At 70.1% G+C, this 56883-nt stretch carries 52 protein-coding genes (2 of these 52 cut by a window edge); 19 read left to right on the forward strand and 33 right to left on the reverse strand.

The features are described 5' to 3' along the window. Both A5705_RS25150 and A5705_RS25155 read right to left on the reverse strand, forming a co-directional pair. Positions 1 to 8, reverse strand: partial view of a CoA transferase gene (locus A5705_RS25150; protein ID WP_068280740.1) — the start only. It extends 1183 nt beyond the left edge of the window; only the first 8 of its 1191 coding nucleotides appear in the window; the start codon lies at positions 6 to 8; the stop codon falls past the left edge of the window. 22 nt (positions 9 to 30) lie between these two features. Beyond that, positions 31 to 1026, reverse strand: a complete 996-nt coding sequence (locus tag A5705_RS25155) for a MaoC family dehydratase (protein ID WP_067883781.1) — start codon at positions 1024 to 1026, stop codon at positions 31 to 33. A gap of 30 nt (positions 1027 to 1056) precedes the next feature. Here A5705_RS25155 and A5705_RS25160 point away from each other — a divergent pair, with 30 nt between their 5' ends. Both A5705_RS25160 and A5705_RS25165 read left to right on the forward strand, forming a co-directional pair. Continuing rightward, the gene (locus tag A5705_RS25160) at positions 1057 to 2202 is read left to right on the forward strand and encodes an acyl-CoA dehydrogenase family protein (protein ID WP_082956699.1); all 1146 of its coding nucleotides are present in this window, start codon (positions 1057 to 1059) and stop codon (positions 2200 to 2202) included. Between the two features lie 84 nt (positions 2203 to 2286). Further along, positions 2287 to 2694, forward strand: a complete 408-nt coding sequence (locus tag A5705_RS25165) for a CD225/dispanin family protein (RefSeq protein ID WP_067883790.1) — start codon at positions 2287 to 2289, stop codon at positions 2692 to 2694. On the opposite strand, the gene A5705_RS25170 is transcribed toward A5705_RS25165, so the two are convergent. From A5705_RS25170 to A5705_RS25185, 4 genes are all read right to left on the reverse strand, one after another. After that, a complete protein-coding gene (locus tag A5705_RS25170; protein WP_068280742.1) occupies positions 2691 to 3653 on the reverse strand; it encodes an enoyl-CoA hydratase/isomerase family protein in 963 nt (320 codons plus the stop codon). The genes A5705_RS25165 and A5705_RS25170 overlap by 4 nt on opposite strands. 3 nt (positions 3654 to 3656) lie before the next feature. Beyond that, positions 3657 to 5174 carry a fatty-acid--CoA ligase FadD4 gene (fadD4, locus tag A5705_RS25175; protein WP_068280744.1) on the reverse strand — a complete coding sequence of 506 codons (1518 nt, stop codon included), beginning with the start codon at positions 5172 to 5174 and terminating at the stop codon, positions 3657 to 3659. A 126-nt stretch (positions 5175 to 5300) separates the two neighbouring features. Then, positions 5301 to 6311, reverse strand: coding sequence for an S-adenosylmethionine:tRNA ribosyltransferase-isomerase (locus A5705_RS25180; protein WP_067883797.1), 1011 nt, complete (start codon positions 6309 to 6311; stop codon positions 5301 to 5303). Continuing rightward, positions 6308 to 7012 (reverse strand): SDR family oxidoreductase, encoded by a 705-nt coding sequence (locus A5705_RS25185; protein WP_067883799.1) that lies wholly within the window; start codon positions 7010 to 7012, stop codon positions 6308 to 6310. The genes A5705_RS25180 and A5705_RS25185 overlap by 4 nt, the downstream gene beginning before the upstream one ends. A 61-nt stretch (positions 7013 to 7073) precedes the next feature. Here A5705_RS25185 and soxR point away from each other — a divergent pair, with 61 nt between their 5' ends. After that, positions 7074 to 7553, forward strand: a complete 480-nt coding sequence (gene soxR, locus A5705_RS25190; RefSeq protein WP_067883800.1) for a redox-sensitive transcriptional activator SoxR — start codon at positions 7074 to 7076, stop codon at positions 7551 to 7553. A gap of 51 nt (positions 7554 to 7604) precedes the next feature. Here the strand turns inward: soxR and A5705_RS25195 are convergent, their stop codons facing one another. From A5705_RS25195 to A5705_RS25205, 3 genes are all read right to left on the reverse strand, one after another. Then, complete coding sequence (locus tag A5705_RS25195; protein WP_067883802.1) at positions 7605 to 9434, reverse strand: phosphoenolpyruvate carboxykinase (GTP); 1830 nt, start codon at positions 9432 to 9434, stop codon at positions 7605 to 7607. A 176-nt stretch (positions 9435 to 9610) separates the two neighbouring features. Then, the gene (locus A5705_RS25200; protein WP_067884217.1) at positions 9611 to 11122 is read right to left on the reverse strand and encodes a hypothetical protein; all 1512 of its coding nucleotides are present in this window, start codon (positions 11120 to 11122) and stop codon (positions 9611 to 9613) included. Next, the gene (locus A5705_RS25205; protein ID WP_067883804.1) at positions 11119 to 12165 is read right to left on the reverse strand and encodes a hypothetical protein; all 1047 of its coding nucleotides are present in this window, start codon (positions 12163 to 12165) and stop codon (positions 11119 to 11121) included. Before A5705_RS25205 ends, A5705_RS25200 begins: the two co-directional genes overlap by 4 nt. A gap of 128 nt (positions 12166 to 12293) precedes the next feature. On the opposite strand from A5705_RS25205, the gene trmB reads away from it, so the two are divergent. From trmB to A5705_RS25220, 3 genes are all read left to right on the forward strand, one after another. Next, positions 12294 to 13133, forward strand: a complete 840-nt coding sequence (trmB, locus tag A5705_RS25210; RefSeq protein WP_156738589.1) for a tRNA (guanosine(46)-N7)-methyltransferase TrmB — start codon at positions 12294 to 12296, stop codon at positions 13131 to 13133. 13 nt (positions 13134 to 13146) lie between these two features. Continuing rightward, positions 13147 to 13866, forward strand: a complete 720-nt coding sequence (locus A5705_RS25215) for an NYN domain-containing protein (protein WP_067883808.1) — start codon at positions 13147 to 13149, stop codon at positions 13864 to 13866. A gap of 64 nt (positions 13867 to 13930) precedes the next feature. Continuing rightward, positions 13931 to 16807 (forward strand): MMPL family transporter, encoded by a 2877-nt coding sequence (locus A5705_RS25220; RefSeq protein ID WP_068280747.1) that lies wholly within the window; start codon positions 13931 to 13933, stop codon positions 16805 to 16807. Positions 16808 to 16811: 4 nt separating this feature from the next. On the opposite strand, the gene A5705_RS25225 is transcribed toward A5705_RS25220, so the two are convergent. Continuing rightward, positions 16812 to 17966: an AI-2E family transporter gene (locus tag A5705_RS25225; protein WP_068280749.1), complete on the reverse strand. Its 1155-nt coding sequence runs from the start codon at positions 17964 to 17966 to the stop codon at positions 16812 to 16814. A 158-nt stretch (positions 17967 to 18124) separates the two neighbouring features. Between A5705_RS25225 and A5705_RS25230 the strand changes: the two genes are divergently transcribed. After that, complete coding sequence (locus tag A5705_RS25230; RefSeq protein WP_068280754.1) at positions 18125 to 19306, forward strand: TIGR00374 family protein; 1182 nt, start codon at positions 18125 to 18127, stop codon at positions 19304 to 19306. Here A5705_RS25230 and A5705_RS25235 read toward each other — a convergent pair. Continuing rightward, positions 19303 to 19839: a hemophore gene (locus tag A5705_RS25235; protein ID WP_068280756.1), complete on the reverse strand. Its 537-nt coding sequence runs from the start codon at positions 19837 to 19839 to the stop codon at positions 19303 to 19305. The two genes, A5705_RS25230 and A5705_RS25235, sit on opposite strands and share 4 nt — an antisense overlap. A gap of 320 nt (positions 19840 to 20159) precedes the next feature. On the opposite strand from A5705_RS25235, the gene A5705_RS25240 reads away from it, so the two are divergent. Then, a complete protein-coding gene (locus A5705_RS25240) occupies positions 20160 to 23192 on the forward strand; it encodes an efflux RND transporter permease subunit (RefSeq protein ID WP_067883816.1) in 3033 nt (1010 codons plus the stop codon). Beyond that, positions 23189 to 23725, forward strand: coding sequence for a hypothetical protein (locus A5705_RS25245; protein ID WP_067883818.1), 537 nt, complete (start codon positions 23189 to 23191; stop codon positions 23723 to 23725). Before A5705_RS25240 ends, A5705_RS25245 begins: the two co-directional genes overlap by 4 nt. Here A5705_RS25245 and A5705_RS25250 read toward each other — a convergent pair whose 3' ends face one another. Together A5705_RS25250 and A5705_RS25255 are read right to left on the reverse strand one after the other, a co-directional pair. Further along, positions 23726 to 24415: a hypothetical protein gene (locus A5705_RS25250; RefSeq protein WP_068280757.1), complete on the reverse strand. Its 690-nt coding sequence runs from the start codon at positions 24413 to 24415 to the stop codon at positions 23726 to 23728. Further along, a complete protein-coding gene (locus tag A5705_RS25255) occupies positions 24412 to 25071 on the reverse strand; it encodes a hypothetical protein (RefSeq protein WP_067883822.1) in 660 nt (219 codons plus the stop codon). Before A5705_RS25255 ends, A5705_RS25250 begins: the two co-directional genes overlap by 4 nt. 41 nt (positions 25072 to 25112) lie before the next feature. Here A5705_RS25255 and A5705_RS25260 point away from each other — a divergent pair, with 41 nt between their 5' ends. Beyond that, positions 25113 to 27098: a M13 family metallopeptidase gene (locus A5705_RS25260; protein ID WP_068280762.1), complete on the forward strand. Its 1986-nt coding sequence runs from the start codon at positions 25113 to 25115 to the stop codon at positions 27096 to 27098. Between the two features lie 45 nt (positions 27099 to 27143). Here A5705_RS25260 and A5705_RS25265 read toward each other — a convergent pair whose 3' ends face one another. From A5705_RS25265 to A5705_RS25285, 5 genes are all read right to left on the reverse strand, one after another. Then, on the reverse strand, positions 27144 to 29408 hold the full coding sequence (locus A5705_RS25265; RefSeq protein ID WP_068280768.1) for a molybdopterin-dependent oxidoreductase: 2265 nt from the start codon (positions 29406 to 29408) through the stop codon (positions 27144 to 27146). Continuing rightward, a complete protein-coding gene (locus tag A5705_RS25270) occupies positions 29405 to 29992 on the reverse strand; it encodes a TetR/AcrR family transcriptional regulator (RefSeq protein WP_068280771.1) in 588 nt (195 codons plus the stop codon). The genes A5705_RS25265 and A5705_RS25270 overlap by 4 nt, the downstream gene beginning before the upstream one ends. A gap of 110 nt (positions 29993 to 30102) precedes the next feature. Next, positions 30103 to 31089 (reverse strand): Ig-like domain-containing protein, encoded by a 987-nt coding sequence (locus A5705_RS25275; protein WP_067883829.1) that lies wholly within the window; start codon positions 31087 to 31089, stop codon positions 30103 to 30105. Between the two features lie 118 nt (positions 31090 to 31207). Next, entirely contained in the window at positions 31208 to 32449 is a 1242-nt protein-coding gene (locus tag A5705_RS25280; RefSeq protein WP_067883830.1) for an MFS transporter, read from the reverse strand. 119 nt (positions 32450 to 32568) lie between these two features. Next, on the reverse strand, positions 32569 to 32859 hold the full coding sequence (locus A5705_RS25285) for a metal-sensitive transcriptional regulator (RefSeq protein WP_067883832.1): 291 nt from the start codon (positions 32857 to 32859) through the stop codon (positions 32569 to 32571). 77 nt (positions 32860 to 32936) lie between these two features. Between A5705_RS25285 and ilvD the strand changes: the two genes are divergently transcribed. Beyond that, positions 32937 to 34673 carry a dihydroxy-acid dehydratase gene (gene ilvD / locus A5705_RS25290; RefSeq protein ID WP_067883834.1) on the forward strand — a complete coding sequence of 579 codons (1737 nt, stop codon included), beginning with the start codon at positions 32937 to 32939 and terminating at the stop codon, positions 34671 to 34673. Here ilvD and A5705_RS25295 read toward each other — a convergent pair. Beyond that, the gene (locus tag A5705_RS25295; protein WP_067883835.1) at positions 34670 to 35110 is read right to left on the reverse strand and encodes an SPW repeat protein; all 441 of its coding nucleotides are present in this window, start codon (positions 35108 to 35110) and stop codon (positions 34670 to 34672) included. The two genes, ilvD and A5705_RS25295, sit on opposite strands and share 4 nt — an antisense overlap. A 121-nt stretch (positions 35111 to 35231) precedes the next feature. On the opposite strand from A5705_RS25295, the gene A5705_RS25300 reads away from it, so the two are divergent. Then, entirely contained in the window at positions 35232 to 36215 is a 984-nt protein-coding gene (locus A5705_RS25300) for a nitronate monooxygenase family protein (protein WP_067883837.1), read from the forward strand. Here A5705_RS25300 and A5705_RS25305 read toward each other — a convergent pair. Next, entirely contained in the window at positions 36202 to 36879 is a 678-nt protein-coding gene (locus tag A5705_RS25305) for an O-methyltransferase (protein ID WP_067884220.1), read from the reverse strand. The two genes, A5705_RS25300 and A5705_RS25305, sit on opposite strands and share 14 nt — an antisense overlap. Positions 36880 to 37007: 128 nt before the next feature. Between A5705_RS25305 and mymT the strand changes: the two genes are divergently transcribed. Then, the gene (gene mymT / locus A5705_RS27555) at positions 37008 to 37154 is read left to right on the forward strand and encodes a metallothionein MymT (protein WP_082956685.1); all 147 of its coding nucleotides are present in this window, start codon (positions 37008 to 37010) and stop codon (positions 37152 to 37154) included. 47 nt (positions 37155 to 37201) lie between these two features. Here mymT and A5705_RS25310 read toward each other — a convergent pair whose 3' ends face one another. From A5705_RS25310 to A5705_RS25325, 4 genes are read right to left on the reverse strand one after another with little or no spacing between them, the layout of a single operon-like run. After that, on the reverse strand, positions 37202 to 39319 hold the full coding sequence (locus tag A5705_RS25310) for a beta-glucosidase (RefSeq protein ID WP_197517080.1): 2118 nt from the start codon (positions 39317 to 39319) through the stop codon (positions 37202 to 37204). Then, entirely contained in the window at positions 39316 to 39825 is a 510-nt protein-coding gene (locus A5705_RS25315) for a TIGR04338 family metallohydrolase (RefSeq protein ID WP_067883839.1), read from the reverse strand. Before A5705_RS25315 ends, A5705_RS25310 begins: the two co-directional genes overlap by 4 nt. Beyond that, positions 39822 to 40571: a DUF2786 domain-containing protein gene (locus tag A5705_RS25320; protein WP_067883840.1), complete on the reverse strand. Its 750-nt coding sequence runs from the start codon at positions 40569 to 40571 to the stop codon at positions 39822 to 39824. Before A5705_RS25320 ends, A5705_RS25315 begins: the two co-directional genes overlap by 4 nt. A 45-nt stretch (positions 40572 to 40616) precedes the next feature. Next, positions 40617 to 41456 carry an alpha/beta hydrolase gene (locus A5705_RS25325; RefSeq protein ID WP_156738599.1) on the reverse strand — a complete coding sequence of 280 codons (840 nt, stop codon included), beginning with the start codon at positions 41454 to 41456 and terminating at the stop codon, positions 40617 to 40619. On the opposite strand from A5705_RS25325, the gene A5705_RS25330 reads away from it, so the two are divergent. Then, the gene (locus A5705_RS25330) at positions 41404 to 42528 is read left to right on the forward strand and encodes a sigma-70 family RNA polymerase sigma factor (RefSeq protein ID WP_082956686.1); all 1125 of its coding nucleotides are present in this window, start codon (positions 41404 to 41406) and stop codon (positions 42526 to 42528) included. The two genes, A5705_RS25325 and A5705_RS25330, sit on opposite strands and share 53 nt — an antisense overlap. 2 nt (positions 42529 to 42530) lie before the next feature. Further along, complete coding sequence (locus A5705_RS25335) at positions 42531 to 43925, forward strand: alpha/beta hydrolase domain-containing protein (protein ID WP_068280773.1); 1395 nt, start codon at positions 42531 to 42533, stop codon at positions 43923 to 43925. Here A5705_RS25335 and A5705_RS25340 read toward each other — a convergent pair. Then, positions 43922 to 45055 (reverse strand): dihydrodipicolinate reductase, encoded by a 1134-nt coding sequence (locus A5705_RS25340; RefSeq protein WP_197521334.1) that lies wholly within the window; start codon positions 45053 to 45055, stop codon positions 43922 to 43924. The genes A5705_RS25335 and A5705_RS25340 overlap by 4 nt on opposite strands. A 104-nt stretch (positions 45056 to 45159) precedes the next feature. On the opposite strand from A5705_RS25340, the gene A5705_RS25345 reads away from it, so the two are divergent. The 4 genes from A5705_RS25345 to A5705_RS25360 all read left to right on the forward strand — a co-directional run bounded on the left by A5705_RS25345 (position 45160) and on the right by A5705_RS25360 (position 49337). Next, positions 45160 to 45972, forward strand: coding sequence for a MarR family transcriptional regulator (locus A5705_RS25345; protein WP_068281049.1), 813 nt, complete (start codon positions 45160 to 45162; stop codon positions 45970 to 45972). 10 nt (positions 45973 to 45982) lie between these two features. Next, positions 45983 to 46708 (forward strand): pirin-like bicupin family protein, encoded by a 726-nt coding sequence (locus A5705_RS25350; RefSeq protein ID WP_068280777.1) that lies wholly within the window; start codon positions 45983 to 45985, stop codon positions 46706 to 46708. A gap of 36 nt (positions 46709 to 46744) precedes the next feature. Next, positions 46745 to 48148: a YhgE/Pip domain-containing protein gene (locus tag A5705_RS25355; protein ID WP_068280779.1), complete on the forward strand. Its 1404-nt coding sequence runs from the start codon at positions 46745 to 46747 to the stop codon at positions 48146 to 48148. Positions 48149 to 48227: 79 nt separating this feature from the next. Then, positions 48228 to 49337 (forward strand): phosphodiester glycosidase family protein, encoded by a 1110-nt coding sequence (locus tag A5705_RS25360; protein WP_156763228.1) that lies wholly within the window; start codon positions 48228 to 48230, stop codon positions 49335 to 49337. Here the strand turns inward: A5705_RS25360 and A5705_RS25365 are convergent. The 8 genes in view from A5705_RS25365 to A5705_RS25400 are tightly spaced (at most 17 nt apart) and all read right to left on the reverse strand, a layout consistent with a single transcriptional unit that may run on beyond the window. After that, complete coding sequence (locus A5705_RS25365) at positions 49330 to 50073, reverse strand: YoaK family protein (protein ID WP_067883852.1); 744 nt, start codon at positions 50071 to 50073, stop codon at positions 49330 to 49332. The two genes, A5705_RS25360 and A5705_RS25365, sit on opposite strands and share 8 nt — an antisense overlap. Positions 50074 to 50076: 3 nt before the next feature. Next, positions 50077 to 50781 (reverse strand): mammalian cell entry protein, encoded by a 705-nt coding sequence (locus A5705_RS25370; RefSeq protein ID WP_068280787.1) that lies wholly within the window; start codon positions 50779 to 50781, stop codon positions 50077 to 50079. Then, complete coding sequence (locus A5705_RS25375) at positions 50748 to 51302, reverse strand: mammalian cell entry protein (RefSeq protein ID WP_067883856.1); 555 nt, start codon at positions 51300 to 51302, stop codon at positions 50748 to 50750. The genes A5705_RS25370 and A5705_RS25375 overlap by 34 nt, the downstream gene beginning before the upstream one ends. Further along, positions 51299 to 52288: an RDD family protein gene (locus A5705_RS25380; protein WP_068280796.1), complete on the reverse strand. Its 990-nt coding sequence runs from the start codon at positions 52286 to 52288 to the stop codon at positions 51299 to 51301. Before A5705_RS25380 ends, A5705_RS25375 begins: the two co-directional genes overlap by 4 nt. After that, positions 52285 to 53091, reverse strand: a complete 807-nt coding sequence (locus A5705_RS25385) for an Mce protein (RefSeq protein WP_156763229.1) — start codon at positions 53089 to 53091, stop codon at positions 52285 to 52287. Before A5705_RS25385 ends, A5705_RS25380 begins: the two co-directional genes overlap by 4 nt. Beyond that, the gene (locus tag A5705_RS25390; RefSeq protein ID WP_067883859.1) at positions 53061 to 54611 is read right to left on the reverse strand and encodes a virulence factor Mce family protein; all 1551 of its coding nucleotides are present in this window, start codon (positions 54609 to 54611) and stop codon (positions 53061 to 53063) included. Before A5705_RS25390 ends, A5705_RS25385 begins: the two co-directional genes overlap by 31 nt. Next, positions 54605 to 55744, reverse strand: a complete 1140-nt coding sequence (locus A5705_RS25395) for a virulence factor Mce family protein (RefSeq protein ID WP_068280798.1) — start codon at positions 55742 to 55744, stop codon at positions 54605 to 54607. Before A5705_RS25395 ends, A5705_RS25390 begins: the two co-directional genes overlap by 7 nt. 17 nt (positions 55745 to 55761) lie before the next feature. Further along, positions 55762 to 56883, reverse strand: the 3' portion of a protein-coding gene (locus A5705_RS25400; protein ID WP_068280801.1) for a virulence factor Mce family protein. It continues 498 nt past the right edge of the window; the window shows 1122 of its 1620 coding nt (coding positions 499–1620); the start codon falls outside the window, past its right edge — the gene reads right to left on this strand; its stop codon occupies positions 55762 to 55764.

The following is a 56883-nucleotide window of genomic DNA, read 5'->3' on the forward strand; positions in this document are numbered from 1 at the left end:
GTCACCATCCCATTGTGCGCGTGGGGCGAACTAGAAATGCAGCGCGCTGTATCGCCAGTCCAGCACCGGGCGGTCGGGATCGCCCACCGCGTAGACCAGCGACCGCAGCCCCAGCACCGCCCCGCGCTCGGTCGGCCGGGCGGTCTCGACGTGCAGTTCGCTGTACAGGGTGTCGCCCTCGTGCACCGGACCGGTGTGGTCGCAGGACTCCCAGCCCAACACCGTCACCAGGTTGGGCAGCAACCTGCTGGCCTGGGCCAGCGCCAGCCCGATGGTGTGCCCGCCGTACACCAGCCGTTGCCCGCCGACGCGCGAATCGTGGTGTGTGGCGGCGATATTGAGGGTAAGCCTGGCGAGTTCCGTTGCGCCGCTGACCACGTCACCGGTGCTGCGCAGCACCGCGCCCGCCAGGCCGGCGGGCAAATGCGGGCCCGGCACCTTGGTGCGGAACACCTCGGCGTCCCAATGCGCCGTCGGATCGTGGGCCGGGCCGGGAACGCCGGCGCCGACGGCCGACAGATCGTCGGCGGGGGCGCGCTCGGGATCGAAGTCCGGGCCGGCCGGCAGCATGGCGCACCGGTAGAAGTCGAGGACCAGCCGGTCGGCCTGGTCGATGGTGATCATCCGCAGCGCGGCCAGCCCCGTCGGCGCCCGGCCCGGCTTGGGCGAATTCGCCCGCAGCCCAACGACTTCGGTGCGCGTGTAGATGGTGTCGCCGACGACCGGGAAGCGGTGAAAGGTCAGCCCCCGATAGAACAAATTGGCTTTCACCCGCTGGGTCACCAGCGTCGACTGCCCGATCGCCACGTCGCAGACCAGCCCCGGGTGGGCCAGCGGCCCCGGCTCGCCCGTCACCGCGGTGCACAGCACCGCGTCCAGCGCCAGTCGCAGCCGATCCCCCAGGATCGCCTGGTGGGCGGCGGCCAGTCCCGAGGACAGCGTCATCGCCGGCGCCCAGTCGAAGACCTGGCCCACCGAGAGATCGTCGAAGTACGGGCCGCCCTCCCGCACACGCGCATAAGTCACCGGGCCAATATGGCACACGTGAGAACAGAGCTGAACGACGAAGAGGACATGCTGGTCGCCACGGTGCGGGCGTTCGTCGACCGCGACGTCAAACCCGGCGTCCGCGAGGTCGAGCACGCCAACGCCTACCCCGAGGCGTGGATCGAGCAGATGAAGCGGATCGGCATCTACGGCCTGGCCATTCCGGAGGAGTACGGCGGGTCGCCGGTGTCGATGCCCTGTTATGTGCGCGTCACCGAGGAGCTGGCACGGGGCTGGATGAGCCTGGCCGGCGCGATGGGCGGGCACACCGTGGTGGCCAAGCTGCTGACGCTGTTCGGCACCGAGGAGCAGAAGCGCGCGTACCTCCCGCCGATGGCCACCGGCGACCTTCGCGCCACGATGGCGCTGACCGAGCCGGGCGGCGGTTCGGACCTGCAGAACATGACGACGACGGCGCTGCCAGACGGCTCAGGCGGGTTGCGGATCAACGGTGCCAAGACCTGGATCAGCAACGCCCGCCGCTCCGGCCTGATCGCGCTGCTGTGCAAGACCGACCCCGACGCCACGCCGCGGCACCAGGGCATCTCGATCGTGCTCGTGCAGCACGGGCCCGGGCTGACGGTGTCGCGGGACCTGCCCAAGCTCGGCTACAAGGGCGTCGAGTCGTGTGAGCTGTCGTTCGACGACTTCCGCGCGCCCCAGGCCGCGGTCCTGGGCGGCCGGCCGGGCGAGGGCTTCGCGCAGATGATGAAGGGGCTGGAGACGGGTCGCATCCAGGTGGCCGCGCGGGCGCTGGGGGTGGCGACGGCCGCGCTCGAGGACGCGCTGGCCTACGCCCAGCAGCGGGAGAGCTTCGGGCGGCCGATCTGGAAACACCAGTCCGTCGGTAATTACCTGGCCGACATGGCGACCAAGCTCACCGCGGCCCGTCAGCTCACGCGCTTCGCCGCCGAGCGCTACGACAGCGGCGAACGCTGCGACATGGAGGCCGGGATGGCCAAGCTGTTCGCCTCCGAGGCCGCGATGGAAATCGCGCTGAACGCCGTCCGCATCCACGGCGGCTACGGCTATTCCACCGAATACGACGTCGAGCGCTACTTCCGCGACGCGCCACTGATGATCGTCGGCGAAGGCACCAACGAGATCCAGCGCAACGTGATCGCCGCCCAACTGGTCGCCCGGGGCGGGATCTGAGGCGAATCTCCCGGATCGCGCTCGGCGCCTGCTGTATATTTGCGGGACTTCTCGCACCGGCAAAGCCAGAGGGAGGCGGCTGCCATGAGTTATCCCCCTGGGCCGTACGAAGGTTCCCCGGAATGGCAGGGCCAACCGCAACCGTATTGGCAGGGCCAGCCGCCGCCCGGTTACCCGGCCCCGCAGCCGGGTTGGCCGGGGCAGCGCGAGCCGGACAACTACCTCGTCTGGGCCATCCTGGTCACGGTCTTCTGCTGCCTCCCGTTCGGGATCGTCTCGCTGGTGTACTCCACGAAGGTCTCCGGGCTGTGGGCGCAGGGACGGTATGCCGAGGCACAGGCCTCGGCCGAAAACGCCAAGAAGTGGGCCATCATCGGCGCGGTGGTGGGTGTGGCGGCGTCCGTCATCGGGGTCATTCTGTGGTTCGCGTTCATCGCGGCGGTGGTCTCGTCCATCCCGTCCACGACCACCACGACGTTCTCCGGCTTCTAACGCCCTTGGGCGCCGGCGAAAGTCGCGTCCACCAGCCCCCACCCGCGCGCGGTACCGGCATCGATCGCGCGCCCGGACAGCACCAAATACGCCGTGCGCCACCGCCCGATCCGGCGGGTGACGCTGACGGTTCCGCCGGCACCGGGGATCAGGCCGAGGCCCAATTCTGGCAGCCCGAACAGCGAATCCTCGTGCGCCTCAACCCATCCGCAGAACGCCGCCATCTCCAAACCGCTGCCCACCACCCGGCCGTGCACCTCGGCCCGGCAGGCCCGGCCGAGGCGGGCGGTCAGCGCGTCGAGCGCCAGGGCGGGGCTGTGCCGGGTGCGGGCCAGGTGCGCGCTCGCCGGGTCGGCGAAGGTCCCGAATTCCGCGAGGTCTCCCCCGCTGCAAAACGACGGGCCGTTGCCGCTCAACACGATCCCGGTCAACGACGGGTCCAGCAGCGCGACGGTCAGCGCCTCGAGCAGCGCGGCCCGCGCGTCGGTGGAGAACGCGTTGTGCCGCTGCGGGCGGTTGAAGGTGATGCGCAGCGTGTCGCCGTCGCGGCGGGTCAGCACCGGGTCGACGAGGCCGGGCGCGCCGGCCGGGCCGCGTTCGTGTAGCCAGCGGGCGAACTCCGGGCCGGCCTGCAGGGTCGAGTAGGCCAGCGACTCGGTCACCACCCCGGCCAGCGCCGGGGCCGCCGGGTCGACCGCGCGCAGCACGTCGTCGCACACGGCGCTGGCGTGCGGCCATCGCTGGCAGCGGCTCGTCAGCTCGGCCAGGGTTTCGGCCACCGACTCGACGGTGACCGCCCGGCGATCGGCACAGGGATCCTCGGTCAGGGTGAAAGTCGCTTGCTGCAGCCACGATTCGCCGGCCGCGATATCGGCGGCCGAGCCGACGGCGACGATCACGCCGGGCGGTGCAGCGGCGTCCGCATCGCCCTCGCTACCGACGTCGACGACCCGCAGCATGGGTCACACCGAATACTTCTCGATCAGCCCGTTCTTGTAGAGCTTCCCGGTGTCGGTGCGCGGCAGCTGCTCCTCGAAGGCGATCGACCGCGGGCATTTGTAGTGCGCCAAGCGGTCTCGCAGCCACGCGGTCAGCTCGTCGGCGAACCGATCGGTGGCGTCGGCGGGGTCGACGGTCTGCACGGCCGCCACCACCCGCTGTCCCATCTCGTCGTCGGGAACGCCGAACACCGCCGCGTCCAACACCTTCGGGTGCGTGACCAGAAGGTTCTCGGTCTCCTGCGGGTAGATGTTCACGCCGCCGGAGATGATCATGTGGTGGCGGCGATCCGTCAGGTACAGGTAGCCCTCGTCGTCGAGGTAGCCGATGTCGCCGACGGTGGCCCACCCGTGCCTGTCGCGCGAGGCGGCGGTTTTCGTCGGGTCGTTGAGGTACTCGAAGGAATACCCGCCCTCGAAGTAGATCTCGCCCGGCTGGCCGGGCGGCAGCTCGGTGCCGTCCTCGGAGAGGATGTGGATCTGGCATGCCATCGGCTTGCCCACCGAACCCGGGTGCGCCAGCCACTCCTCGGCGCTGATCAGCGTCGACCCGATGGCCTCGGAGGACGCGTAGTACTCGTCGATGATCGGTCCCCACCAGTCGATCATCTGCTTCTTGATCTCGACCGGGCACGGCGCGGCGGCGTGCATCACCCGCCGCAGGCTGGACAGGTCGTACGAATCTCGCACGGCGGCGGGCAGTTTCAGCATCCGGGTGAACATGGCCGGCACGAACTGGCCGTGCGTGACCCGATGCCGCTGGATGGCGTCCAGCGTGCCCTCGGGGTCGAACTTCTCCAGCACGACCGTCGTGATGCCGCCGGCCTGCGCGCTCATCGACCACACCGACGGCGCCGTGTGGTACAGCGGGGCCGGGCTCAGGTAGATCGAGTCGGGCGTCATCCAGAACTCGACCAGCGCCGACATCATGCCGGGCGCCTCGGCGGGCGGGACGTGCGGCAGTTCGCGTTTGATCCCCTTGGGCCGGCCGGTGGTGCCCGACGAATACTGCAGCAGGTCACCCTCGAGCTCGTCGTCGATGGGCGTATCGGGCTGGCGCGCAACGCATTCCGGGTAGCGCTCCCAGCCGGGCAGGTCGCCGTCGGCGATCATCAGCAGCTCCGGCAAGCCGTTGGGCAGATGGTCGCGCAGCTGCGCCAGGGTGTCGCGCAGCGCCGCCGACCCGATGATGGCCTTGGCGTTGCTGTTGTCGACGATGTAGGCGGCCTCGGCCGCGGTGAGGTGGGTGTTGATCGGCACGTAGTACAGGCCGCTGCGGCGGGCCGCCCACATCACCGCGTGGATGTGCTCGTTGTTCTCCATCAGGATCGCGACGGTGTCCCCCTCGCGCAGCCCGGCCTGGCGGAATCGGTGCGCCAGCCGATTGGCGCGCGCCTCCAGGTCGTCGAAGGTGACGACCGTGCCGGACGGGTACAGGATGACGGCGGGTTTGCCGGCGCCGACGTGGGGGCGAATCTGCATGCGAGGACTGTACCGCCGCCGAAGTTGACGGGTGTTAAGTGGCGGGTCGAGGCGCGCGCAACCTGCCGAGCAGACACAAAAGCCCCCGACACGCCGTAGGTGTGGGGGCTTTTGTGTCTGCTCGGCCTATCTGTCCCGCAGGAGCAGGGCACTGTCGCCGAACTCGTGCCACAGGTACCCGTGGGCGGCGGCCTCCCGGTAGGCCAGGGCGACCAGGTCCGGGCCGGCGACGGCCTCCAGCAGCAACAGGTGCGAGGCGCCGGCGTCGTGCCAGCCGGTGATCAGGCCGTCGACCACCCGCGCGGGGCGGTTGCGGCCGAGCACGAGATCGGTCCAGCCGACGGCCGGCCGCACCACTGCGTCGGCCGTCGCGGCCGACTCCAGCGCGCGGGTGGCCGTGGTGCCGACGGCGATCACCCTGCCGCCGCCCGCACGCACCGAGTTGACCATCCGCGCGGTGGGCGCCGGCACCTCGAACAGCTCGGGGGTCGGTGGCTCGCCGGCCTCGGCCGACGACACGCCGGCGTGCAGCGTGACCGGTGCGACCCCGATGCCGGCAGAGACCAGAGCGGTGACCAGTTCGGTGCTGAACGGCCTTGCCGCGCTGGGCATTTCGGCGCTGCCGGGGTGGCGGGCGAACACGGTCTGGTAATAACGCAACGGCCATTGCCGCGGCACGTACGCATAGCGGATCGCCCGGCCGTGCCGGGCGAGGTACGAGCCCACCTCCCCCTCCAGGATCACCCGCGCCACCCACAACCGCGCGCCGTCGACCTCGGGCTCGGGGTAGGACGAACCGATGACGAGCGCGGCGCCGCCGGGCAGGTCGATGCGTTCACCGGGCCGGACGTCGGTGAGGTGGCCGGCCGCGTCGGCCGCGGGCCGCAGTTCCACCACCCAGGCCTTTTCGGCGCGCGCCGTCGAGAAGTGCACGGCGATCGGCTGCCCGGCGCGGCGCCCGTCGACCGCCGCGGGCAGGGTGGCCGAGTTGTTCACCACGAGCAGGTCGCCCGGCTGCAGGTGATCGCCGAGGTCGGCGAAGCGCGCGTGGGTGACCCGGCCGGGGCGGGCCACCAGCAGCTTGACGGCGTCGCGGGCCACGCCGCGCGCTTCCGGCGGCTCGATGGCCGCGGTCATGAGCTCGCCCCGGACAACGCCGAATCGGCGGCGCGGTAGCGGCCCGCGGGCGGCCGGGCGTCCAGCAGGCGCAGCAACGCCGGGACTTTCGCTTCCGGCTCGGCGCGATCGGAGATGTCCTCCCCGGGAAACGCGGCCTGGTGCATTTCGGTCCGCATGTCGCCCGGATCGAAGGCGTACACCGCCACCGGCACCTCGGCACCCAGGATGGCCGACAGGTGATCCAGCGCGGCCTTCGACGAGCCGTACCCACCCCAGCCCGGGTATGGCTCGACCGCCGCATCGGACGTGACGTTGATGACGGTCCCGGCGTTGGCGGCGAGCGCGGGCAGCGCCGCCTGGATCAGGGCCAGCGGCGCGAACACGTTCGCCTCGTACACGGCCCGCAACTCGTCGGGCGAGTAGTCGGCGAGCGCCGGCTGCGGGCTGGGCCCCAGCCGGCTGGCGTTGTTCACCAGCAGCCCAAGCGGTCCGGCACCGGTCGCGGCGGCGACCAGGACTTCGCGGTGCGACGCGTCGGTGACGTCGCCCGGCAACGGGATGAATCGGTCCGAATTCAGTTCGGCGGCAGCGGCTTTGAGGTCGACGGCGCGGCGCGCGTCGGCGACGACGGCCCACCCGCGGTCGAGCAGCGCGGCGCTCACCGCCTTGCCGAACCCGCGGGACGCGCCGGTGACGATGGCGACATGAGTTTGAGTCATACGGCCATACTGATAGTTGAAGTAAACTTTAAGTCAAGTCCGCAATTCCGAAGAGGGTCAGATGGACAAGCGGGATCTGTTCACCGTCAGCGAGATCGCGCGCCGCAGCGGCTTCGCCGCCTCGGCGATCCGGTTCTACGAGGGCCAGGGCCTGATCACGGCCACCCGGACCTCGGGCGGTCAGCGCCGATTCGAACGCCAGATGCTGCGCCGGCTGGCCTTCATCAAGGCCGCCCGAAACGTCGGCCTGAGCCTAGACGAGATCGCCTCGGCGCTCGCCGAACTCCCCGACGGCCGCACCCCCACCCGGGCCGACTGGGCCCGGTTGTCCCGAACGTGGCGTACGCGCCTCGACGACCAGATCGCCGGGCTGATCGCGCTGCGCGACAACCTCGATTCGTGCATCGGCTGCGGCTGCCTGTCACTGAGGCGCTGCGCGATCTCCAACCCGGGCGACGCTGCGGCGGGCGCCGGCGCGGGAGCGGTGTACCTGCCGAAATCGCTGCGGCGGCAGGCGATACCGTCTGCCGAGCAGACGTAAAAGCCCCCAATTCCGCGACGGAATGGGGGCTTTTGCGTCTGCTCGCGGGGCTTAGCTCGACTCGGCCAGCCGCTGCTTGAGGGCCTCGAACTCGTCCTTGACCCCGGTGGGCAGCTTCTCGCCGACGAACTCGAACCACTCCTCGATCAGCGGCAATTCCTGCCGCCACTCGTCGGCGTTGACCAGCAACGCCCGCTCGACGTCGGCGTCGTCCACGTCGAGGCCGTCGAGGTCCAGGTCCTCGGCGGTCGGCACGATGCCGATCGGCGTCTCCTTGCCGCCGGCCCGGTGCTCGATGCGGTCGACGATCCACTTCAGCACCCGGCTGTTCTCGCCGAAGCCCGGCCAGAGGAATTGACCCTCGTCGCCGCGGCGGAACCAGTTGACGAAGAACACCTTCGGCAGCTTGGACTCGTCGGAGTTCTTGCCCAGGTCCAGCCAGTGCTGGAAGTAGTCGCCGACGTGGTAGCCCAGGAACGGCAGCATGGCCATCGGGTCGCGGCGCACGGTGCCGACCTTGCCCTCGGCGGCGGCCGTCTGCTCGCTGCCCATGGTGGCGCCCATGAACACGCCGTGCTGCCAGTCGCGCGCCTGCGTCACCAGCGGCACCGTGGTCTTGCGGCGGGCGCCGAACAGGATGCCCGAAATCGGCACGCCCTGCGGGTCGTCCCACTCCGGCGCCAGGATCGGGCACTGCGACATCGGCGTGCAGTACCGCGAATTCGGGTGCGCGGCTTTGGTTTCCGTCTCGCGGATGTACCAGTCGTGACCCTTCCAGTCGATCAGGTGATCCGGCTCGCCCTCCAGGCCTTCCCACCACACCTCGTCGTCATCGGTGAGCGCGACGTTGGTGAACACGGTGTTGCCCGCGGCGATCGTGCGCATGGCGTTGGGGTTGGACTTCCAGTTGGTGCCCGGCGCCACCCCGAAGAAACCGAACTCGGGGTTGACCGCGTACAGCCGGCCGTCCTTGCCGAACCGCATCCAGGCGATGTCGTCACCCAGCGTCTCGGCGCGCCAGCCCGGGATTGTCGGCTGCAGCATGGCGAGGTTGGTCTTGCCGCACGCCGACGGGAACGCCGCGGCGAAGTAGTAGGCCTTGTTCTCCGGGGAGATCAGCTTGAGGATCAGCATGTGCTCGGCGAGCCAGCCCTCGTCGTGGGCCATCGCCGACGCGATGCGCAGCGAGTAGCACTTCTTGCCCAGCAGGGCGTTGCCGCCGTAGCCGGAGCCGTAGCTCATGATCTCGCGGGTCTCCGGGAAGTGGGTGATGTATTTGGTGTCGTTGCAGGGCCACGGCACGTCCTGCTGGCCCGGCTCCAGCGGGGCGCCCACCGAGTGCAACGCCTTGACGAAGAACCCGTCGTCGCCGATCTTCTCCAGCGCGGCCTTGCCCATCCGGGTCATCACCTTCATCGAGACGACGACGTACTCGGAGTCCGTGATCTCGACGCCGAGCTTGGGGTCCTCGGCGCCCAGCGGGCCCATGCAGAACGGCACCACGTACATGGTGCGGCCGCGCATGCAGCCGCGGTACAGGTCGTTCAGGGTGGACCGCATCTCGGCGGGGTCCATCCAGTTGTTGGTCGGTCCGGCGTCGATCTCGCGCTCGGAGCAGATGAAGGTCCGCGATTCCACCCGCGCCACGTCCGACGGGTCGGACAGCGCCAGGAAGGAGTTCGGGTACTCCTTGTGGTTCAGCCGCTTGAAGGTGCCCGCCTCGACGAGCTGGTCCGTCAGCCGCTTCCACTCTTCGTCGGAGCCGTCAGCGAACACCACCCGGTCGGGCTGCGTGAGCTCGGCAACCTCCTGCACCCAGGCCAACAGGCCGGGATGGTTGGTGGGTGCGCTGTCCAGACCGGGAATGGTCGCTGAAGTCATCGAACTCTCCTGAATTCTTCTGCCTGCTAACCGGCATCTTCCGCTTGCGTATGCGTTCGCCCACACAACTGTTTACATGGTGGCGTTAACTACAGGTTATCGTGATCGCCTTGTCGGGGAGGTCTCGGGCAGGTATAAGCCTTCTCACAACAACGATTCAGAAACAGGGCCGAACGTCACCCGGAATCGCCATTCTCGCTCCTCGAAGCTGGTCCATCGTTTTCGCCCTCGGGTTGGGGTGTACCCAGTTCGCCCAGTTCTGCACGCACGGCGTCCAGCGCGGCCTGCACGGTGGGCATCTCCCGGTCACGCGCCGCGGCGGCCCGCGCCGCCGCAATGGCATGCTCGCGCAGTTCGCTGTCGATCGCGCTGACCTGCTCGGCCACATGCGCGTTCTCGGCCTCGTCCCGGGCGACCAGCGCGGTGCTCAGCAGGGACTCGGCGACCAGCACGCGGGTGGCGACCAGTTCCTCGACCGCCGACTGCAGCGACGCCGTCACCTCGCCCGTCCAGCGGTCCAGCAACGCCCGGTCGCGCAGCAGGCCGCGGATGTGGATGACCACGAACGTCACCGCCACCCCGATCGCGACGCACGCCGCGGCCCCGGCCACCGCCAGCGCGGGGCTCAGCCGGGAGGTCAGCCCGCCCACCAGTCGGCTGAGCGTGAGCGCCACGCCGAGCCCGAACGCGGCGCCCAGCAGCATCAACAGCCACGTCTCCTGCCGCCGGGATTTCAGCGGCGGGGGCGGCACGTCGATCGTCGGCAGCTTCTCCACGTCCGGCAGCGCCACCGGCACGCCCAGCACCTGCGCGACGTCGGCGAGCTGGGTGGTGGTTCCCTCGCTCACCTCGGCCACCACCTCGTCGACCCGCCCGCGCGTGTAGGCCTCGAAGCCGGCCATCCTCCCCCGGGACAAGCCGGCGGCGTCCTCCTGCAACTCGCCTCGCACCGACGAACAACGGTTGCGCGCGAAGTAGGACAACTGGACCCGGGCCTGCTGAATCTGGCCGCGCAGGGTGATGGTGCGCTCGGTCCTGGACTGCCGCCGCTGCCGCAGGGCCGCGCTGCGCTCCTCGCGCAGCGCATCGACCCGGGCGCGCCGGCCCGCCCCCTCGGCGTCCCGGTCGAACCGCCGCGTGACCGTCTGCAGCCGGGATTCCCACGCGCGTAACCGGTTTCGCCGCGGGATGTCGGCGTCGTCGAGTTCCGCTGCGACGGTCTGCACCAGGTCGTCGACGTCCGGGTCGCCGAGGTCGGGCAGGGCGGCGGCGCCCACCCACGGCACCCGGCCGTACCGGGGCGCGTGCGCGGCCAGGGCGTCGCGGTCGGCGGCCATCACGTCGCGCCAATTGCGGTGGACGTCGATCTTGGACACCACGCCGACGACGACGTCGGTGTGGTCGGCGGCGGCGTCCAGCAGCGCGCAGTCGGACGGGCTCAGCGGCGCGGCCGCGGACACCACGAAAATCACCGCGGTCGGCGCGTCCCCGGGCCCCAGATCCGTGGACTCGACGAACTTGTGTTGTGGCAGCCGTTCGCGCAGCGCGGCGAGCACCGCGGTGACGCCGGCCAGCCACGGGCCCGTCACCAACACCACGTCGCGGCGGTTGATGGCGGGCGCGTCCAGCCGGGGACCGATCGTCGCCACCAGCGCGTCCACCCGGTCCACCGGGTCCTCGCCGTTCAACAGGACTCCCGGGGCAGCGGCCCGCCGTCGCGCGACCACAGCCGCAGCGATCCCCGGGCGATGTCCGCGCCGCAGGCGCGGTGCAGCTCGCTCACCGGGCCCAGGCCGTAGCGCTGCCAGCGCACGGCGCGCGGCAGGTGCGCGACCGGTTCTTCGGGCGTCGCGCGCTCCAGCCCCGCCGCCTCGGCCAGCTCGACGGCGGCGGCCATGCGCGCGACCACGGTGTCGTCACTGCACAGGAAGCCGTGGATGCCTTCGTCAACCACGGCGAGGGCCTCCAGCTCGGCGACGGCCCGGAGCACCCGCCGGTAACGCACCTCGGCCCCGAGCACCGAGACCCTGCCCAGGACGGCGTCGACGCCGCTGACGCGGCGCAACAACGCGCGGAACTGCGCCGGCGTCCTGCCCCGCCGGGCCGCGGCGATCCCGAGCGCGACGCCGAACACGTCCAGCGCGTCCAGCAGGCGCACCCGCAGCGCGGTCGGCACCGGGTTGTCGGCGGCCAGGAACCCGGCGAACGAGCCGTCGAGACAGGTGGCGCCGCCCGGATCGGCGGCCAGCGCCCGCAGCGCCGCCCACAGGGCGCCGTCCAGGTCCCGCGCCGCGGCCACCGCGAGCAGCCCGCTCATCGGCTCCATCGGCGCCCCCGCGCGCGCGGACAGCTCGGTGCAACGCGAACGCGCCGCCGCCATCGGCCCCGCGCCGGCCCGACCGGACAGCGAGCCGGTCAGGTCGGCCTTGTTCAGGACCGCCAGGACCGGGCGCGCGGCGGCGGCGATCGCCCCGGTGTCCTCGGGTTTGATCACCTCGGCGGTGACATAGACGTCCAGGTCGGCGGCGTCGGTCACCCCCGTGGTCACCGCGAGCCCGGCGAGGGCGAGGGCGCGAGCCACCGTGCGGCGGCCCACCCCGCGGCGCCCGCCGACGGCCACGCGCAGCGGCGCGGCGCATCGCCTCGCGACCACCGTCACGCGCGGGTCGGCGTGGCCGTCGGCAAAGGCCCGCAGCTCGTCGACGAAAATTCCGTGCCCTTGTCTCGTCATTTCCTGTCCGATTCAACCTCACCGAATGGTGGCATCTACGTCACCCAGATGCGAGCCACCGGGCTGTTACCAGTCGAAGGCAACTGTTGGGTATCAATCTGGATCAGGGGCGGCTACATCGGAGGTTCATGGGCCACCATGGACAAATGCATGCGCAACCCGGGGTCGGGACGTGTCCCGACGCGCCGGTGGGATCGGAGGCTGGCCTGGAGACAGGAGTGGGGGCGGTCCCGGGGCCGCCCGATCGGGACCGCCCCGATCAGCGCCACCTCCCGGCCACGAGCTTCCGCTCGCGGCGTTCGGCGCTTTCCGGGGCCCAGCGCGAGACGTGGGAGCGGCTCTGGCCGGAACTGGGCATCTCGGTCGGCACCCCCGCGGAGGGCGCTCCCCGGCGCACGGAGCCGCTGAACACCGAGGCGTGGTTCGGCCGCCGCGCACCGGTGGTGCTCGAAATCGGTTGCGGCAGCGGCATATCCACCCTGGCGATGGCCAAGGACGAGCCCCACATCGACGTGATCGCGGTGGAGATCTACCGCCGCGGGCTGGCGCAGCTGCTGAGCGCGATCGACCGTGAGCGCGTCGACAACATCCGGCTGATCCGCGGCAACGCGATCGACGTGCTGGACCGCCTGATCGAGCCGGGCTCACTGACCGGGGTGCGGGTCTTCTTTCCCGATCCCTGGCCCAAGGCCCGGCACCACAAACGCCGGTTTCTGCAACCGGGCACGATTGGCCTGATCGCCGACCGGCTACTCCCCGGTGGTGTCCTGCACGCCGCGACCGACCACCAGGGCTACGCCGAGCAGATCTCCGAGGTCGGCGACGCCGAACCGCGGCTGCGGCGTGCCGACCCGGGCGCCGCGTTGCCGATCTCGGTCGCCCGGCCCACCACCAAGTACGAGACCAAGGCCCAAGAAGCGGGCAGCGTCGTGAACGAATTCGTCTGGATAAAGGCTGCACAAGGCTGAAAGAGGCAGTGACATGAGCCTGACGGAAGAAACCACAGCGGCCCCGGAAGAGGCACCGCTGGACGCACCGGCGGTGCTGTCCGCCGAGGGCCTGAGCAGCTTCGAACCGCCGGCAGGCCGCGTCCTGCTGGTCTGGGACGCGCCCAACCTCGACATGGGCCTGGGCTCCATCCTCGGCCGGCGCCCGACGGCCCTGGAACGTCCGCGTTTCGACGCCCTCGGCCGCTGGCTGCTGGCGCGCACCGCGGAGGTCAGCTCGGGGCGGCCCGGCGTGGTCATCGAACCCGAGGCGACCGTCTTCACCAACATCGCGCCGGGCAGCGCCGAAGTCGTGCGGCCGTGGGTGGACGCGCTGCGTAACGTGGGGTTCGCCGTGTTCGCCAAGCCGAAGATCGACGAGGACAGCGACGTGGACCGCGACATGCTGGCCCACATCGCGCAGCGGCACCGGGAGGGGCTCGCGGCGCTGGTGGTGGCCTCCGCCGACGGCCAGGCGTTCCGCCAGCCCCTGGAGGACATCGCGCGGGCCGGGGTGGCCGTGCAGGTGATCGGATTTCGTGAACACGCGAGTTGGGCGCTAGCGTCGGATACCTTGGACTTCGTCGACCTGGAAGACATCAACGGTGTTTTCCGGGAACCGTTGCCACGGATCGGCCTGGATTCGCTGCCTGATCAGGGGGCGTGGCTGCAGCCGTTCCGGCCGCTGTCCGCCCTGTTGACCACGCGTGTGTGAGACTGGCGTCAAAAAACCGAAAGAAGCACAGCGCGGGTCGCTAGCGATCCAGTAAGGAGCTTACGTGTTCGCCTGGTGGGGTCGAACCGTGTACCGCTATCGGTACATCGTGATCGGGGTCATGGTGGCCCTGTGCCTCGGCGGCGGCGTCTTCGGCATGAGCCTGGGCAAGCACGTCACGCAGAGCGGCTTCTACGACGACGGCAGCCAATCCGTCAAAGCCTCGGTGCTGGGCGACCAGACGTACGGCCGCGATCGCACGAGCCACATCGTCGCCACCTTCACGGCGCCCGACGGCAAGACCGTGGACGACCCGGCGTGGCACCAGAAGATCGTCGACGAGCTGAACAAGTTCAAGAACGACCACCCGAACCAGGTCGTCGGGTGGGCGGGCTGGCTCGCGGTGGCCAACCCCGCCGACGCGCCCCCGCTGATCAAGGGGATGGCCACCGAGGACAAGAAGCACACCTTCGTGTCCATCCCGCTCAAGGGCGACGACGACGACACGATCCTCAACAACTACAAGACGATCGCGCCCGACCTGCAGAAGCTCGACGGCGGCACCGTCCAGCTCGCCGGCCTCGAGCCGATCGCCAACGCCCTGACCGGCACCATCGCCACCGACCAGCGCCGCATGGAGGTGCTGGCGCTGCCGGCGGTGACGGTGGTGCTGTTCCTGGTGTTCGGCGGGGCGATCGCCGCCGGCCTGCCGGTGATGGTGGGCGGGCTGAGCATCGCGGGCGCGCTGGGCATCCTGCGGTTCATCGCGATGTTCGGGCCGGTGCACTATTTCGCCCAGCCGGTGGTCTCGCTGATCGGCCTGGGTATCGCGATCGACTACGGGCTTTTCGTGGTGAGCCGGTTCCGCGAGGAGATCGCCGAGGGCTACGACACCGAGGCCGCCGTGCGAAGAACCGTCATGACGGCGGGCCGGACCGTCACCTTCTCGGCGGTGCTGATCATCGCGTCCAGCGCCAGCCTGCTCGCGCTGCCGCAGGGCTTCGTCCATTCGCTGACCTATGCGATCTTCGCCGCGGTGGGGCTTGCGGCGATCCTGTCGATCACGCTGCTCCCGGCCTGCCTGGGCATCCTCGGCCGGCACGTCGACGCGCTGGGCGTGCGGACGGCTTTCCGCGTCCCGTTCCTGCGCAACTGGAAGGTGTCGCGCGCCTACCTGAACTGGCTCGCCGACCGGCTGCAGAAGACCAAGACCCGCGAGGAGGTCGAGGCCGGGTTCTGGGGCAAGCTGGTCAACTTCGTGATGAAGCGCCCGCTGATGTTCGCCATCCCCATCGCCGTCGCGATGATCCTGCTGGTGATCCCGCTGGGCAACCTGTCCTTCGGCGGCATGAGCGAGAAGTACCTGCCGCCGAACAACTCCGTCCGGCTGGCGCAGGAGCACTTCGACAAGCTGTTCCCCGGGTACCGGACCGAGCAGTTGACGATGGTCATCAAGAGCAACAACGGCAGCAAGGTCACCGACCAGCAGGTCGCGGACATCCGCAACAAGCTCGCGCCGATCACCGGGTTCACCGACAAGACGTGGCAGGAGCGGCCGTGCCCCACCATCGCCGGCAATCCCTGCGTCAACGGCCCGAACGGGACGTCACAGCCCAAAGACGACTCGATACGGGTCATCCAGAACGGGTTGTCCAATCGCGGTGACGCCGCCAAGAAGATCACCGAACTGCGCGCCATACCCCCGCCGAAGGGCCTCACCCTGCTGGTGGGCGGCACGCCGGCGCTCGAGCAGGACAGCATTCACAGCCTGTTCGACAAGGCGCCGCTGATGCTGGTCCTGTTGCTCGGCGCCACAACCGTGTTGATGTTCCTGGCGTTCGGCTCGTTCGTGCTGCCGATCAAGGCGGTGGTGATGAGCGCGCTGACGCTGGGATCCACCCTGGGGATCCTGACGTGGATCTTCGTCGACGGGCACTTCTCCACGTGGCTGAACTTCACCCCGACACCGCTGATGGTGGTGCTGATCGCGCTGGTCGTCGCGGTGGGTTTCGGCCTGGCCACCGACTACGAGGTGTTCCTGGTCTCCCGCATGGTCGAGGCGCGCGAGCGCGGCATGTCCACCGCCGAGGCCATCCGGATCGGCACCGCGACCACCGGCCGCCTGATCACGGCCGCCGCGCTGGTCCTCGCCGTGGTCGCAGCGTCGTTCGTGTTCTCCGACCTGGTGCTGATGAAATATCTGGCCTTCGGCCTGATGGCCGCGCTGCTGCTGGACGCGACCGTGGTCCGGATGTTCCTGGTGCCTTCGGTGATGAAGCTGCTCGGCGACGACTGCTGGTGGGCGCCGCGCTGGGCCCGGCGCCTGCAGAACCGGCTCGGGCTGGGCGAGATCGACCTGCCCGACGAGCGCAAGCGCCCCACGCTCAACGGGCGCCCAGCCAGGCCCCCGGTCGCGGCCGCCAGCCTGGTCGCCGCGACGCCGCGCGCGCCGCACGACCCCACGCACCCGGGTGCGCTGGAGCCGTCGCGGGTGGGCCCCCCGGAGCCGAGGCCGGCTCAGGAACCCCCGGCCGGCGAGCCGTCCCGCGCCGACACCACCCGGATGCAGGCCAGGCCGGCCCAACCGGCCGACGCCAAGACGGCGCGCCTCGCGGCGCCGACCGGCACCGGGCCCGCGGCGCCCCGGCCGCCTGCGCCCCCGTCCAGCGGTCAGACCCGGGCGATCCCCGTCCCCACCAGCCACTCCGGGGACAACAGCGGCGACCCGGCCGACCCCACCGCCGCCCTCCCGGTCATGCGGTCCGGCGCCACCGATTCCGACGCGGCCACCGAGCAGCTCAACGCGCGCGGCCACAACGAGCACGGCGGCCAGAGCGACAATGGCGACAGTGGCGACGATTCGCGTCCGCGTCGCCGGGGCGGCGGGGGCGGCGCGGGGGTCAGCGCCCAGGACCTGCTGCGGCGCGAGGGACGGCTGTAAGGGCTCAGGGCCCGTCTCCCGGCTCGTCGGGTTCCGCCTGCACGACCACGCCCGCCTCGTCACCCTCGGCCTGCTTTTCGGCCTCGGCGGCCGGATTCGGGGCGAGCAACACCTGGATCGCATTGTTGAGGAACGCGACCGTCGGAACGGCCAGCAGGGCGCCGACGATCCCGGCGAGCACGCCACCGGTGGAGATGGCCAGCACCACCGCCAGCGGATGGATCGACACCGCCCGGCCCATCACCAGCGGCTGCAGCAAATGCGCTTCGAGCTGGTTGACCGCGACCAGCAAACCAAGGGTGATCAGCGCGTAGACCGCGCCCTTCGCCAGCAGGGCCACCACCACGGCCAGGAAGCCGGCGATCACCGCACCCACCAGGGGGATGAAGGCGCCCAGAAACACCAGCGAGGCCAGCGGCAGCGCCAGCGGGATGCCCATGATCGCCAACCCCGTCCCGACGCCGGCCGCGTCGGTAAGGGCGACCAGGAAGGTGGCCCGCACGTAGCCGATCAGCGATCCGTAGCCGGCGTTGCCCGCCTCGCGCACCCTGTCCCGGACGCCGACCGGGAAGATCTTGGTGACGTACTGCCAGATGTTGCGCCCGCCGTAGAGGAAGAAGATCAGCGTGAACAGGGCCAACACGGCGGCGGTGACGAGCTCGGTGATGGTGGCCGCGGTGGCCAGCGCGCCGCTGGTCAGCTTCGACTGGTTGTTGCGCAGCGCCTGGGTCGCGGCGTTGCCCGCGTTGGAGATCTGTTCGCCCCGCAGATGCAGCGGACCCTCGATCAGCCACCGGCGGGTGGAGTCGATGCTGTGGGTGATCTGGTCGGTCAGGTCGGGCAGGCCGTAGACGAATTGCACGATGACGAACGCCAGGATGCCGCCGAAGACGGCGAATCCGCCCAGCAGGACCAGCGCCACCGCGGCGCCGCGGGCCAGGCCCCTCTTGTCGATCCAGTCAACCGCCGGAACCAGCAAAGCGCTGATCATGAGCGCCAGCAACACCGGGACAACGATGACTTCGAGCTTCTTCACCACCCACAGCAAGGCGACGACCGCGGCCAGGATGACGAGCAAACGCCAGGCCCACGCCGCGGCCTTACGGACCAGGGGTTCGACTGACTCAGCCTCCGAGGCGTGGTCGAGGTTTGCCGGCATCGGGCCAGCCTAGCGGGCGCCGCCGCGGCCGGTCGGCGCCCGCATCCCCCCGGAAATCCTCCGGCCCGGCACGATCCGGTTACGACCCCGGAACGACCCTGACACAGTCGGAGCCGCGCCCGGCGGGCCGCGCCACCTGCGCGGTTACCCTAAAGCACGTGCCGCACCACGCACCCGCCCGCAAGCTCGAACTGACGCGTGAAGCTCCCCCGCGCGGCAGATACTGGTGGGTGCGCTGGGCCATCCTGGCCATCGTCGCGGTCGTGCTTGCTGTCGAGATTTCGCTCGGCTGGAATCAGCTGGCCAAGGCTTGGATGAGCCTGTACGAGGCCAACTGGTGGTGGCTGATCGCCTCGGTGCTGGCGTCGGTGGCGTCGATGCACAGCTTCGCGCAGATCCAGCGCACCCTGCTGGGATCGGCCGGCGTGCACGTCAAGCAATGGCGGTCGGAGGCCGCGTTCTATGCGGCCAACTCGCTGAGCACCACGCTGCCCGGCGGCCCGGTGCTGTCGGCGACGTTCCTGCTGCGCCAGCAGCGGATCTGGGGCGCCTCGACCGTGGTGGCCTCGTGGCAGTTGGTGATGTCCGGCGTGCTGCAGGCGGTAGGGCTGGCGCTGCTCGGCCTGGGCGGCGCGTTGTTCCTGGGCGCCAAGAACAACCCGTTCACGCTGCTGTTCACGCTGGGTGGCTTCGTCGCGCTGCTGCTGCTGGCCCAGGCGGTGGCGTCGCGGCCGGAGCTGATCGAGGGCATCGGCAGCCGGGTGTTGTCGTGGTTCAACTCCGTCCGGGGCAAGCCGGCCGACACCGGCCTGGACCGGTGGCGCGAGACGCTCACGCAGCTCGAATCGGTGAGCCTGGGCCGCCGCGACCTCGGCGTGGCCTTCAGCTGGTCGATGTTCAACTGGATCGCGGACGTGGCCTGCCTCGGCTTCGCCGCCTACGCCGCCGGCGACCACGCGTCGGTGGCCGGGCTGACGGTCGCGTACGCGGCGGCCCGCGCGGTCGGCACCATTCCGCTGATGCCGGGCGGCCTGCTGGTCGTCGAGGCGGTGCTCGTGCCCGGCCTGGTGTCCAGCGGGATGTCGTTGCCGAACGCCATCTCCGCGATGCTCATCTACCGGCTGATCAGCTGGCTGCTCATCTCCGCCGTCGGCTGGGTGGTGTTCTTCTTCGTGTTCCGCACCGAGAACGGCGGCGACTCCGACGGCGACGACCCCATCACCGGTCCGTTGCCCGTGGTGCGTCACGACCCGGCCTTCGACCCGACCGAGGCCGCCCTGCAGGGCCCGTTGCCGCCGCCCGAGCGGCAGCCGGAGCCCGGCGTTGGGCCGGCTTTCTAGCCGACGTTATTCGGTCGCGGTCCGCCGATCGTGACGCCGGGCAGCGTGCCGCCCGGGGTGCCGGCCGCGGGCGGGGCGGCCGCGGGCGGGGCGGCCGCGGGGTTGCCGGGCAGCGCCGGCAGCCCGCCGGCCGCGCCCTGTGCCTGCTGCATCATGCCCATCGCCTGCGGGATGGTGATCGGCAGCTTGCACTGCGTCGAGATGTTGGTCAATGGCTGCGCGAGCGACGTCATGTCGCCGGCGACCTTGGGGTTGGCCTCCAAATAGGACTTCAGCCCGGTGAGGGATTGTGGCCCGGCCTGCTGCTGCAACATCGTCGTCATCGCCTGGTTGGTCTCGGGATGCGAGTCCAGGTAGTCCCCCATGGACTTCGAGACAGCACCGATCGTGCGGGCGACCTCGCTGGCCGCGCACGGGTCGTTGGCGCCCGTCGCGGGCGGCCCGGCCAGAACTGCGAGAGCGGCGCCGGGTGCGGCGGCGGCGATCAGCCCGGCCAGCAGCCTGCGGCGCGCGGTCGCGGTGACGGTCAGCATGGGTCACTCCTTAGTTTGCGGAGGCGCGCGGCGTCCTGAACGCCCCGCAAACGGTTGGCATGAACGGCTTTTCCCGGCGGGGTTCCCCGCTCCCCCCGCGCGGCCATCGGACATCCTGCCATCCCCGACAGGGCCCTGCCACCTCGTGTGACCGACATCCCGCTTGGTCACCGGTTCACAACGACTTTGTGGCGGCTTGGCAACGTCCGTGTCTGCGCAGCTCAGGAACCAGATAAGCCGACATAATCCACAGGCTGCTGCGGTATTCTCGCCTGCACGCATTGCGCGAGAGCCCGGGGAGTGACGAAATCCAGCAGTTCATGATGCGCGTCAGTCGCAGCCTGCGTAAGTACCGCTGGTTGGTCTTCACAGGCTGGTTGCTGGCATTGGTGCCCGCGGTGTATCTGGCGATGTCGGAGTCGGGAAACCTCACCGGCGGCGGTTTCGAGGTGGCCGGGTCCCAGTCGCTGGCCGTGCACGATCAGCTCGAGGATCTCTACCACGACCAGGGCGCATCGTCGTTGGCGCTGGTCGCGGCCCCGCGACCGGACGCCAGCTACGCCGACATCAACGACGCGGTCGCGATGCTGCGGCAGGTCGCCGGCGAGTTCCCCGGCGTCACCGAGGTGCCCAACCCCGGCCAGCGACCGCCGCAGCCCGACCGTCCGTACGTGGTGTCGCTGCGGCTGGACGCGCGCAACGCCGGCACCAGCGACCTCGCCAAGCAGCTGCAACGGAAGGTCGGTGTCAGGGGCGACCAGTCGGGCCAGACCGCCAACGGCCGGGTGCGGCTCTACGTGATCGGCCAGGGCGCACTGAGCGCCGCGGCGGCGGCGAACACCAAGCACGACATCGCCGCCGCCGAAAAATGGAACCTGCCGATCATCCTGATCGTCCTGCTGGCGGTGTTCGGTTCGCTGGCCGCCGCGACCATCCCGCTGGCCCTCGGCGCCTGCACCGTCGTGGTCACGATGGGCCTGGTCTACCTGTTGTCGACGTACACCACCATGTCGGTGTTCGTGACGTCGACGGTGTCGATGTTCGGCATCGCGCTCGCCGTCGACTATTCGTTGTTCATCCTGATGCGCTTCCGCGAGGAACTGCGCGCCGGCCGCCAGCCGAACGAGGCCGTCGACGCCGCGATGGCCACCTCCGGGCTGGCGGTGGTGCTGTCGGGGATGACCGTCGTCGCCTCCCTGACCGGCATCTACATCATCAACACCCCGGCGCTGAAGTCGATGGCCACCGGCGCGATCCTGGCCGTAGCGGTCGCGATGCTCTCGGCGGCCACCCTGACGCCGGCGGTGCTGGCGACCTTCGGCCGGGCGGCCGCCAAGCGCTCGCGCCTCTTCCACTGGTCGCGCCAGCCCGAGGGCAGCCAGTCCCGGTTCTGGAATCGCTGGATCGGCTGGGTGATGCGTCGCCCGTGGGCGTCGGCGGTGGCGGCGTCGGTGGTGCTGCTGCTGATGGCCGTGCCGGCGGGATCGATGGTGCTGGGCAACAGCCTGCTGCGCCAGTTCGACTCGTCGCATGAGATCCGGGCCGGGGTCGGCGCGGCGGCGCAGGCGCTCGGGCCCGGCGCGCTGGGGCCGATCCGGGTGCTGATCAGCTTTCCCGACGGCGGCGCCGCCTCACCCGAGCACAGCCAGACGGTCGCCGCGATCCGCCAGAAGATGACGCAGGCCCCCAACATCGTCTCGGTGTCGCCGCCGCAATTCGCCGAGGACAATGGGAGCGCACTGCTGTCGGCGGTATTGTCGGTGGACCCCGAGGACATGAAGGCCCGCGACACCGTCGGCTGGATGCGCGTGCAGCTGTCCAAGGTGCCCGACCCGGGCACGGCGCGGGTCGACGTCGGCGGCCCGACCGCGCTGATCAAGGACTTCGACGACCGGGTGTCGCAAACCGAGCCGTTCGTGCTGCTCTTCGTGGCGCTGATCGCCTTCGTGATGCTGCTGATCTCCATCCACTCGGTGTTCTTGGCGTTCAAGGGCGTCCTGATGACGCTGCTGTCCGTCGCCGCCGCCTACGGCAGCCTGGTGATGGTCTTCCAGTGGGGCTGGTTGCGGGGCCTGGGTTTCACCCAGATCAGCTCGATCGACAGCACCGTCCCGCCGCTGGTGCTGGCGATGACGTTCGGGCTGTCGATGGACTACGAGATCTTCCTGCTCACCCGCATCCGGGAGCGCTTCCTGCACTCCGGGAACACCCGCGACGCGGTCGCCTACGGCGTGAGCACCAGCGCCCGCACGATCACCAGCGCCGCCTTGATCATGATCGCGGTGTTCATCGGCTTCGCGTTCGCCGGTATGCCGCTGGTGGCCGAGATCGGCGTGGCGTGCGCCGTCGCGATCGCGGTGGACGCCACGGTGGTGCGGCTCGTCCTGGTCCCTGCGCTGATGGCGATGTTCGCCCAGTGGAACTGGTGGCTGCCCGACTGGCTGCGCCGCATCTTGCCGTCGGTCGACTTCGACAGGCCGCTGCCCGAGGTCGACCTCGGCGACGTGGTGGTCATCCCCGACGACATCTCCGCGCTGGCGGCGCCCAGCGCCGACCTGCGCATGGTGCTCAAGTCGGCCGCGAAGCTCAAACACCTTGCGCCCGACGCCATTTGCGTGGCCGACCCGCTGGCCTTCACCGGCTGCGGCCGCAACGGCACGGCGGGCCACGCCGGCTTTGAGAAAGGCCCCGCCGGGAGCCGGGGGCTCGGCCCCGGGCAGATTCCGCACCAGGTCAACATCGACGACGAGGCGGGGGCCGACGTGAGCCCGGCGGCCAGGAACGGCAGCAACGGTCACCCGGGCGCCAAGAAGCCGGCCGTCGGCCGGGCGTCGCGCAACGGCATCGCCCGCGCGATCGCGGGGGACCGCCCCGTTCATCCCGTCACGCTGTGGCGGGGACGGCTGTCGGTCGCCATCGACGCGCTGGAGACCGGCGTCGAGGAGTGCGACCCCCCGCGATACGAGCGGCGCAGCCCGGTGGAAACCACCAACGTGCAGCTGCCCACCGGTGACCGCCTGCTCGTCCCGACCGGCGCGGAGGCGCTGCGGCTCAAGGGCTACCTGATCATGTGCCGTAACAGCAGCCGCGATTACGCCGAATTTGCTGACATGGTGGACACCGTGGAGCCGCAGACCGCCGCGGTGGTGCTCTCCGGCATGGACAGGTATTACTGGTGTCAAACGCCCAGGCGGGAGTGGATGGCGACGCAGCTGGTCCGCCGGCTCGCGGATCCGCATCCGTCCGATTTGGGCGACAACGGGTGGTCGGAGCCCGACGCCAGGGCAAACTGGGAAGATGTCCGGCAGCGCTGCCTGTCGGTGGCCGTAGCGATGCTGGAGGAGGCGAGGTGACGTTGGCATCCGAGCGACGCCCGGCGCCGCCGCCCCAGCCGCCCGCCGGCGAACGGCGCAGCCCCAACGGGGCACCTCCGGAACCTTTTCAGGACCCCGAGCAGCCGGTGGAGTTCTGGCCGACGGCCGCCATCCGCTCGGCCCTGCAGGGCGGTGACATCGCGACCTGGAAGCGCATCGCCGCCGCGCTGAAGCGCGATCCGTACGGCCGGACGGCCCGCCAGGTCGAGGAGGTCCTCGAGGGGACGCGGCCCTACGGCATCTCCAAGGCGCTGTGGGAGGTGCTGGAGCGCGCCCGCACCCACCTGGAGGCCAACGAACGCGCCGAGGTGGCGCGCCACGTGCGGCTGCTGATCGACCGGTCCGGCCTGGGCGAGCAGGAATTCGCGTCGCGCATCGGGGTGTCGTCCGAGGACCTGGCCACCTACCTGGACGGCAGCATCAGCCCGACGTCGGCGCTGATGATCCGGATGCGCCGGCTGTCGGACCGGTTCGTCAAGGTCAAGTCCGCGCGGTCGACCGAATCCAACTGATCAACGGGAGTTGATCGGCCGCACGTCGGCCACCAGCCAGGTGCCGCCCTTCTTGGCCAGGGTCAACCGCAACGCGGGAGCGACCTGTGTGGGCGGCTGGCCGGGCGCGTTCTGCGTCACCCGCAGGATCACCGCCACGCTGGCCGCCGACGGCCCGAGGGCCTCTACCCCGGCCGCCAGCGTCGCGGCCTGGGCGGTGACGTTGTGCTGGGCCAGGTCTGCGCTCGACTTCTGGTACTGCTCGCGGAAGGCGGCCGCCTGCTCGGGCATCATCAGCGCCGCGGCCCGGTCGAGGGAGCTGGCCGGCGCGCCGGGGGTGAACGACGCCATCGCCTCGGCCATCCCGGTCGCGACCGACACCACCTCCCGGGAATCCTTCTTGAAGTCGCGGTCCGCCCTCGTCCAGTGCGTATAGCCGGTCAGCACCGCCGCGCACAGGGCCGCCGCGCACAGCAGCACCACGGCCAGCCGCAGCCCCGGCGCGTCGTCGTCGGTGCCGACGCTGACCGAATCGCGGCGCAGCAACCAGAAATTGACGCCGACGCCCTCGGCGATCAGCACCAGCAGCGCCGTGCACCCCGCGACCCACCACACCGGCCAGCCGAGAACCACCCCGATCGCCAGCAGGGCGGCGACGGCGGCCAGCGGCGCCGCGATGTCGAAGGCCAGCAGCCGCCACAGGTTTCTCATCGGATGGATCCCAGCCCGGAGATCATCAGCTTGCCGTCCACGTCGGAGACGTCGAGGCGCAGGTTCCAGTGCACCACCTGCGGCTTGGCCCCGACGTTCTCGCTGACCGACGTCGCGACCACCATCACCGAGTCCGTCCGGCTGGCGAACGGCGGCAGCTTGGTGGTGACCACCTCCCGGGGAGGCCTGCCGCCCCCCGGCTGGGTGTCCGGGTCGCGGCGCACCGTTTCGATCGCCACCGCCTCGATCCGCCCGGCGCTCTGCGACTGCAGCTTCTGCACCACCTGCCGGTAGGGCTCCACGGCCGCGTCGAAGTCGGTGTTGAGCTCCCCGACGGTGCCGTCGTGCAGCTTCTGCAAGCTCGAGTCGATGTTGCCGCTGTTCATGTTGATCAGCACGCCGGTCCACTCGGCGGCGGTCTGCATGACGCGGGTCAGATAGGCCCGCTCGCCCAGCTCGTCGCGGTGCGCCGACCAGATGAGGTAGCAGAACACCACCGCGGCCACCGCCAGCACGCCCAGCACGGTCGACGCGATGCCGTACGGGGAAAAGATGCGGCCGCCCGGTCCGGGCCCTGGGGCGCCGGCTTCGGACTCGACGTCGTCCTCGGATTCGACGTCGTCTTCGGAGTCGACCTCGTCGGCGTCGGCGGACATGGGCGATCGTTGCACCCAAAAGAAGCTGGCAGGATGGCGGGGTGACTGTAGAGGCCATCCGATCGGGATTAGACCTGAGCTTTGTCGACGCGAACGCCCGCCCCCAGGACGACCTGTTCGGCCATGTCAACGGCCGCTGGCTGGCCGACTACGAGATCCCCCCGGACCGGGCGACCGACGGCGCGTTCCGGCAGCTGTTCGACCGCGCCGAGGAACAGGTTCGCGACCTGATCGAGGAGGCCGGCCGGCAGGGCGCCCCGGCGGGCAGCGACGAACAACGCATCGGTGACCTCTACGGCAGCTTCCTCGACGAACAAGCCGTCGAGCGCCGCGGCCTGGCGCCGCTGCTCGACGAACTGGCCCTGATCGACGACTGCGCGGACCCCGACGCCCTGGCCGCGGTGCTCGGCGCCCTGCAACGCACCGGTGTCGGCGGCGGCGTGGCGTTCTACGTGGACACCGACGCCAAGAACTCGGCCCGCTACCTGATGCACTTCTCGCAGTCGGGGATCGGACTGCCCGACGAGTCGTACTTCCGTGAGGAGCGGCACGCCGCCGTGCTCGCCGCGTACCCGGGGCATATCGCGCGGATGTTCGGCCTGGTCGTCGGCGGCGATCACGCGGACGCCGCGGCCCGTATCGTGGCGCTGGAGAGCAAACTCGCGGCCGCGCACTGGGACGTGGTGAAGCGCCGCGACGCCGACCTGAGCTACAACCTGCGCGCCTTCGCCGAGTTGCGGGACGAGGCAACCGGTTTCGACTGGGCCGGCTGGGCGGCGGCGCTGGGCAGCACGCGCGACGCCCTCGCGGAAGTGGTTGTGCGCCAACCGGATTACCTGGCCGCGTTCGCGGCGCTGTGGGACAGCGAGGACATCGAGGACTGGAAGCTCTGGGCGCGGTGGCGGGTGATCCGCGCCCGCGCGTCCTGGCTGACCGATGAGCTGGTCGCCGCCGACTTCGAGTTCTATGGCCGCCTGCTGACCGGCGCCGAGCAGATCCGCGAGCGCTGGAAGCGCGCGGTGTCGCTGGTGGAGAGCCTGTTGGGCGACGCGGTCGGAAAGCTGTACGTGCAGCGACATTTCCCGCCGGGCGCCAAGGCCCGCATCGACGCCCTGGTGGACAACCTCAAGGCCGCGTACCGGGAGTCCATCAGCGAGCTGGACTGGATGACGCCGCAGACCCGCGAGCGCGCGCTGAGGAAGCTGGAGAAGTTCACCGCCAAGGTCGGCTACCCGGTCAAGTGGCGGGACTACTCCGCGCTGGTGATCGACCGCAACGACCTGTACGGCAACTACCGGCGCGGGTACGCGGTCAATCACGACCGCGAGCTGGCCAAGCTCGGCGGTCCGGTGGACCGCGACGAGTGGTTCATGACGCCGCAGACCGTCAACGCGTACTACAACCCGGGCATGAACGAAATCGTCTTCCCCGCGGCCATTTTGCAGCCGCCGTTCTTCGACGCCGAGGCGGACGACGCCGCCAACTACGGCGGCATCGGGTCGGTGATCGGTCACGAGATCGGGCACGGCTTCGACGACCAGGGTGCCAAGTACGACGGCGACGGCAACCTGGTCGACTGGTGGACCGACGACGACCGCACCGAGTTCGGCGCCCGCACCAGGGCGCTGATCGAGCAGTACGACGCGTACGTGCCGCGAGCACTCGCCGAACATCAGGGCCCGCCCCATGTTCAAGGCGCCTTCACCGTGGGCGAGAACATCGGCGACCTCGGCGGGTTGTCGATTGCGCTGCTCGCCTACCAGTTGTCGCTGAACGGCGAGCCCGCCCCCGTCATCGACGGACTCACCGGCGTGCAGCGCGTGTTCTACGGCTGGGCCCAGGTGTGGCGCACCAAATCCCGTGACGCGGAAGCGATCCGGCGCCTGGCGGTCGACCCGCATTCGCCGCCGGAGTTCCGTTGCAACGGCGTCGTCCGCAACATGGACGCCTTCTACGACGCCTTCGGCGTGGCCGAGGGTGACGCCCTGTACCTGGAGCCCGGGCGGCGCGTGCGCATCTGGAACTAGGCCGCCTTATCTGGCGAGCAGACGCAAAAGCGCCGCGACACGCCGTCAAACGGGAATTTTTGTGTCTGCTCGGCACAATTCGATGCGGGCGGGCACGTGCTTGTGCCAGGGCGTGCCGGCGTAGGGGTCGCGCCATTGGGTGGACGTCAGCGCGTTCGGGGCGACACCGGGCGTGACGACGTTGCCGTCGTCGTCGACGTAGTCCAGGCCGAAACCGTTGGGCAGGGAAGCGTGCCCGGCGAGCATGGTCTCGGTGATCTCGACCGTCGCCTCGGCGCTGCCGGCCGCGGTGCTGATGCGGGCCCGTGCACCGTCCACCAGTCCGAGGTCCTGCGCGTCCTCGACGCTGACCCGCAGCGCCCCGTCGGCATCGCGTTTGCGCCAGGACGGGTCGCGGAAGATGTCGTTGGCGGTGTAGGCGCGCCGCTCCCCCACCGACAGCACGATCGGAAACTCCGGTGTGGTCAGCCGGGCCGGCGTCGCGGCCAAGGCCCTTAGCTCGTCGAGCATTTCGGGGATCTCCAGCGCGATCTTGTGGTCGGCGTGGCCGATCAGGACGAAGTCGTCCTGGTACTCGTGCCGGGTGAAGGTGACGCCCGACGGGTTGTCGAGGATCGCGTCGAACAGCGCGTTGCCGTCGGCGTGGCCGGCCCGCCGCACGGCCTCGGGGTAGGCCATCGCTGTCTTCTGGGCCAGCCCCCACGCGGCGGCCGCGCCGGCCAACCCGTCGGGCAGCGTCGGACCCAGCGTCTCGTAGAGAACATACGGAACCAGTTTCGCCATCGTCGGGTTGCTCGCCACCGCGGTCAGGAACGCCTCGGTGTAGGACTGGCGGCCGCGCCGCGCGGCCTCGTGCAGCGGGCGCAACTCGGCATCGTCGAGCACGCCGAGCGCGCGCACCAGCCGCGCCCAGATCTCCGGCTCGGGCAGCGTGCCCGGCAACGGCGGCAGCAGCGGCCGGCGCAACTGGAAAGTGTTGGCGGGAAACTCGAAGTTGAAGAAGGTGGCCTCGCACTTCTCGAACTGCGACGCCGCGGGCAGCACGTAGTGGGCCAGCCGGGCGGTCTCGGTCATCGCGACGTCGACGACGACCATCAGCTCGAGGCTTTGGAAGGCTTCCCGGCACGCGGCCGAATTGGCCAGGGAATGCGCGGGATTCGCGCTTTCGACGATCATGGCCCGGAACCGGTCGGGGTGATCGGTCAGGATCTCCTCGGGCACCGCGTTGCTGGGGATCAACCCGGCGATGACGGGCGCACCGGTGACGGGCGTGCGGCCAGAGACGGTGCTGAACAGCGGCGCAAACGACGAATGCAGATGCTGGCCGCCCTTTTTCGCGAAGTTGCCGGTCAGGATCCACAGCATCTTGTTCAGGTAGGAGCACAGCGTGCTGTTGGGCGCCTGCTGCACCCCGAGGTCCTCGAACACCGCGACGCTGCCGGCGGTGCCGATGCGCCGCGCCGCCGCGCGCAGCAGTTCCTCGTCGACCCCGCAGCGCTGCGCGTAGCCGGCGACCGGGACGTCGCGCAGCGCGGCGCGCACGGCGTCGGCGCCGTGCACGTGCTGGGCGAGAAACACCTCGTTGCAAAGGTTTTCCTGGACGAGGACCGCGGCCAGCGCCGCCAGGCACCACGCGTCGGTTCCGGGCCGCGCCCGCAGGTGGAAGTCGGCCATCTTCGCGGTGTCGGTGAGCACCGGGTCGATCACGATCATCGAGCGCGCCGGGTCCTTGGCGATCTCGTTGAGCACCACGCGGGCGCGCGGGAAGCTCTGGGACATCCACGGGTTCTTGCCGACGAACACCGACACCTCGGCGTGCTCGAACTCGCCGCGGGTGTGCCCGCCGTACAGTTGGGCGTCGACCCACGCCTCGCCGGTCTTCTCCTGCGCCAACGCATTTGACCGGTACCTCGACCCGAGCGCCTTGAGGAACGCCCCGCTGTAGGCGCCGCCGAGGTGATTGCCCTGACCCCCGCCGCCGTAGTAGAAGATCTTGTCGCCGCCGTAGGTGTCGCGGATCTGCTTGAACCCCTCGGCGATCTCGACAATCGCGGTGTCCCAGTCGATTTCCTCGAAGGTTCCGTCGGGGCGGCGGCGCATCGGCGCGGTCAGGCGGGCGCGGTTGTTCTGGTAGTGGTCGAGCCGCAGCGCCTTGTTACAGGTGTAGCCCTGCGACCCGGGGTGCGCCTTGTCGCCCCGGATGCGGGCCAGCCGGCCGTCTTCGACCTGGACCACGATGCCGCAGTTGCATTCGCAGAGGATGCAGGCGGTGGGCTGCCAGTCGGTGGTGGTCTTTTCAGTTGTCGTCATGGCGCGTTCCCTTCGGCGAGCTCGGTGACGAGCAGTCGGTGCAGCTGGCGGTGGACGACATCGAGGGGGGTGAGGTCGCGCCGCACCCGGGCCAGGACGATCGCGCCCTCCAGCGCCGAGGTCGTCAGCACCGCGAGCTCGTGGGCGCGGTCCGGCGCGATGCCGTCGGCGATGAGGCGCTGGGCGATCAGGTCCGACCACCGGTCGAACACCGCGGCCGCGCGCTCGACCACCGGCGCCATCCGCTCGCGGTCGGACTGCTCGCCGGCCTCGACGGAGACCGCGACGACGGGGCAGCCGGCGCGGAAGTCGGTCTCCAAGAGCTGGCGGCGGTACTTGTCGATGAGCGTGTCCAGCAGTTCCAGGCCGCCGCCGGCCTCGTCGATGACGGCGGCCACGTGCTCGCCGGCGTAGTCGACGGCCTCGCAGAGCAGCTGCGTCCGCCCGCCGGGGAAGTAGTGGTAGGCCGAGCCGCGCGGCGCGCCGCTGTGCTCGAGGACGTCCGAGATGGCGGTGGCATGCGCGCCGCGCTCCCTGATCAGCAGCGCGGCGGAAACCACCATCCGCTCGCGTGGGCTGCGCATATGTATGATGCTATACATAACCCCCGGGCCCGCGAAAGGGGCCCGGCAGTCGCAAAAGCCCCCCATTCGTAGGCGAAAAGGGGGCTTTTGTGACTGCTCGGCTACGCCCGTCACGACATCCAGTCGGCGGACCCGTCGTTCTTCTTGTAGTCGCCGCCGGTGGAGTTCTTCACGACGATCGGGTCACCGGGACCGAAGTTGTCGAAGAACCACCGCGCGTTGGACGGGCTGATGTTGATGCAGCCGTGGCTGACGTCGCGCTTGCCCTGGTCGTCCACCGACCATGGCGCACTGTGCACATAGTCGCCGACGTTGTCGAAGCGGACCGCGTCCTCGACCGTCACCTTGTAGCCGTAGGTCGAGTTGACCGGGACCCCGTAGGTCGAGGAGTCCATCACCACCGACGCCTTCTTGTCCTGCACGTAGTAGGTGCCATTGGGCGTCTGGTGGTTGCCGGACGTCATGCCCATCGACATCGGGAAGGTCTTCTCCACGGTGCCGTTGCGGGTGACGGTCAGCTGATGCGTGGCGTCGTCGGCCGTGGCGATCAGTGTGTCCCCGGTCTGGAAGCTCATCACGGTGCCGCCGGCGTCGACGGTCACCGCGGTGTGGGCGGGCCAGAAGCTCAGCGGGCGCCAGCGCAGCTGGGTCGGCGTCATCCAGTAGAACTTGCCCGGCACCGGCGGGGTCGACATCACGTGCACGGCGTCGATGGCCGCGCCCGCGTCCTCGACGGTCCCGGGGAAGTTGATGATGATCGGCTGGCCCACACCCACCGTCGACCCGGGCTTCGGGACGAACGACGGCGGACCGAACGGCGGGGTGCCGGTGAAGGCCGTCGGGTTCTGCCCGGCGGCGGGACCCGCGGCCGCGGGCGCGGCACCGGGGAAGGGCATCCATGGCGCCGGTGGCGGGGCCGCCAGGGGGTCGGCCGGCGCCGGCGGCGGCGACGGCGGTCCGGGAGGCGCGGCGACGACGCCCGGGTCGCCGGGGGCGGGGTCAGGGTCCGCCAGCGCGGGGCCGGCGCTCAGCACCAGCACACCGAGCATTGACGCCACTCCGGCTGCCTTCAGCGCCGCGAAGAGGCCCTTCGACATATGCATCCCTCCAGTCGCCATCTAACGAAACAGTGTGGCATAGCGAGCTGGCCAGCTACCTCCGCCGAGGCCGTCGGCGGGCGGCCCGCCACGTGGTTTACGCTCTTGAGCTGCGCAGCTATGAATTGCGTGAGGTTGCCGCGGCTACGTCGAGCGTCTGCCGGTTGGCCGCCATGGCGACCAGGGCGGTGGCCATCAGGGCCGCCGAGGCGGTCAGCATCAGCGCGACGCTGCGCTCGTAGAGCAGCCCGCCGGCCAGCGAGCCGGCCATGATGCCGACCTGAAACGCCGTCACGTACAGGCCCGACGCGCCGTCCGGGTCGTCGGCCCCGTTGCGCATCGCGGCGGATTGCATCATCGGCGACACGGCGGTGGCCATCGCGCCCCACAGGACGATCGCGGCCGTCCCCGTCAGGGCGGTCACCGCCGCCGGCGCGCCGCCGAACGCGAGCGCGGTCAGCACCACGAACGCGGCGGTCAAGCCGGCCATGCAGAGTAGGACGGCTCCGCGGGGCCGCCGGTCCAGGGGGCGCGCCACCAAACCCACGGCCACCACGCCGGCGGCGCCGTAGGCGGCCAGCACCCAGGCGAGATTGGGCCCGCGCACGCCGACGACGTCGCGGATGATCACCACGATGTACGTGTAGGACACGAAGTGGCCCGTGACCCCGACCATGGTGATCAGGCTGACGATGATCAGCCGGCGGTTGCGGTGGTGCCGCGCCCGCGGACCCACGCATTTGAGCTGATCGTCGGTGAGCACCAGCTCGGGCAGCAACAGCCAGGCCGCCACGGTGACGACGGCCGCGGCGGCCGTAATGCACACCGCGGCCAGCCGCCAGCCCCACATCAGGCTCATGGCGGCGGTGAGCGGGCTGCCGATCACCAGCGCCAGGCTGGTGCCGACGTAGATCGACATCGTGGCGCGCCCCGCATGGCTGGGCGGCACCAGCCGGGTGGCGATCGGGGCGATGATCGACCACAGCAGCCCGTGGGTCACCGCACACAACACCCGCCCGACGGCCAGCACCGCGAAGTTGGGCGCCAGCGCCGAGATGAGCTGCGAGACGGTCAGGCAGACCAGGCTGAACACCAGCGCGCGCCGGCGCGGCCAGTGCGCCGTCCAGCGCACCAGCGGGAACGTCGACAGGGCCGCCACCAGCGCGTACCAGGACAGCAGCGTCCCGACCAGAACCACGCTGACGTGCAGGTTCCGCGCGATCGCCGACAGGGCGCCCACCGGCAGGAGTTCGGCCGTCACGTAGGTGAACGCCGCGGCGGCCAGCACGGTCAGCTGCGCCGCGACCCGTGGCGTCCACGTTCGCGCGGCGGTGCTGGTGGCGGCAGTCATGGCGGTCATCGGTTGGGCACGCAATCGGCCGGGCAAGGCTGCTGGGCGAGATCACGCTGCACCTACCGTACGCACCGCAACAATAGGTTCCCGCGAGTTAGCGGTTCAACACGCCCACCGACGAGCGGTCAGGACCGCACCAGGCGCGCGATCGCTGCCGACGCCTCGGCCAGCTTCTCGTCGGCATCGTCGCCGCCCTCGGCCACCGCGCGCGTGACGCAGTGGCCCAGGTGCTCGTCGAGCAGGTTCAGCGCCACCGAGCGCAGGGCGCTGTTGACGGCGCTGATCTGGGTGAGGACGTCGATGCAGTATTTGTCTTCCTCGATCATCCGCGCGATCCCGCGCACCTGTCCCTCGATGCGCCGCAGCCGCTTGGCGTAGTTGTCCTTCTGCTGCGAATATCCGTGTGCGCTCGTCACCGCTCGAGTCTACCCCATACCCCGACGGGGTATGACCCGCGCGTCTGCGGGGGCGATCGCCCCGGCATACTTGCACGATGAATTCAGGGCAGGCCACACCCACGGATTCGGCGCCACCGAAAAGGGATGCCGACATCAAACCGCGCAGCCGTGACGTCACCGACGGCCTGGAGAAGGCCGCCGCCCGGGGCATGTTGCGCGCCGTCGGCATGGGCGACGAGGACTTCGCCAAGCCGCAGATCGGGGTCGCGTCGTCCTGGAACGAGATCACGCCGTGCAACCTCTCGCTGGACCGGCTCGCCACGGCGGTCAAGGAGGGCGTGTTCTCGGCCGGCGGCTACCCCCTCGAGTTCGGCACCATCTCGGTCTCCGACGGCATCTCGATGGGGCACGAGGGGATGCATTTCTCGCTGGTGTCCCGCGAGGTGATCGCCGACAGCGTCGAGACCGTGATGCAGGCCGAGCGGCTCGACGGCTCGGTGCTGTTGGCCGGCTGCGACAAGTCGCTGCCCGGCATGCTGATGGCCGCCGCGCGGCTGGACCTGGCGGCCGTGTTCCTCTACGCCGGCTCGATCCTGCCGGGGGTGGCCAAGCTGTCCGACGGCAGCGAGCGTGAGGTCACGATCATCGACGCGTTCGAGGCGGTGGGCGCGTGCGCCCGCGGCCTGATGCCCCGCGAGGACGTCGACGCCATCGAGCGGGCGATCTGCCCGGGCGAGGGCGCGTGCGGCGGCATGTACACCGCCAACACCATGGCCAGCGCCGCCGAGGCGCTCGGCATGTCGCTGCCGGGCAGCGCCGCGCCGCCGGCGACCGACCGGCGCCGCGACGGGTTCGCGCGCCGCAGCGGCGAGGCCGTCGTCGAGCTGCTGCGGCGCGGCATCACCGCGCGCGACATCCTCACCAAGGAGGCCTTCGACAACGCGATCGCGGTGGTGATGGCGTTCGGCGGCTCGACGAACGCGGTGCTGCACCTGCTGGCCATCGCCCACGAGGCCGAAGTCGCGCTCACCCTCGACGACTTCAGCCGGATCGGGTCGAAGGTGCCGCACCTGGCCGACGTCAAGCCGTTCGGCCGGCATGTCATGTCCCACGTCGACCACATCGGCGGCGTGCCGGTGATCATGAAGGCGCTGCTGGACGCGGGCCTGCTGAACGGCGACTGCCTGACGGTCACCGGCCGGACCGTGGCCGACAACCTGGCCGCCATCGCACCGCCCGACCCGGACGGCAAGGTGCTGCGGGCCCTGGACAACCCGATCCACCCGACCGGCGGCATCACCATCCTGCACGGATCACTGGCTCCCGAAGGCGCGGTGGTCAAGACGGCCGGGTTCGACTCCGACGTGTTCGAAGGCACCGCAAGGGTTTTCGACGGCGAGCGCGCCGCGCTGGACGCCCTCGAGGACGGCACCATCACCAAGGGCGACGCCGTGGTGATCCGCTACGAGGGCCCCAAGGGCGGCCCCGGCATGCGCGAGATGCTCGCCATCACCGGTGCGATCAAGGGCGCCGGGCTGGGCAAGGACGTGCTGCTGCTGACCGACGGCCGGTTCTCCGGCGGCACGACCGGGCTGTGCGTGGGACACGTCGCGCCGGAGGCCGTCGACGGCGGACCCATCGCCCTGCTGCGCGACGGCGACCAAATCCGCCTCGACGTGGCCGGCCGCACCCTGGACGTGCTCGCCGATCCGGCCGAATTCGAGTCACGGCGAAGGGATTTCAGCCCTCCGCCGCCCCGCTACAAGACCGGGGTGTTGGCCAAGTACGTCAAGCTGGTCAGCTCGGCGGCGATCGGCGCGGTCTGCGGCTAGCCCCGGGTCGCCGCCTCGCGCGTGCGCATGCCGAAATAGGCGGCGTTGAGGCCGACGACCGTCAGCAGCGCACCCGCGACGACGTTCGACCAGATCATGCCCGTCGTCGGCTCGAAACCGCGCAGGGCCCACGGCGACACGACGAGCCAGACGCCGAGCACCGGCAGCGTCCAGGTCATGCCGTGCGCGCGGTCCAGCGCCGTGGCGAACCCGTACGCCAGGAATGCCACCGCGAGCCCCGCGATGAGGTCGGACGTGGCGAGCGGTGCCGTCGCGCTGAACCCGACGATCCACGGCGACGCGGCGACGTACAGGCCCGTCAGCAGGGCCACGCCGAAGGTGACATGCGCACTCGTCGACTCGGCGACGCGCTCGTAATTCGCGCGCAGGGCCAACAGATCGGGGTGGTGATCGATTGATGAATGGACCGTGCTCATTTTGTGACCTTTCTGTAATGCAGCAAGCTCGTTGTGCGACAAGCACAGTGGGCCGCGCTGCAACCCATCCATCCGCTGTCAAGATTACGCCCGATCGACCAACCGCGTAGCGTCGTAAGTCGTGGACATCGCCGACCGATTGCGGCTCGACGTTCCGGTGGGCCAGGCCGGAATGGGTGGCGGCCTGGCGACCGCGCCGCTGGCGGCCGCGGTCGCCAAAGCGGGCGGCCTCGGAACGCTCGGCATCGCCACCCCACGCCAATTGCGGGCGTGGATCGGTCGGGTGCGCGCCGAGGCGCCCGGGCGCGCGGTTGCGGTGAACCTGTTGCTGCCCTTCGTTCATCGCCACCACGTCGCGGCGTGCGTGGACGCCCGCGTGGACGTGGTGGTGCTTGCGTTCGGCGAAAAGCGGGGACTCGTCGAGCACCTGCGCGACGCGGGAGTGTTCGTCTTCGTGATGGTCGGCACCGAGGCGCAGGCGCGCGTCGCAATCGCCTGGGGCGCCGACGGTTTGATCGCCCAGGGCCGGGAGGCCGGCGGCCACCTGGTGGGAACGATGCCGGCCCTGGACTTCCTGCCCCACGCCATGGGGGTGGCCGGCAACCGACCGGTCTTCCTGGCCGGCGGCATCGCCACCGCCGCCGACACCCGCGCCGCGCTGGATGCCGGCGCCGCCGGCGTCATCGCCGGCACGCGGTTCCTCCTGACGCACGAGGCCAACGCGAGCCGGGGCTATCAGCAACGGGTCCTGCAGGCGGACAGGACGATTGAGACGAACCTTTTCGGGCTGAGCTGGCCGTTGCGCCACCGGGTGGTGCCCAACGCGGCCACCCGCCGCTGGTGCGGCGCCGACGGGAGGGCCAAGGCGCTGCCCGCCGCCCTCAACGCGGCCAGCCGCCCGCTGTCGGTGTTGGGCTATTTCGACGCGGGCGCGCTGATGCGCCTGCAGTCGCCGGCCGTCCCGGTCTTCACACCGCTGGCCCCGGTGGCCGGGATGCCCGAGTCCCGGCTGGACAGCGCCGCCCTGTACGCGGGCGAAACCGCGCTGCGCATCGACGAACTCACCTCCGCCGAGCAGGCCGTCGAGGACCTCACGCCGCGCTGACGCCGTTGCGCACCAGCGCGACCGCGAAACCGTCCCAGTGCTTGGCCCCGACGGTCTGGATCACCGCCGTGTCGAGCCGCGGGTGCTCGCCCATCGCCTGCAACGTCTGCCGCGTCGCCTGCACCCGGGCGTCGTCGGACTCCGCATCCAGGATGCGCCCCTCACGAATGACGTTGTCCACCACGATGACTGATCCGGGACGAGCCAGCCGGACCGCCCACTCGAGATATGCGGCGTAGTTCTCCTTGTCGGCGTCGATGAACACCAGGTCGAAGGGCTCGCCGTTCAGGGTCGGCAAGGTGTCCAGCGCGGCGCCGACGATCACCTCGACGCGGTCGCCCACGCCGGCCCGTTGCAGGTTGGAGCGCGCGACCTCGGCGTGCCGGCGCTCGTATTCCAGCGTCACCACGCGACCTTCGGGTCCCGCTCCGCGCGCCAGCCAGATGGTGCTGAAGCCGCCCAGCGTGCCGATCTCGAGGATGCGCCGCGCGCCGATCGCACCGGCCAGCAAGGACAGGAACTTGCCCTGCTGCGCCGAGACCGCGATCTTGGGCAGGCCGGCCGCGTCGCTGGCCTCCAGCGCCGCGATCAGGGCCTGATCTTCGCCGACCACCGTGCTGTCCAGGAATGCGTCGACGTCTTGCGGTGTGGGGTCGTGGCTCATGACGTCCACGCTACCGGGCCCGGCGCGCTTCGCGCCGCCTATTTACGATATACCCGTGGGGGGTATAGAGTGGCCGCGTGGTGTTCCACAACGTGTGAGTCCACAACACAGAGAAGGGTGATGAAAAGATGGCGACCTATGACGCGGGAACCCTGTTGACGTGTGGCCACGAGGGCTGCGGATGTCGCGTTCGCATCGAGGTGCCGTGCCACTGCTCCGGCGCCGGTGAGCCGTACCGCTGCACCTGCGGCGACGAGCTGACCCCGGTCGAGTAGCCCAGGGCCCGCCGGTCGCGCGTTCGGGCCGTCAAGAGTCGTGGCGATCACCGCCCGAACGCGCGACCGGCCAGTTCGACCCCGGCCGACAGGTGCAGCGCGACCGCCGACGCGCCGACCGCCACCGTGTAGCCGCCCCGCTCGATGCGCCAGGTTTGCGCGCCGCCGTCGTAACGGGCGAGCAGGCGGGCGTCGGCCTCGATGGTCACCCGGCGGGTCGCGCCCGGCTCGAGTTCGACCCGCTGAAATCCGAGCAGCCGCAAGCACTGTCGGCCGGCGGCCGCGGTCAGGTACAGCTGCGGGACGTCGGCCCCGTCGCGGCCGCCGACGTTGACGACGCTGAAACTTGCGCTGATCGTGTTCCCGCCGCGGACCACCAGGTCGTCGTACTCAAAGCTGGTGTAGGACAAGCCATGACCGAACGCGAACATCGGCGCCAGGCCGCGCCTGGCGTGCCAGCGGTAGCCGACGTCGGCCCCTTCGACGTAGTCGATGGTGGTCGGCGTGCCCCACGGGACGCTGAGGCCGGGGAGTTCCGGCCGCGGCGTCTGGCCCAGGTCGACCGGGAACGTGATCGGCAGCCGGCCCGACGGATTCACCCTCCCGGCAAGCACTTCCGCGATCGCCCGGCCACCCGCCTGACCCGGATACCACGCCTGCACGACCGCGTTCACCGAGTCGCGCCAGGGCATGTCCGCCGGGTTGCCGGTCTCCAGCACCACTATGGTGTTCGGGTTGGCGGCCGCGACGGCGGCGATCAGCGCGTCCTGGCCCCACGGCAGCGAGAGGTCGGCGGCGTCGAAGCCCTCCCCTTCGGCGCGGACGGCGAACACGATCGCGACGTCGGCCCGCCGCGCCGCCAGCGCCGCCTCGGCCGGCGTCACCCCGGGATCGAACTCGATGCGCGCGTGCGGAAGGAGCTTGCCCAGCTCCCGCAGCGGGCTCGACGGCAGCACGTACAGGCTGCGCATGCCGGCCTCCAAACCCGCACCGCCGAGCGGGATCACGGCCGCGTAACCGCCGGCGGGGACGACGGCGCTCGACCCGTATCCGGCCGCGACCCCGAGTTGCGCGTGGCCACCGATGACCGCGATGCGCGCCGTCGACTCGGGCGACAGCGGCAGCACCCCCCGGTTGACGAGCAGCACGATCCCCTCACGGGCGACCCGTAACGCGATCTCGTTGTGCGCGTGCATGTCCGGCGCGGGCGCGGCGTCGTTCCGGTCGACGCCGACGGCGAATATCGACCGCAGGATTCGCCGCACCATGTCCGACAGCCGCCGTCGGGGAAACCGGCCGTCGGCGTAGGCGGCGCGCAGCGGCTCGCCGAACGCCTCGGCATCCCACAGCAGCTCGTCGATCTGCGCGCCGCATTCCTGGTCGAGGCCGGCCAGCGCGCATTGCCAGCTCGGGGTGGCACCCCAGTCGGACATGACCCAGCCGCGGTATCCCCACGCACCCTTCAGCACCCCGTTGAGCAAGGCGTCGTTGGCGGCCGCGTAATCGCCGTTGACCTTGTTGTAGGCCGTCATGACGGCTCCGGGCCGGGAGCGCTCGATGGCGATCTCGAACGCCAGCAGGTCGGATTCGCGGTGCGCGTCGGGATCGATGACGGCGTCCAGCCAGTGCCGGTTGGTCTCGTTGCAGTTCAGCGAGTAGTGCTTGACCGTCGAGATGACGCCCTGCTGCTGGATCCCGGTGACCGACTCGGCCGCCATTGCGGCGGTCAAAAGCGGGTCCTCGGAGAGGTATTCGAAGTTGCGGCCGTTGCGGGGGTCGCGCGCGAGGTTCATGGCGCCGGCGAGCTGCACGTTGAACCCGCGGCTGCGCGCCTCCCGGCCGATCACCTCCCCGGCGGCGCGGGCCAGCGCCGGGTTGAAGCTGGCGGCGAGGGCCAGGCCGGCCGGCAACGCGGTGGCCGTGTCACCCGGGCGGTAGCCCGGGTTGGTGACGCCCAGCCCGGCGTCGCTCATCAGCAGGGCCGGCACGCCGAGCCGGGGGATCCCGGGCACGTACCCGGCGCTCATCGGCACGCCGGCGGGGATGCGGTCGTCGCGCCGGGGGAACAGTTCACTGGCGCCCATCACCCCGACCAGCAGCGAGAACCGCTCGTCGTCGGTCATCTGGGACTCGACGTCGCGGGCCCGGGCGTCCGGATCGCTCACCGCGCACCCTCTTTGGCGTACACGACCCTCAGCACGTGCCCCACCTCCGGCCCCATCACCAGCTCGCTCAACTCGCAGATCGTCGCGACGAACTCGGGGCCGTGCGGCGGCTCGGCCTGACACAGGTGATGCGCAACCTCGTGCAGCACCACCAGCTCGCGCAACGCCCAGTCGGCGGTGTCGCGGTCGGGCACCGCGATAGTGCCTGCGCCGTCCTGGCTTTCGTAGTGGGCCGCGGTGGCGGCCCGCCGCGACCGTACCTTCAGTGGCGACACGCCGGGCCAACGGCGTCGCACCGACGGCAGCGCCAGCACCTCGTCGACGTAGCGTCGCACGGAGGCGACCGAGCCGAATCGGGCCTCGGGCGGCAGCGTCAGCTGCGTGCCGAAGAAGTCCACCGCCGCAGAGCCGTGCTCGGCGGCACGGTCGAACAACGTGCGGACGAAGTCCTCGGCCGCATATACCTTGGCGCGCTGCGAATCGCGGGCGCCGCCGGCCCGAGTCACCGTCGCAATGCGCTCCGGGCGCCGGGCAGTTCGGGGCTGTTCCCGAGCCGCGCCCGCCGGCCGGCCCGGTCGCCAGCGCGCCGCGCCGCCGACGAATACCCCGCCGTCGCGCGACTCACTTGATAGGTGCCGCGCGCCTTCGACGCGCCCCGGTAGAAGTCCCGCAGCTCGAGCTCCTTGTCGCGCAACGCGATAGCGGTCCCGGGCGGACGGCGGCGATCCGCGGTGGCCGCACGCGTGGCCTCCTCGCGGGCCTCGGCCAGGCGCTGGCCGACGCGGGCCCCGAACGCGAGCTGGAAGTTGAGCCGGGCGGTGATCGTCGGCGTCGGGCGGTGCGCGCCGGACGCGAGGTAGGCGTCCGAGGCCCGCACCATCTGGACGACCAGGCTGGCGTAGAGGGCGTGGGTCGCGTCGATGTCCTCGGCGAATCCGTAGGCGTAGACGAACGTCGAGTTCGACGCCACGTCGCAGCGCACATCGTTGGCCATCGCGATCACCACGAAGAGTTGCACATACGTCCGCAGCCCCCGGGTGCCGGCCGCGCCGATGGTGATGGTCCGCTGCGTCGGCGCCTGCACCGGCGAGCGTTTGGCCGCGTGCGAACGGGCGACCGCGAGGTCGATGGAGGCCGCCGTCGCCAGCCGTTGCGCGGCGCTCATGAAGGCGTCCGCCTCGTGCGCGTTGTCGGTCCCCTCGGCCTGACGCAGCAGCGCGGCGATCCGGGCCAGCATCTTGTCGTCGGTCATACGCGCCAAACTACTTCAGCGGGACGACAGTTTGCCGACGGCCGGTCACAGCCGGGCGGTGATCCAGGAGACCACGTCGCCGAGCACCTGGTCGCGCTCCGGCTCGTTGAAGACCTCGTGGTACAGCCCGGGGTAGACCTTCAGCTCGACGTCGGTGGACCCGACGCATTCCACCAGCCGGCGGCTGCCGGCGACGGGGATGAGCCGGTCGTCGGAGCCGTGCACCACCAGCAGCGGCGCGGTGAGCGCCGGCGCCCGCTGCGGCATCGTCTCGCCGACCTGGATCAGCGCCCGTCCGACGCCGGCCGGCACCTTCCCGTGGTACACCAGCGGGTCGGCGTTGTAGGCGGCCACCACCGCGGGGTCGCGGGAGATCGCGTCGACGTCGAGGTCCTGCACCGGAAGGCCGGGCACCACGACGCCGAGCACCTTGGCCGCGAGCACCATCGGCGGCGACACCAGGTCCTGGGCGGCCACCGCCGGCGCCGAGAGCACCATCAGGTCGTAGCTGTCCGGGCGTTCGACGCCGTACGCGAACACGATCCCGCCGCCCATGCTGTGCCCGAGCACGACGCATTTGAGGCCGGGGTGTTCCCGGGTGGCGATGCGGACCAGGGTGTCGAAATCCGTCGTGTACTCGGAGATGTCCCGCACGAGCATCCGCTTGCCGCCGGAGCGGCCGTGCCCGCGGTGGTCCAGCGCGTAGGTGACCAGCCCCGCGCCGCCGAAGCACTGCGCGACGTGGTCGTAGCGGCGGGCATACTCGCCGAGACCGTGCGACAGGACGACCACCGCCCGCGGCGCGGTGTCCGGCGTCCAGACGTCGTAGACGATGCGCACGCCGCCGACGCCGTCGAAGGTCCGTTCAGTGCGCGTAGCCATCAGAGGCAGCGTAGTGGCTCGGGGGCGGGCCTTGACCGAGACACTGTCGGACACCCTGCGTAGGCTCGTGCGCGTGAGGCTGCTCACCGAAAACGCCGGGGACCTTGGCGGTGACTCGGCGGTCGGCGGGGACTTCTCCACCGACGCCGAGCCGTACCGCCGCGAACTGCTCGCGCACTGCTACCGGATGACCGGGTCGTTGCACGACGCCGAGGATCTGGTGCAGGAGACGCTGCTGCGGGCCTGGAAGGCGTACGACCGTTTCGAGGGCAGGTCCTCGATGCGGACCTGGCTGCACCGCATCGCCACCAACACCTGCCTGAGCGCGCTGGAGGGCCGCGAGCGGCGCCCGCTGCCCACCGGCTTGGGCCAGCCCAGCTCGGACCCGACGGCCGAGCTGGTGGAGCGCCGCGAGGTGCCCTGGCTGGAGCCCCTGCCGGAGCTGACGGACGACCCGGCCGACCCGTCGGTCATCGTCGGGTCGCGCGAGTCGGTGCGGTTGGCGTTCGTCGCCGCGCTGCAACACCTTTCGCCCCGGCAGCGGGCGGTGCTGCTGCTGCGCGACGTGCTGCAGTGGAAGGCCGCCGAGGTGGCCGCGGCGATCGGCACCACCACCACCGCGGTCAACAGCCTGCTGCAGCGGGCCCGCGCCCAGCTCGAGGCCGTGCAGCCCAGCGCGAGCGACCGGCTGACGCCGCCCGATTCGGTCGAGGCGCAGGACCTGCTGGACCGCTACATCGCCGCGTTCGAGGCGTATGACATCGACCGGCTGGTCGACCTGTTCACCGCCGAGGCGGTCTGGGAGATGCCGCCGTACGTCGGCTGGTACCGGGGCGCGCGGGACATCGTCACGCTCATCCACCAGCAGTGCCCCGCCGAGCACCCCGGCGACATGCGCCTGCTTCCCCTGGTCGCCAACGGCCAGCCCGGCGCGGCCATGTACATGCGCGCCGGCGACGTGCACGTGCCATTTCAGCTGCACGTGCTCGACGTGGTCGACGGCCGCGTGGCGCGCGTGGTGGCATTCCTCGACGGCGCGTTGTTCCCCAAGTTCGGGCTGCCCGCTTCCCTGTGACGATGCCGAATCCCCCGACCGCCGCCCCCGCGCCCGGGAAACCGCTGCTGTTGCTGGGCGCCTTCGACATCACCGCCCTGGGCTACGCCGCCGAGGAGTTCTTCGTCTCCGGAACGGCCTCGTCCTACACCCCCACCGCCGCGTTGGCATCCGACGGCCGCTGGCACGTAACACCGGATCGCACAGCCGAATACACCACGCGCATGGTGGTGTTGACCCCGACCGAGCCGGCTCGTTTCAACGGGACGGTGCTCGTGGAATGGCTGAACGTCAGCGGCGGCATCGATGCCCCGGCCGTCTGGATGATGGCCCATCGCGAGATCCTGCGCGCGGGCTACGCCTACGTCGCGGTCTCGGCCCAGCGGGTGGGGGTGGAGGGCGGCGCGAGCCTGCTCGGCGCGGACATGTCCCTGAAGAGCCGGGACCCGGCGCGGTATGCGCCCCTGCACCACCCCGGCGACGAGTTTTCCTACGACATCTTCTCCCAGGCGGGCGAACTCGTCCGCACCGGCGCGCTGGGCGAGCTCGGTGTGCGCCACGTGATCGCCGTGGGCGAGTCGCAATCGGCGATGTTTTTGACCACCTACGTCAACGCCATCGATCCGCTCGCCCGAAGCTACGACGGCTTCCTGGTGCATTCGCGGTTCGGCTCGGCCGCGCCGCTGGACGGCATGTCCATCTTCGACGAATCGCAGGCCGGCGTGCCGGACGCGGTCGCGTTCCGCGCCGACCTGCGCGTCCCGGTGGTCACGATCATCACCGAGACCGACCTGTTCGGCGGCCCCCGGCACGGCTATTACTTCGCGCGCCAGCCCGACGACCATTCGCTGCGGGTCTGGGAGATCGCCGGCGCAGCGCACGCCGACAACTACACGATCCAGGTGGCGCCCATCGACGACGGCTCCGCTCCGGTTGATGCCATCGTGGCCGCCTACGCGCCGACGAGGATGCTGATGGGCCAGCAGCTGGGGCATTTCATCAACTTCGGCCCGCAGCACCATTACGTGGTGCAGGCGGCGCTCGCCGCGCTGCACAACTGGGTGCGAACCGGCGAGCCGGCGCCCGCGGCCCCACCCATCGAGGTACGCGACGGCGATCTGCCCCGGCCCGTGCTGGATCCCGACGGCCTGGCCCGGGGCGGCGTTCGGACCCCGTGGGTGGACGTGCCGATCGCCCGGACGTCCGGGATCGCCGACGGGGACGGCGTCATGGCGGCGATCTTCGGCTCCGGCGAACCGTTCGACGCCGCGACGTTGCGCCGGCTGTATCCGGGTGGGGCCGAGCAGTACCTCGACGGCTTCACCGCGGCGCTGGACCGGGCGATCGGATCGGGGTTCATCCTGCCGGCCGACCGCGCCGAGATCCTCGAGCTCGCCGCCGCGACGTATCCCGCTTAGAACAGCCGGCTGTCGGGCGCCGGTCCCGCCACCGAGCGGACCAGGCCCGCGCCGGTGATCAGCGGCAGGTCCAGCGCCGACAGCAGGCCGGGCGGCGCCGCACAGACCGCGGGGATGGCGTTGACCATCCGCGACGCGCCGGCGATGCGCGCGCCGAGGTCGTGGTCGTGGTCCTCGGCCATCTCGAATTCGCACCGCATTGTCGGCGATCCCTCGATCTCGACGCGATACAGGCCTCGTCCCGACGCGGGGCCGTGGCCGAGATCCTTGGGCGGGATGGAGATGTGCGGCTGGGGCCAGTCGGGGGCGATGTCGTCGCGCATCCGCGTCACGTGGTCGAGGACGAAAGTCGGCTTCCCACGGACATATCCGGTCAGCGTGGAGCGCATGGCCGCGATCGTTCCCGCCGCGATGTGGCCGGTGGGCGTGTCGAAGGACTCGGCGGCGGCGATGCGTTCGTTGCTCTCCTCGATGTTGTCGATCTCGACGCCCAGCCCGGCGGCCAGCTGGTGCAGCACGGGCCCCCAGCCGAAGGTGAAGATTCCCGGCTGGGCCGCGAAGGCCTGGTACTCCGGCGGCTGGCCGAATCCGAGGATCTCGTAGACCGCGGCGCGGTCCGGGTAGGTGGCGTAGTTGAACATCTCGGTCACCCGCACGGACTCGATCGCCCGGGAAACCCCCGAAAGCACCAGCGGCAGCACATCATTGGCGAATCCCGAGTCGATGCCGGTGGTGAAGAACGACACGCCCCCGTCCAGCGCCGCCCGCCGCAGCGGATCGGTGAACGCCGGATCGAGGGCGTCGGGAAATACCAGCGGCACCACCGAGCACGACACGACGTTCTTGCCGGACCGCAGGATCGACGCCATGTCCTCGACGGCGTCGAGCGGACGCAGGTTGGCACCCGCGGCGTACACCACCGCGTCGGCGTCGCCGGCGACCATCGCGGCCGGGTCCTGGGTGGCGACGACCCCCACCGGAGCGATCCCGCACAGTTCTCCGGCGTCGCGACCGGCTTTGGCGTCGCTGTGCACGACGAGGTCGACGAGCTCCAGCTCCGGATGGTCGATCACGCCGCGCAGGGCGATCACGCCCATGGAACCCGGCCCCCAAACCCCCACCTTGACCACCATGTTCTCCTAATATTAGGACGCTAAGCGTTAGATTTTGGACGGATCGTAGGGAGCTGCGCGTGGGTGAGTCAACCACCAAGTCGCCGCCGACCGCCCGCGTGATGGATGTGCTTGGCGCACTGGCGGATTCACCGGGCGGGCGCACGTCGGCGGAACTGGCGAAGCTCTGCCGCATCAGCAGCTCGACCTGCGCCCTGGTGCTGGCGGAGCTGGAGGGGCGCGGCTGGGTGGCACGGTGCGAAGACCGCCGCTACGTGCTGGGCAGTGGCTTGTTCGGCTTGGTGCATGGGCTGCGCCTGCAGTTCCCCCTGCTGGACCGAGGCCGCGACGCGCTGCGCTTCCTGCACGACACGCTCGGCGCCGGCTGCTCGATGTCGCGGATCGGTGACCGCCACCTGGTCACGGTCGACGCGGTCGGCCACGGCACCGACGGCGAGCACGCCGTCGGCCAGCGTTTCCCCATCGACCCGCCGTTCGGTCTCGTCGCGATGGCGTGGCGCGAGGCCGATTTCGTGGAGACCTGGCTGCGCCGCGTCACACCGCGGCTGGCGCGCGCCGAAATCGCCGGGCACCAGCGGGTGCTCGCCGACATCCGGGCCCGCGGTTACGGCGCATGGCGCTTCGACGACAGCCACTCCTCGCTGCACCACCGCCTGGCCGACGTGCTCGCGTCGCTGGAGCCGACCGCGCGGGTGACGCGCCAGCTCACCACCCTGATGACGATGGTTACGCTGCAATCCGTCACGCATGAACTCGAAAACGAGCTTGCCTCAACGGAATTCATTGTGCTGCCAGTGTTCGGCCGGGACGGCCAGCCGGAGTACCAGATCGAGATCCACCTGGGGCGCCCGGCCGGCCTGACGCTGGCCGCGCTCGACGCCGCGCTGCATCGCGCGCAGGGAATGTTGGCCTAGGCTGGAACCCATGCCTGCCACCGCGGAGATCCGGCGGGCGGCCGACCGGGCCGTCACCACGACGCCCTGGCTGCGGTCGCGGCATTCGTTCTCGTTCGGCGGCCACTACGACCCCGACAACACCCACCACGGGTTGCTGCTGGTGAACAACGACGACATCGTGGCGCCCGGAACGGGATTCGACACGCACCCGCACCGGGACATGGAGATCGTGACCTGGGTCCTCAGTGGCGAACTGACACACCGGGATTCCGCCGGCAACCGCGGGGTGATCTATCCCGGCCTGGCCCAACGCATGTCGGCGGGCAGCGGCATCCTGCACTCGGAGAAGAACGACTCCCCAACGGAACCAGTGCATTTCGTGCAGATGTGGGTGGTCCCCGACGAGACGTCCGTCACACCCAGCTACCAGCAGCACGAGATCGGCGACAGGGACCTCTCGGGCGGTCTTGTGACCATCGCCTCAGGCATCCCCGGCAGTGCGGCCGCCATCACGCTGCACAACCGCGCCGCCGCGCTGCACGCCGCGCGGCTGGCACCCGGTGACTCGGTGGACCTGCCGCGGGCGCCCTACCTGCACCTATTCGTCGCGCGAGGCCGGGTCGACGCGGCGGAAATCGGTGTCCTCGAGGCCGGCGACGCCGTCCGGTGCACCGACGCCGACGGGACGCGCGTCACAGCGAGCGACCCGGCGGAGCTGCTGATCTGGGAGATGCATGCAGAGTTGGGCGCCTGAGACCACATAGAGTGGGCACGACAGACAGGAGCCCGCATGTCTCAATCGCAGCCGCGGCACGCGGCGCCCAACCCCAAGCGGAACATCACGGCGGTTCGGACCGTGCGGTTCTGGGCGCTGCCCATCGTCGTCACCCTGGCGCTGATGTCGGCGCTGTGCGCGCTCTATCTCGGGGGCATCCTGAACCCGATGACCAACCTGCGGCACTTCCCGATCGCCGTGGTCAACGAGGACGCCGGCCCGTTCGGGGGCCAGATCACCGACGGCCTCGTCGCCGGGCTGGACAAGGACAAGTTCGACGTCCGCGTCGTGTCGCACGACGAGGCGCAGCGACAGCTGGACACCGCCCGGGTCTACGCCGAAATGGTGATCCCACCTACCTTCTCGTCCAATTTGCGCGAATACGGGGCCAGCGCGGTCACTCCCGGCCGTGCGACCCGGCCGTCGGTCACCATCGCCACGAACCCGCGGGCGGGCACCCTCGGGTCGAGCATCGCCGGACAGACCCTGACCCAGGCGATGACCGCGGCCAACGGCAAAGCGGGCCAACGGCTTACGGCCGATGTCGCCGCGCAGACCGGCGGCGCGCCGTTGACCGGTGCGTCGGCGCTCGGCCTGGCCAATCCGATCGAGATCAAGGCGAGCGTGTACAAGCCGTTGCCGAACGGCACCGGTAACGGGTTGTCTGCCTTCTATTTCGCGCTCCTGCTGCTGCTCGCCGGGTTCACCGGCAGCGTCGTGGTCAGCACGCTGGTGGACGCGCTGCTGGGCTACGTGCCGGCCGAGTGGGGCCCGGTGTACCGCTTCGCCGAGCAGGTCAGGATCTCGCGCTTCCAGACGCTGCTGCTCAAGTGGGCCATCATGGTGGTGCTGGCGCTGCTGACGTCGGCGGTGTACCTGGCGATCGCCCACGGGCTCGGCATGCCCATTCCGCTCGGCTGGCAATTGTGGGCATTCGGGGTGTTCGCGATCATCGCGGTGGGCATCACGTCGAGTTCGATACTCTCGGTGCTGGGCTCGATGGGCCTGCTGGTCAGCATGCTGATCTTCGTGATCCTCGGGCTGCCGTCCGCGGGCGCCACCGTCCCGCTGGAGGCCACGCCACAGTTCTTTCGTTGGCTGGCCGAATTCGAGCCGATGCACCAGGTTTTCCTGGGCGTGCGGTCGCTGGTCTATCTCGACGGCCGCGCGGATAGCGGTCTGTCCCAGGCGTTGTGGTTGACGGCGATCGGGCTGGTGATCGGCCTGTTGCTGGGCGGCATCATCACGCGTCTCTACGACCGCCAGGGCTTCCACCGGATCCCGGGCGCGGTCGAGCTGGCGATCGCCGCCCAACACCAGGCGGAGCATCAGGCGCGGGTGAACAAGCGCGAGAGCGCCGCCGAAAGCCAAGCTGGCGTGGTCGACACCGAGAGTGAAAGCCCAAGCGAGCAAACGTAATTCGGACGCGCCCTAAGCGTCACGCGTTCGTTATCAAAATTGACAGTGTGACTGGTGTGACTGATGCTATTGATGTTGCATAGCCATCAGTGCCGAAAGGTCCACCGTGCTCACGCCCCTTGCCAGCCTGCGCCGGCTGGCGGCCTGCTGCACCGCCGTGGCGGCATGCGCGGTGCTGGCGAGCACCGCGGGGCAACCCGTCGCGCGCGCCGCCGACGGGCGTGACCTGCTGGCCAACGCCATCGAGACCACCAAGGGCTCCTACCTCGTCTACAACTTCGGTCCCGGTCACCCCACGCCGATGCTCAACGCCGGTGGCAGCTGGTACGAGATGAACAACGGCGGGCACCTGATGATCATCAAGAACGCGGCGGGACGGCTCGCGCCGCACCTGCTCGTCGACACCCACCAGGGCGACCAGGCGCGCTGCGAGAACAACCCCGGCGCCCGCACCGGCGAGGGCCTGTGGCAGGCGTCGGAGATCTACCCGCCGCTGCAGGCGTGGCAGCGGCTCGGGCAGCCGACGATCGCCATCAACGCCAACTTCTTCGACATCCGGCCGCAGAAGGCCGGCTCCTGGCGCCAGACCGGTTGCAGCTCCCCGCTGGGCGCCTTCGTCGACAACACCCGCGGCCAGGGCCGGGCGAACCAGGCGGTCACCGGCACCGTCGCGTATCCGGGCAAGCAGGGCCTCTCCGGCGGCGGCGAGAGCTGGAGCGCCCTGTCGACGATGATCCTGCCGTCGGGCGCCGCGCCGTATGTGTTGCGCCCCAAGAGCCCCCAGGACTACGACGTCGCCACGCCGGTCGTCCAGGACCTCCTGAGCCGCAACGAACGGTTCGTCGCCGTGTCGGGGATCGGCCTGCTGTCGCCCGGCAAGACGGGGCAGCTCAACGACGGCGGTCCCAGCGCGGCGCGGACGGCGCTGGCCTACGTCAAGCAACGCGACGAGATGTACATCTTCGAGGGCGGCAGCTACACGCCGGACAACATCCAGGACCTGTTCCGCGGCCTGGGCAGCGACACCGCGGTGCTGCTCGACGGCGGCGGGTCGTCGGCCATCGTGCTGCGGCGCGACACCGGCGGCATGTGGGCAGGCGCCGGGTCGCCGCGGGGATCGTGCGACACCCGCGAGGTGCTGTGCGACTCGCACGAGCGGGCGCTGCCGAGCTGGCTGGCCTTCAACTAGACCTCGACGGCGGCGACCCGCTTCGCCCGGCTTCGCCGCCCTCGCGATCGCCGCTAGACCTCGACGGCGGCGGTCCCAGGCGGAAGATCAGCAGGCTGGTCGCGACGACCGCCGCCGTGACCGCGAACACCGGGGCGACGACGAATCGCGACATCGTCGCGCCGACCAGGGCGCCGGCGCACATCGTGAAAACCACGCTGAAGCGCAGCTTTTCGCGGGCGCCGGTCCCGCCGGCCAGGTGACTGTCCAGGCCGAGGCTGACGATCGTCGACGTCAACACCGTGGTGGACAGCTCCTGGATGCCGAACTGGCGCGCGCTCGAGTGCTGCAAGCCGAAGGTCACCGCCAGCAGCCCGATCATGACCAGCTTGCTGTTGTCGTGGTAGTGCAGCACGCCGCCGCCGGCCAGGATCGACAGCGTCACCAGTAACACGATCTCGCTGCCCAGCACCGTGGTGATCCACGGTCGCGTCCGCCCACCGAAATGCCGTGCCAGCCGGCCGCTGACGATCGTGGTGCAGACGAAGGTGGGCAGGGCCACCACGACCGCCGTCAGGTCGATGTTGGTTCGCGGGGCCAGCCAGAAGCCGAGGAAGATCACGTTGCCGGTCATGTTGGCCACGAAGACGTGGCCGAGTACCAGGATGCTGATCGCGTCGGCCAGGCCGGTGGCGAAGGTCAGCAGCAGCAGCGCCGCGACGGTCGCGCGTTCGGAGACCGGTGACGCGACGGGCACGGGCTAGACCTGCGGGGTCAGGTCCAGCGAGGTGATGGTCGTCATCCTCGTCACCAGCCAGCGCCCGCCTGTGCGCTTCATGAACAGCCGATAGGACAGGTATTTCAGCGACGGGATGTTCTTGGTCAGCGGGCTGGTGGACGTGGTGTTGGTGTACACGATGACGATGGCATTCGGATCGTCCAGCGATTCGACCGCCGCGCCGGTGACTTCGGTGCTGTTGGTCACCTTGGCCTGCTTGTTGGGGCCAACGATCGCGTCGAGGAACTTGCGGTACTGGGCCTCGAAGTCACCGCTGAGGTAGACCGCCGCGCGATCGGCGAGGCCGTCCATGTTCTCCGGGGTGTAGGTCCACAGCGTCGTGATGGCGTTGGCAGCGGTGCGCGCCACCTTCAGCTTTGTCGCGGTCGTGGCGCGATCGCTCAGGTACGGCTGCATCGCCGCGCCCGCGAACGCCGCGGAGCCGACGAACAGCACGGCGGCCAACGCGATCGTGATGGCGAGCCGTTTGCCGGCCAGGATCTTGCGCCGGGGTCGCTTTTTGTTGGCGTCCGTCGCCGCCTCTTCTTCGTCCGGCGTGGCAGCGTCGGCGGATTCGGTTGCCCCGTCGGCGCTTTCGCTGGTCTCCGCGGCGTCTTCACCGGAGGATTCTTCGGTCTCTTCCGCGTCGGCGGTCAGGTCACCTGCAGCAGGTTGCTGATCTTCCACTGATTCCCTTCCTGCGTGACGGTTGCCGTCCAACGATTGGTGTTGTCGAATACCTGCTTTTCGTCCGGCGACTTGGAGGTCACGTCGGTGGCCACCATCACCGTGGCGCTGCCGTCGTCGTTCCACCGCTCCACGCCGGAGCCCAGGACGGTGCCGGTCGCGGGTTCGGCCCGGGCGACCTGCAGCAGGATCTCGTTTGCCTTGTCGTGGTACTGCTTGGCGAAATCACCTGTCGCCTGGGCCAATACCCGGTTCACATAGTCGTTGGCGTGATAGGGGTCGATGGAGGTGAACTGCGTCATGAACCCGCCCACGTAGGCGAGCACCTCGCGCTCCTTCGACGCGAGGCGCGCGCGGCGTTCGTGAGAAATCAGCATCAGCGTGCATGCCGCGATCGACACGACCATCAGCACCGCGGCGCCCGCGCCGACGGCCGGCATCCACCGCGGTCGCGACGCCGGCACCGGGCGCGCCACGAGCAGCGACTCCGCGCCGGGCTCAAACCTGCGGCGGGGGCTCATTTTCCGTTCCCCGGCGGTTTCGGTCTGGTCAGCACGGCGAGGTCGTCAACGCGCCAATGCGCGTCCGCGCCCTTGGCGAATTCCACCCGAACGGTCGCGCTGATGTAGCGCTCGCCGGGTCCCACGCCGCGCCGCCCCTGCAGGAACAGCAGCATCGTCGCGCGATCCGGCGTGACCGATTGCACCGACCAGTCGGTGGGCCAGTACTCGTTGATGACCGGATTGCCCTTCTCGACCACGTCCTGCTGCGCCGCCAGCTGGCTTCGGTACTTGTCGGTCGCCAGCGACCGGGCACGAGCGAAGTCGTCGCGCAACGACTTCGGGTCGTACGTCAGCATCTGCGCGACCATCTTGGGCCCCTGCGCCTCGATCTGCGCCCTGCTTTGCTCGCTCGCCCGATCGCGGGAGTACACCACCAGGTAGCTCACGGCCACCCCGGCGAGGCACACCGCCGTCGCGATCAGCACCACCATCGCGGTCCAGCGCCGCAACTTTCCCGGCGCCTCGTCGTCGAGTTCGACGCGGCGCGCTTCGGTGCCCAGCAGCATGTCGGCGAACGTGCGGCGCCGCGAATCCCACAGCGGCCAAAGCCATCCCACTACCGATGCGGTGTCGAGCAGGTGGGCCAGATCCCGCAGCAGCAGCCCCCACGGCCCGATGGCCGTGCCGTCGCGGCGGACCACGGCGATTCCGAACAGGCCGCGTCCCAGGCTCCACCCGGTAAGGGTTGGCAGCATCAACCGGTCGGCCAACATCAGCAGGATGGCCAGGCCACCGACCGAGACACACACCCACCACCAAGCGGAGTACGCGGCGACGGTCCAGGCGACCAACGCCATCGTCGTCGCCACGGCGACGCACGGCACGACGTCGACGGCGAACGCGGCCGCTCGAATTTGCCAGGGCGCCAAGGCGTCCCGCGGTGACTCCGGTATGGCCGCCGTGTTTTCAGCCCGAGCCGGAATCTCCTCGACCACCACCGTCACTTCGTCACCTGGTCGAGCTTGGAAATCCGGTACTGCCCCTCGGCGAATGCCATCTTCACCCGCAGGCGGTAGCCGGTTTCCTTTTGCGACTGGTCGCTTGACACCTTGACGCGCATCGCGACGAGCACGTCGACCGTGCCGTCGTCGTTGTTACGCTCCACCGCCGCGCGCGCATCGGAGACCTGAACGTGAACGTTGGCGGCCTGGTAGGCCTGAACGATCATGTTGGTGTACAGCAGCGCCTGGGAGCGGTACGCGTCCGTGCCGCACTCGATGATCTTCTGTTCGCTCTGGACCATCGCATTGGTGTCGGGGGCCTGAGTCGCCGACACACAATCCACCGCCGCCTTGAGCGCCGCGGCGTCGTTGCGGGCGATCACCTGGCTTTGGTGGTGGTAGCGCAGGGCAAAGTAGCCGCCCGCCCCCAGGCCGGCGGCCAGCAGCACGAGCGCGGCGGCGATGCCGGCCAGCCACCAGCGACCCAGTCGCGACGAGCGGCGCTCGACGCCGGCGGCCGCAGCGGCGGTTTCGACCTCGGCCACCGGCGCATGCTCCGCCGACGCCTCCGGGCTCGTCTCCCCGGCTTCGCCCTCCGGTTCCGGCACCGCGTCGACGGCCGCCGGGGCCGTCGCTTGGGCTTCGGCGGCCTCCGGGTCCTCGGCCGTCAGCTCCGGGGTGGGTTCCTCAGCAGCCGCCGGCTCCTGGTCGATCTTCGGACTGGATCTTTGGGAGGGCCTGCGCAGTCGACGAAACCTCGGCATGGGTGGGGGGTTCAGCCGGCCGGCGCCAGCATCTCCTTCCATCCGTCGTCTCCTGTTTTGGTCGAGTTCTCGACGGAGTATTTCACCCCATCGGGCCCCACCAGTTCACCGCTCTGCGGACTGTAGATGGCGGCGGGGGGCCCGCTCGGAGTGTAGACACACGGATTGGGCTGCTGGCCGTTGCACTGCACCGTGCCGCTTCCCGGCCGCGACAGCGGGTCGCTGGTCGGCGGCGGCGTGCCCGGGACCCGGTCCGACGGCGCCGGGTTCAGGCCGTTGTTGACCGACGGTGCCGGAATCACCATGCCGGGCCGCACCGACTGATCGCAGCGCGCCGCGGGGGCGGGGCAGGTCAGGATCTGGTTCGGGTCCCCGTACCAGGGGTTGGTGCCCGCCGGCACGTACGGGTTGGGGTCCCGGCACTCCCGCGGCGTGGCCGCCCGCTTGCCCGGGACGTCGGTGCACGGGATGTTGCGCGATCCGCGCACGCTGTTGGCCGGGGTCTCCATCGGAATCTTGCAGTAGGTGCCCGACGGCAACGGCGCCAGGCTGGTGTCCGCCGGTGACCGCCACTCCGGCGCCGGAATGAAGCCGGTCAGGCAGGGCGGGGGCTGGTTGATCGACAACGCCAGGTCGAGCGCGGCCTGGTTCGGGAACGGCGCTGCCACCGTCTGCGCGATCGAGGCTCCCTGCGGCAGGAAGACCAGCACCTGCTCCACACCGGTGTGGTAGCGCTTCAGCAGGTCGAACACCACCTCGAGGTTCGCCAGCGTCTGCGGCAGCGAGTCGCGCACGTCGTTGAACACCGAATTGACCTGGTCGGCCGTCGGCGCCGCCTGGCGCAGCACGCTGCGCAGGTGCCCGTCCTCCTGGGCGGCCTGCGCGGACAGGTTGTTCAGGTTGCGCGCCCAGCGCTCGATCGCGGCGTTGGAGTTGACCTGACTGTCCAGAATCGGCCCGGAGTTCTGGATGATGTCATTCACGTTGGTGATGTTCGTCTTGAAGTCACCCACGATCGCCTGGGTCGAGTCGACCAGCCGCTGCAGGGCGGGGCCCAGCCCACCCACGGACTGCGCCGTCTCGTCGAGCAGCTGGCCGATCTTCTCCTTGGGCAGGACGGCCAGCCCCCGGTTGGCGGTGTCCAGCGCGGGGCCGATCTCGGCGGGCACCGTGCCCCTGGTGATCGTCTGCCCGGACGAGAGGTACTTGCCCGGGTTGCCGGTCGACTCCAGGTCCAGATACTGCTCACCCACCGCCGACACCGAGTGCACGTTCGCGACCGCATCGCTCGGGATCTTGTACCGGCTGTCGATGCTCATCGTCGCCTGCGCGCCCGATTCGGTGGGCTCGACGTCGGTGACCTTGCCGATGGTGACGCCGCGGTAGGTCACGTTCGCCGTCGGATACAGGCCACCGGAGGCGGGCAGGTCGGCCTTGAGCGTGTACCGCCCGATGCCCACCAGGCTCGGGATCTGCAGGTAGTACACACCGAGCACCAGGATCGAGACCACGGTCAGGATCCCGAACGCGATCAGCTGGCGTCTGATGAAAGGAGTCAGCAATTCCTATCCGCCCTCTCCACCAGGGGCCCGCCGGGCGCGTCGTTCGGGTTCGGCGTGTAGCGGACGTCGGGGATCATCGTCTCCGGGTCGCGCCCGTACGACTGCTCGAGCGCCCGCAGCGCCCCCGACAACCCGGTGCCGGTCAGGAACGCGTTGTCGATCGAGCTGTAGGTGACGTCCAGGGTGATCGAAACGTTCTGGTAGTCGCCGCGCATGAGCTTCGGGATGGTGTCGATGTCGTAGGGCTGCGTCAGAATCAGCTTCAGCGCCCCGATCAGATACGGCGACGCCCGGCCGAGCTCCTTCAGCGGGCACTGCAGCGATTGCAGATCCTGGTGCAGCGGTGCTCTGGCCTCCGACAGATACTGGTCGGCGGCCTGGCTGAGCCGTCCCACCGAGTCGACGGCGTTGATCAGCAGCTGCTTGGTGTCGGCGAAATGCTTGATCAGCGGCGGGACGTCGGTCAGCACCCGATCCAGCACATCGGCCCGGCCACCCACGTACGCCAGCAGCCGGTTGGTCGAGTCGATGGCGTGGGTGATGTCATCTCGCTGCTGATTCAGCTGGTCGGTGAAGGTATCCAGCTTGCCCAGGAAGGCCCGGATCTGGTTGCCCCGGCCGTTGAAGATGTTGAAGACCTCGTTCTGGAGCACCTCCAGGTTCGGGATGCCGCCGCCGCGCAGGATCAGCGACAGGCTCGCCAGGGTCTGCTCGGTGGTGGGAAACGCCGATGAGTTCTTCAACGGAATGGTGTCGCCATCCTTGAGCTGCCCCACCGGGTTGGGCGGCGCCGCCAGCTCCACGTGCTGCGAACCAAGCAGGGAGGTCTGACCGATCTTGGCCGTCGCGTTCTTCGGCAGCTTGACGTTCTTGTCGATGCCGAGCGTCAGTGTGGCCACCCAGTTCTTCAGGTTGATGGCCTTGATCGAGCCGACGAAGACGTCGGCGACCATCACTTTGCTGTTGCCGTTGATCGCGAGCGTGTCCGGCATCTGCACATAGATGGTCATTGCGCCCGAGCCGCTGCCCGGGCCGCCCGGGATCGCCACGTTGGAAATCCCTTTCCATCCGCACGAGCTCAGCACCAGCGCGGCCACCCCGAGCACCAGCCCCTGCCAGGCCCGGTGACGCATCCGACGAGCAATCGCGCTCACTGGCCACCCCCTAGGTCAGCGGCGGCGGGCGCCGCCGGCCCGCCGGCGTTGGGGGCCGGCGCCGCGACCGGCGCGGGCGTCGGAGCGACCGGGCCGGGGGCCACCTCCGGCCCCGGCGGCGGCGGGGGTATCGGCACCTGTGGCGGGTTTTGCCCGATCACCGGCGAGGGGCTCTCGTCGTAGGCGTTCGGCGGCCCGGGCGGGGTCTGAAGGGTCGACTCCACGGGCGGAATGTTGGGCCCACCCATCAGTTCGGCAAGCGACTCAGGCGTCATGAGACCTTGCGTGATCGGTCCCACCTGCTGCCCCTGCATGCCGGGGGCCACGATCCACCCGTGTTGGGTGTTGCGGTGTGACGTCGGCGTATCCGGTGACCAGATGCCCGGGACAGTCGTGTCCTTGTATCCGTTCGGCGGGTGCAGCCGCGGCTCGGAGTAGGCGACGTCCTTGGGCAGCGTCTCGGCCGTGCTGGCGACGTTGAGGCCGAAGGGCAAGTAGTTGAACTTGATCGCGTCGAGGATCGGCGCCAGGTATTGCGCGCACAGCTCGGCGGACTCCTGGTAACCCAGCCGGCTGCCGGCCTGGATCGAGCTGCAGATGAACTGCATCGGGTTGGCGAAGCTGGTGATCGCCGGGATGGCCACCACCGACCCGTGCGTCGGGTGATAGATCTGGTTGATGTTCGCCGCGGCCGTCGGCAGGACGTGCAGGGCGGTCTCCAGACCGTTCAGCGAATCGGGTTGCAGCAGCGCGTTCGTCGCCGTCGCCAGGTTGTTGACGTCGTGCGTCAGCACCTCGCGGTTCTGGTCCAGCCAGGGCCGCACGGTGGAAAGCAGACTGTCGAACTGTGAGATCGCGTCGGCCAGGGCGCCGTCGGAGCTGGCGAGCCGGCCGGTGACATCGGCGAGGTTCTGGTTCAGCGCGACGAACTGCTGGTCGTCCTGGTGCAGGGCGTTGACGAACAGTGCCAGGCTGCGCACCACCGCGAAGAAGTCGCCGCGCCCCTCGTTGAGCGCGGTCAACGCCTGCGACAGGCTGTTCAGCGTGGTGTTGATCTGCTTGCCCTTGCCGGCCAGGCCATTCGCGTAGGACTCGATGACCTCACCGAATGGGCCCTT

This window comes from Mycobacterium sp. E787 (assembly GCF_001668725.1).
Classification (GTDB): Bacteria; Actinomycetota; Actinomycetes; order Mycobacteriales; family Mycobacteriaceae; genus Mycobacterium.

What these genes read in the sequence shown, in the direction of transcription:
- A5705_RS25165 (WP_067883790.1), top strand. Translation starts at nt 2,287, where the DNA reads ATGAGTTATCCCCCTGGGCCGTACGAAGGTTCCCCGGAATGGCAGGGC.
- A5705_RS25170 (WP_068280742.1), bottom strand. Translation starts at nt 3,653, where the DNA reads ATGCTGCGGGTCGTCGACGTCGGTAGCGAGGGCGATGCGGACGCCGCT.
- fadD4 (WP_068280744.1), bottom strand. Translation starts at nt 5,174, where the DNA reads ATGCAGATTCGCCCCCACGTCGGCGCCGGCAAACCCGCCGTCATCCTG.
- A5705_RS25180 (WP_067883797.1), bottom strand. Translation starts at nt 6,311, where the DNA reads ATGACCGCGGCCATCGAGCCGCCGGAAGCGCGCGGCGTGGCCCGCGAC.
- A5705_RS25185 (WP_067883799.1), bottom strand. Translation starts at nt 7,012, where the DNA reads ATGACTCAAACTCATGTCGCCATCGTCACCGGCGCGTCCCGCGGGTTC.
- soxR (WP_067883800.1), top strand. Translation starts at nt 7,074, where the DNA reads ATGGACAAGCGGGATCTGTTCACCGTCAGCGAGATCGCGCGCCGCAGC.
- A5705_RS25195 (WP_067883802.1), bottom strand. Translation starts at nt 9,434, where the DNA reads ATGACTTCAGCGACCATTCCCGGTCTGGACAGCGCACCCACCAACCAT.
- A5705_RS25205 (WP_067883804.1), bottom strand. Translation starts at nt 12,165, where the DNA reads ATGACGAGACAAGGGCACGGAATTTTCGTCGACGAGCTGCGGGCCTTT.
- trmB (WP_156738589.1), top strand. Translation starts at nt 12,294, where the DNA reads ATGGGCCACCATGGACAAATGCATGCGCAACCCGGGGTCGGGACGTGT.
- A5705_RS25215 (WP_067883808.1), top strand. Translation starts at nt 13,147, where the DNA reads ATGAGCCTGACGGAAGAAACCACAGCGGCCCCGGAAGAGGCACCGCTG.
- A5705_RS25225 (WP_068280749.1), bottom strand. Translation starts at nt 17,966, where the DNA reads ATGCCGGCAAACCTCGACCACGCCTCGGAGGCTGAGTCAGTCGAACCC.
- A5705_RS25235 (WP_068280756.1), bottom strand. Translation starts at nt 19,839, where the DNA reads ATGCTGACCGTCACCGCGACCGCGCGCCGCAGGCTGCTGGCCGGGCTG.
- A5705_RS25240 (WP_067883816.1), top strand. Translation starts at nt 20,160, where the DNA reads ATGATGCGCGTCAGTCGCAGCCTGCGTAAGTACCGCTGGTTGGTCTTC.
- A5705_RS25250 (WP_068280757.1), bottom strand. Translation starts at nt 24,415, where the DNA reads ATGAGAAACCTGTGGCGGCTGCTGGCCTTCGACATCGCGGCGCCGCTG.
- A5705_RS25255 (WP_067883822.1), bottom strand. Translation starts at nt 25,071, where the DNA reads ATGTCCGCCGACGCCGACGAGGTCGACTCCGAAGACGACGTCGAATCC.
- A5705_RS25265 (WP_068280768.1), bottom strand. Translation starts at nt 29,408, where the DNA reads ATGACGACAACTGAAAAGACCACCACCGACTGGCAGCCCACCGCCTGC.
- A5705_RS25270 (WP_068280771.1), bottom strand. Translation starts at nt 29,992, where the DNA reads ATGCGCAGCCCACGCGAGCGGATGGTGGTTTCCGCCGCGCTGCTGATC.
- A5705_RS25275 (WP_067883829.1), bottom strand. Translation starts at nt 31,089, where the DNA reads ATGTCGAAGGGCCTCTTCGCGGCGCTGAAGGCAGCCGGAGTGGCGTCA.
- A5705_RS25280 (WP_067883830.1), bottom strand. Translation starts at nt 32,449, where the DNA reads ATGACCGCCATGACTGCCGCCACCAGCACCGCCGCGCGAACGTGGACG.
- ilvD (WP_067883834.1), top strand. Translation starts at nt 32,937, where the DNA reads ATGAATTCAGGGCAGGCCACACCCACGGATTCGGCGCCACCGAAAAGG.
- A5705_RS25295 (WP_067883835.1), bottom strand. Translation starts at nt 35,110, where the DNA reads ATGAGCACGGTCCATTCATCAATCGATCACCACCCCGATCTGTTGGCC.
- A5705_RS25305 (WP_067884220.1), bottom strand. Translation starts at nt 36,879, where the DNA reads ATGAGCCACGACCCCACACCGCAAGACGTCGACGCATTCCTGGACAGC.
- mymT (WP_082956685.1), top strand. Translation starts at nt 37,008, where the DNA reads ATGGCGACCTATGACGCGGGAACCCTGTTGACGTGTGGCCACGAGGGC.
- A5705_RS25320 (WP_067883840.1), bottom strand. Translation starts at nt 40,571, where the DNA reads ATGACCGACGACAAGATGCTGGCCCGGATCGCCGCGCTGCTGCGTCAG.
- A5705_RS25330 (WP_082956686.1), top strand. Translation starts at nt 41,404, where the DNA reads ATGCGCACGCCGCCGACGCCGTCGAAGGTCCGTTCAGTGCGCGTAGCC.
- A5705_RS25335 (WP_068280773.1), top strand. Translation starts at nt 42,531, where the DNA reads ATGCCGAATCCCCCGACCGCCGCCCCCGCGCCCGGGAAACCGCTGCTG.
- A5705_RS25345 (WP_068281049.1), top strand. Translation starts at nt 45,160, where the DNA reads ATGGATGTGCTTGGCGCACTGGCGGATTCACCGGGCGGGCGCACGTCG.
- A5705_RS25350 (WP_068280777.1), top strand. Translation starts at nt 45,983, where the DNA reads ATGCCTGCCACCGCGGAGATCCGGCGGGCGGCCGACCGGGCCGTCACC.
- A5705_RS25355 (WP_068280779.1), top strand. Translation starts at nt 46,745, where the DNA reads ATGTCTCAATCGCAGCCGCGGCACGCGGCGCCCAACCCCAAGCGGAAC.
- A5705_RS25375 (WP_067883856.1), bottom strand. Translation starts at nt 51,302, where the DNA reads ATGAGCCCCCGCCGCAGGTTTGAGCCCGGCGCGGAGTCGCTGCTCGTG.
- A5705_RS25385 (WP_156763229.1), bottom strand. Translation starts at nt 53,091, where the DNA reads ATGGAAGGAGATGCTGGCGCCGGCCGGCTGAACCCCCCACCCATGCCG.
- A5705_RS25395 (WP_068280798.1), bottom strand. Translation starts at nt 55,744, where the DNA reads ATGCGTCACCGGGCCTGGCAGGGGCTGGTGCTCGGGGTGGCCGCGCTG.